Consider the following 57,220-nt stretch of genomic DNA (forward strand, 5'->3'; position numbering starts at 1 on the left):
CCTGGAGCTCACCCATCTCGGTGACCGGCTTCGTGGCGAACTCCAGTTGCTCCTTCTGCAGTTCCTTCTCGAACTCGTGGTTCCGTCGACCGCTCGTATCGGGGCGCTGCCAGGCAGAGCGCTCCGCGGCCGCCAGCACCGCCCCCGACACAGCGAGCGGAGCACCACTGTCCGCGTCCACGAGCAGCAGCTCTTCTTCCACGCCTACGCTTCGCATGTCGCCGCCTGTGCATCGAACCGTCAGATGCCCCGCGCCTGCCCCGCCACGCCACGCCCATGCCGCCGGGCGTTCTCCATCAGCACGTTCATCTTGGCGTCGAACCGCTCATCGGCCGCGTCCAGGTCCCTCAGTTCGGAAAACATCCACAGCACGACGTGGTGCTCCTCGATGCTCTCCAGGACGTGATCCTTGGTGTCGGGCGCCGCCTCTTCCTTGAGCAGCACGATCCCGTCCACCAACGCCTCCAGACTTCGCAGCACCGGGTGGCGCGGCCGGCCACCCCAGGCTCGTGTACCCGGCGCACCCTCGGAGCGCTCGTCCGAAACCAGGCTTTGGCCAGGATGGGCGACACGCCTACGCCGTCCGCTGTGGGGTCAGCCACCCTCGAATTCGAAGACCTCGGCCAACGCAGCTTCCTGCTCCTCCACGTCGCCGACGCTCCTGGCGATCACCGCGTACCGCCAGGAATGACCGTCGGGCGGCGCGTCGGCGTAGAGGACCACGCCTTCTCCACGCTCCGGGTGGAACGCGAGGCGGGACGCGCGCAGCCGGACGAGGGCTGTTTCGAAGTCCATGGGGCTCCGCGTCCAACCCTTCGACACCGACCAGGCCGGTTGGGGTTCGGCCGTTCCCGCGGTCAGGCGGGTGACCATGGCGTGCGGGGTGGTGGTGGCCGTACGACGGATGTTGCTCTCGCTCGCGTACACGACGCCGTCCGCGTCGACCAGTCCGTCGAGGCCGAAGGGCCCGCCGTAGCCATGGACGGCGAGGTGGCGGCCCAGGGCCGTCCCCCACTCCTCCAGTTCGCCGGCCACGTGCGCGCAGGACGGCGGCAACGGAGAGGCGTATCCCGTGAAGGAGCCCTTGACCGTGCGCATCGCACCGCTGAAGAGCGCGCGTGCCCCGGCGGCGGCCACGTCCATCTGAATACTGACCGACTCGGCTACGTCGAGGCACTCCTCCACCACCCACAGACCCTCGGGCCCGCCGACCGTGTCGAGCAGCAGACTCGCCCCGCCCCTCAGATCGTCGCGGGACACGAAGCGCATTCCGTGCCCTCCCGCCGAACGGTCGGGCTTCACCACGACACGCTCGTGGTCCCGCAGGAGTTCGCGGGCCACGTCTTCGGTCTCCGGGCGCCGGCACATCCGCCCCACGGGCAGCCGCAGGCCCAGTTGCCCGGCCGTCTTGCGGAAGCCGGTCTTCGTGTTGAGCAGCATGGTCGTCCGCAGCGCTACCTCGGCGGCCTCGACCGATGGATACGGGTGCACCGTGATGCCGATGTCCCGGGCGAACGCGATCGCCGACGCATCGAGCGCCGTCGGCAGCAGCGCCGCACCCCGGTCCCCCGCGAGAGCACGGAGGTGCTCGACGAGGCCGGCCTCGCGCACCGCCTGCGCCATTGGAACGGCGCCGGCCGGTGGTACCTCGACGACCGCCACCGATTCCGGGGGCACCCCCGTCAGGTCGTACACGTACCGCAAGAATTCCCGGCTCAGCGGCACGGGAGTGACGAACACGTCCCCCGGCCGGAGCAGCCACGCCTTCCGCGGCGCTTGCTGGGCCCACGTCGTCAGGATCTGACCCTCGTCGAGATCCACCGCCAAATCGGAAAGGAAGTTCGCGAACACGACGATCGGTGCCGTTTCAGTCACCGCTCTGCTCCTCACCGCAAGCGTCATCCCTCGACGCCGGTCGACGTGTGGGCGGCGCCCACCGGCTTGGACTCGGGTGAGCCGCGCTGGCGGAGGTAGACGGAGAGGATGACCATGGCGGCAACCGCCAGGAGCTCGGACTGCCAGTTCTGCAGGGTGCGGCTCCAGAAGTCGGGCAGGGTCAGGTACGTCCCCCAGCCGACGGGGTCCTGGAGCTGCCGGAGCCGCTGTTCGTCGTACGCCGCCGTGCCCGCGACCGACTGCGCGAACCAGGACCCGATGAACAGACACCCCATGACGACGCCCAGCGAGCGGGAGTACAACATCTGCCGCCAGTCCTTCGTGCCCGCCCAGCGGGGTGAATCCTTCCTGGCGTGATCGCCCAGGTGCTGCTCCCGATCGGACTCGGTCCCGATCTTGTGGAGTTCCTTGGACTCGGGTGAGCCCCGCTGGACGAGCCATACGGTGCCGAAGATGTAGAGGAAGAACTGCAGGAATTCCGACTGCCAGTTCTCCGTGACGTCCACGGCGAAGTCGGAGGTCGTCACGTACTCCCCCAGACCGATCCGCTGGAGACCGTCGACGGTCAACTGGTCGTTGAACTCGGCGTGTCCGGCGAAGGCCTGCCCGACCAGGACCAACAGGAACGCGATTCCGAACGCCAGGGTGAGGCTGTTGTCCCGCCAGAACCCGCTCCGTCGCGGTTTCCCGCGCGCGTCGTCGCTCATCGCTGCATCGCCCCGATCGCGATGAAATAGCCGAGCCCGCCCACCACCACAACGAGACAGGTCACGAAGAGGAAGCGCATCCTCAGCCGCCCTTCAGCACGCACTGGTAGGGCTGCTGTTCCCCCTGCGGGGTGCAGCCGGCCGCAACGACCTTCCATCCCCCGTCGAACTGCGACAGGAACATCGTGTCGCCGACGAGTCTCAGCATGGCCTGCCGCCCGTGCACCTCGGTCGTGCGGACCGCACCCGCCGTCGGCAGCTCCTCCGCACCCAGCGCCTCTCGGCACGCCTTACCTTCATCCTGCTCCAGCTGCCCGCGCGTCTCGGGCGCCAGCAGCCCACAGGCGGACTCCTGGTCCCCAGAGGCCAGGGCACGCTCGAACCGCTCGCCCGCGGCCCGTGCCCCGTCCACCCGGGCCTCGGGTGCTCCGCATCCTCCGAGGAGGACAGCGGCCGTGCCTGCGCACAGGAGCGCGCCCACTGCGCGCTCCAGCGCCGGTCTGCCCGGCGAAACCGCTCTGGACAACGGGATCAGGTTCACGCGACCTTCCTCGGGGCACCACCACAGCGACATCTCGTACGTATGCCCCACCACTACCCACGAACCCCCTCCGTTCCCGCCAGACCACCCGACCAGCCGCGCAGCCGCGCAGCCGCGCAGGCGACGACCGAGTGCGTCGAGCTCTCGAATGATGCATCCACGGGCTCGACGGGAGCGTGGAGCGGCTTGGCAAGGGCAGGCGCCCTTCATGGAGGGAGAACCGCACCGCGAAGACGCGGATGCGCCGATCCTGCCCCCGGACCGGATCGCCGAGCCGGCGGGCCGTCGCACCCCGTACGGGCGGGGGGGGGGAGCCGTGGCCAGAACGCGTGGACTCGTTCTTCCCCGACTCCCCCTCCGGGGCGGACGACGAAGGGCCCGCGCGTGTCGACCATTGGTACGTGACCGCCTCGAACTTTCACTCGAACGGGGACGCCATGGAGCTGGCGGTCCGGGACGGCCGCCTGGTGGGCGTCCGGGGTGTGGCCGGCGACCGGGTCAACCGGGGGCGCCTCGATCCCACAGACCTCTACGGCTGGCAGTCGATCGCCTCACCGGACCGTCTGACCCGGCCCCTGGTCAGGGAAGGCGGCGTCCTGCGAGAGACGGACTGGGACACTGCAATGGACCGCATCAGGGGCCGTACCCGGGCGCTCCTCGACGGGCCGGGACCCGAGTCGATCGGCTTCTACACCAGCGGTCAGCTGTTCCTGGAGGAGTACTAGGCCTTGGCCGTCATCGCCCGCGCTCCGCGACCGCGGCGGGATCCAGTGGCCCTGCACCGCCGAGCACCCCGACGGCACCGAACGCCTGTACACCCGCGGCGACTTCCGCAGCGGGCCCGAGGACTGCGAAACCTACGGCAAGGACCTCCGCACCGGAACGCCGCAGGACGAGGACGCGTACAGGTCCCTGAACCCGCAGGGCAAGGCCGTCCTGCGCACAGCCCCGTACGTCCCGCCCCCCGAAGAACCCGACACCGCGTACCCCCTCTGGCTCACCACGGGTCGCACCCTCTACCAGTTCCACACCCGCACCCGCACCGGCCGCGTCCCCCAACTTCGGTCGGCGGCACCCGACATGTGGATCGAGGTCTCCGCAGCCGACGCGGCGGCCACCGGCCTCGTCGACGGCCACCACCGGTCCGCCGTACTCCTTCGTCCTCGTCTGTAGCTTTGTGGAGGTGGACCGGCCCGCTCGTTCGGGCCGCTCACAGGATCTACGAAGTGCGCCTGCCCTTACCCGGCGACGGTATTCGCTGACGGACAGGCACCCCCGCGGCATGCCGTCATCCGCGAGGTCAACCACCTGGTCCGACCCGCCCCGCAGACACCCCGTACGGCCGGCATCGCCCCTCCCGGGCGGCGGTCAGTCGCCCGGAGCCCAGAACGCCAGCAGCCGGCCGGCCCCGGGCACTGCCTCGTTCCATGGCCCAGCCAGCGCGATGACCACAACGGCCGAGGTGGGGAATCCGTCGTGGAGCCGGCGGAGAAGGTGCTCGGGTCCGGTTCCGCACAAAGCGACGGCCAGGTCGTGGATGCCGGAGTTGTGGCCCACCAACAGCAGGTCGCTGATGTCCTCGTCCGTCTCGGCCACTACCGCCAGCAGCGCGTCGGAGTCCGCGTTGTACAGCCGGTCCTCGTACGCGACGGGCGGCGGACTGGCCAGTCGGGACGCCAGCAACTGCCACGTCTGGCGGGTCCGCAGCGCCGACGAGCAGAGCGCGAAGCCGAGCGGGAAGCCGGAATGCGCGAGCCACTGGCCCGCCTGGGGGGCCGCCTGCCGGCCTCGGTCCGCTAGGGCTCGGTCGAAGTCGGCGGCTGCGGCCTCCTTGGGGACCGACTTGGCATGCCGTACGAGCACGACCCGGCGTTCGCCTTGCGTCGCAGTCACGATCTTCTCCCTCCACCTGGTTCCGCATCGCCTACAGGTGGCTACGGCTGCCGTGGGGCCGCGCGCCGCGGGCGTGCAGAGCGGCTGCGGCCTCGGCGGGGAGCCCCCGTGTGAGCAACGCGCTGACCCTGGTGCGTGCGGAGCCGGCCACCTTTCGGGACCGGCCGGCCATGAGCGCGCGGTAGCCCTGGCGGGCGACGCGTGCGGGGTCGTCCTTCTTGGAGCGCCCGATACGGGTGTCCAGCATGCCGGCCCGGACGAAGAACCGGGTGTCCGTCGCGCCGGGCATCAGGGCGGTGACCGTGACACCGGTGCCCCGCAGTTCGTGGTGCAGGGCCTGGGCGAAGGACTGGAGGAAGGCCTTGGAGGCGTTGTAGACGGCGTTGTAGGGCCCCGGCAGCTCGGCGGCGACCGACGAGGTGATCAGCAATCGGCCCTGACCGTGTTCGGCCATGGCCGCCAGCAGGCGCCTGGACAGGTGCACCGTGGAGGAGACGTTGACGTCGATCACACGGGCCAGGTCGGTCAGATCCGTCTCGAGGAAAGGGCCGCCCCGGCCGATGCCCGCATTGAGGAAGGCGGCGCTCAGGGGACGACCGCAGGCAAGCAGCTCACTCACGAGCACCTCGACACCGTCGTACGTGGCGAGATCGGTGCGCACGGCGTGCACCTCGGTACCGTGCACGCGCAGCCGCGCCGCCGCCTCGTGGACGAGCCCGTCCTCCGCGGCCACCACGAGGTCGTATCCGTGCTGCGCGCATTCGTGTGCCAGCTCCAGACCGATGCCGCTGGATGCGCCGGTGATGAGGGCCAGAGGGCGTTCCTGAGCGTCCATGGTCTGCGGCTACCCGCCCGTCGGCCGTGCACTCCACCTCACCGCTCCGGAAGCCGACTGCTCCGATGCCCGCTGCCTGCCGGGAGAGGAGGAGGCGAAGGCTCCGTCCGCGGCGAGTGGCGCGGTGTCCATGCCCGCTCCATCCCGCAGGCCCGACAGGAATTCCTCGAAGGCCTCCACGGACGTGCGGCGGGGCTCCCATTCGAGTTCCTCCCGCGCCCGGGTGCAGTCCATCAGGGGCAAGCGCAGATCCGCGTCGAAGAGATCGGGAGAGGCCGACACCAGGCGTAGCCGCCACGCCGCGGCGAGGGCGGCCCGTACGGGACCGCTCGGCATCGGCAGGCTCCGCGCACCGAAGATCCCGGCCAGGACCGCGGCGTCCAGCGGCGGATCGGCCGCCAGGTTGAAGGGGCCGCGTACGGGGCGGGTGACGGCCGCCCGGTAGGCGGATGCCGCGTCATCGGTGTGCAGCGCCTGGAAACGCAGTCCCGGGAGATCGGGCACGACGGGGATCAACCCGGGCCGGACGAGGCGCCCGGGCAGCAGCCGGCCCGCGAAGATCCGGCGCTGCTCGGAGGCCGACTCCCGCTTGAAGAGGAAAGCCGGGCGCATCCGGACCACACGGATGCCGGGGTTGGCTCGTTCGTAGGTGTCCAGTACCCGTTCGAGGTAGGCCTTCTCCCGGGTGTACGCGGCCTGCGGCCAGCCGTGGGTCGGCCAGGACTCCGTGACCGTACTGTCCTTGGGGCCGGGAGAGTACGCCCCGACCGAGGAGGCGTGGACGAGGGCGGGTACGCGTGCGGCGGCCACGGCGTCGAACACGCGGATGCTGCCCAGGACGTTGGTGCGCCAGGTCTCTTCCGGATGATGGGTGGGCTGGAACTTCCATGCGAGGTGGATCACTGCGTCCGCGCCCGTGAAGAGCGGTACGAGGTCGCCGCCACCGGGCTCGATGTCGACCGGATGCCAGTCGGTCTTGGGCGGCCGCCAGCCGGGCACGCGCCGGGCCAGGCCGACCACCGACCCCACGGCCGGGTCATCCGAGAGCGCCTGCACCACGCTGGTTCCCACGTTGCCGGTCGCCCCGACGACCACGACGCGCGCGGCGCCGTCCTCCCGCCCGCTGCCCACTGGGTCCCGTGACATGTCCCTTCTCCTTTCCGCAGGGCTCTTTTACGCAGGTTTCTTTCCGCAGGGTTGTCGGCCGGCGGCTGCCGCCCGTTTGCGCGCCCTGCTCCGCCCCGTGCTGCCTTCGGTGAGCAGTTCGCGCACGGCCTTCTCCACCTCGCCGTGGGTGGCGGGCCGTCCGTAGTCGGAGTTCTTGCCCAGCCGGTCCAGAGCCGGCTTAACCGTCACGCCCTCCTCGTAGAGCTCCACGACTCGTGGGTTGATGTAGGAGCCGCGGCACACGGCGGGTGTGTTCCCCAGGTACGAGCTCACCTCGCGGACCGCTCGGGCCTCCGCCGCCCTGCGCCGGCCCGGCGATCCCTCGGCCACGCCGGTGGAGACGGCGAGGGCGACGGCCGCCAGGACGGTTCCGTGCCAGGTCCGGAAGTCCTTCGCGGTGAGGTCCGTACCGGACTTGAGGCGCAGGTAGTCGTTCACGTCATCGGCCTGGACCTCGTGCCAGGCCCGCGACTCCCAGTACACGAACAGTTGCCGCCCCCCGTCCCTTCGCCGGAGCAGGGCGTGCACGATGGCGTAGGCGGCCGGGTCCACCAGCGAACACGCCTGCTCCCGGCCGGACTTCCCCTGGTAGTTGAAGCAGATCTCGCCCTTGCTGCACGTGACGTGCTCGCGCAGCAGAGTGGTCAGGCCGTACGCCTGGTGGTCGCGCCGGTACGAGGCTCCGCCGATCCGGAAGAAGCCGAGGTCCAGCAGTCGGACGGCGCAGGCCAGCACTCTCTCCCGGGTCAGTCCACGGCCGCTCAGGTCCTCCTCGACGGCCCTGCGCAGCACCGGGAGCCGAGCGGCGACCTCCTGAACGTGCTCGTGCTTGGCCTGCTCCTGCCGCTCCCGAAAAAGGTCGTGGTACCGGTACTGGCGCCTCCCCGCCTCATCGGTGCCCACGGCCTGTATGTGGCCGCCCGGCCACGGGCAGATCCACACGTCGGACCAGGCGGGCGGGATCGCCAGCTCCCGGATCCGGATGAGTTCCGCCTCCCCGGTGACGGGCCGGCCCGCCTCGTCCAGGTAGCGGAAACCGCGCCCGTGCCGCACCCGGTGGTACCCCGGTCGGTCGGGTCGGCTCCTTCTCAGCCGCATGGTTCTCCCCATCTCGAACCCCCGGCTCACGAACGTCGGCGGGCAGGGCCCGGTCACACCGGCCGCTTCTTCGCGGCTCGGATCAGTGGCCGAGCTTGCGCTTCAGCTCGGCCTTGTCCGTTCCTCCTCTGTCGGGTTGAGACGGACACGACGAAGCCGATGCGCGGCCGCGTCGGGCTGCGGTCGATCGGCATCCTGAGGCCTCGGCCACCGCTTCGGGCCCGTGCAGGGCGACGGACTCACGGCCGGCGCGCCGCATGCGAACGACGGTGGCGGCGTGGCTCGACGCAGGTCAGGGAGGAAGCCGTAGCCGCCGACCAGCAGCGGCACCGTCCTGTCGAGCAGGGGAAACATGTCCGGCGCCTACCCTCGTCCACTCCTGTCATTCTTCGGGACCTGCATCGGCGGTCTCCTCGCCGACGAGACCGCCCTGGTAACCGGGCATCGCCTTTGGCTGTGCGGCGACGACCGTCCTCCTGGGGGACATCCTCGCCACCACATCCGTACGGCATGCATGGGACGAAGGCCGGTGTCGGAGGGCGGACCGGACACGGGCCCGGCCAATGAGACAGGTATGCCACTGCCCGAACCGGGCAGGCACACCGCGACGCCAGCGCCGAGAGGGACGGCTTCGGGCCGTGCGTTCGACTTCCCAGCCCAGCACATGGGGACCACCGATGGACGCTGAGACGCCCGAGGGCAATCCTGCGGCGAATCGCTCACCGACCGGGAGCCCGGTGGGCGTTACGAGTGTTTTCCGTGAGGGCAGGGCCATCGGCGACGGAACGGCACCGAGCCGGCCGGCCGCCGGCCTACTGGAGCAGGCCCGCGACCGAGGGTTTCCGGTGGTCTGCGCCAACGACAACTTCGGAAGGTGACGCTCCCGCCACGGGGAAATTCTGGAGACGGCCCTCGCCGGCCCGCACGCCGGTCTCGTCGAGCCGCTCAGACCCATCCACGACGACCTGGCCGCCGCAGCCCTGCGCATGATGGAAGTGAACATGTCCGCCCGCATCGTCCCCGCCCTCGACGCCCTGCGCTGAGCGGGCAGGGCCCGTACGCATGAATCGAGCCCCTCGCCGGGCGTGCGGCTGCCGATGGCGGGAGAGTGGTCTGGGGGACGCACCCGACCATGAGGGAAGTGCCGAGATGTCCGAACGCGTTGCCCTGTCCTACGAGGTCCTCATTTCGGACGGCGTTCCCAGAAGGATCGATCTGCGGCTTCCGAACGGCGACGCGATCGTCTCCTCGCCGATCTCGTCCACCCTGGTCTACGGGGAGCGGGACGCCGTCCTGGTGGACCCGCCGCTGACCCATGGGCAGATCGCGCAGGTCGCGGAGGGCGTGGCACGCTCCGGCAAGCGGCTCGCGTTCGTCTACATCACCCACGGCCACCCCGACCACTGGTTCGGCACCGCGACGCTGCTGGAGCAGTTCGGCGATGCCGGCACCGTCGTGTACGCCACCGCGGGGACCATCCGGCAGATGCACGAACAGCTGAAGGGCAAGGAAGAGGGGTTCGCCAAGTCATTCGCCGAGGTTCCGGAGAACACCCCGGTCCTCGCCGTCCCCGTCCCGGAAGACGGCTTCCTGCTCGAAGGCCAGGTCCTGCGCGCGGTCGAGACCGGCCACACCGACACGGCCGACTCCAGCGTCCTGCACGTGCCGTCGATCGGCCTCGTCGTCGCCGGAGACGTCGTCTACAACGGCGTGCACCAGATGATGCTCGAAGGCGCGGGCGGCGGCCTCCAGGCGTGGCTCGACGGAATCGACAAGATCGCCGCGCTCAACCCGCTCCACGTGGTCGCCGGCCACAAGAACAAGGACCTTCCCGACGACCCGAAGATCATCGATGAGACCCGCCAGTACCTCCGGGACGCGATCCGGCTCCTTGCCGACGAGCCGACCCCGCTGGAGTTCTTCGACCAGATGATCAAGCTCCACGGTGACCGGCTCAACCCCGGCCCGCTCTGGTACAGCGGCCTGGGCCTCCTCGTCTGAGACCTACGATCACGCGCCGCACGAGCGGGCCGGTCGCTCCGGAGGAGGCCGTCCCGGCCGGACACGCGCCGCTGGGAGGGGGGTGAGGGGGCCGGGTTCCGGCACTCCGTCGGACTGGGCGGCCGCGTGGCACATCCCGGCGGCGGAACGGGGCAGAAGAAACTCGCGAGATCGGAGAACAATCATGATCGCAATCGGAATCGTCCTGTTGATCCTCGGATTCGTCTTCGGGATTTCGATCCTGTGGACCCTCGGGATCATCCTCGTTCTCATCGGTGTCGTCCTGTGGATCCTCGGCTCCGTCGGACACGCTGTCGGAGGACGGAGCCATTACTGGTAGCCGCCGATCACGTCACCATCCGCCCCGCATCCATAGGACGGCGGTCAGCCGCCCGCACGCAGGAGGGTCCGGCCCGACAGGGGCCAGGCCCTCCTTATCTGTTCGCGCCATGCGTGCGCAGCCGCGGCTCGGGTAGCCGACGAGAGCAGAAGTCGAAGACGGTCCCAGGAGAGGGGCTTCGCGATGGACGGCCCTGAGCTCTCTCGGCAGGAGCGGATCATTCTCGACGACATCGAGCAGGACCTGCGCGCCGACCAGCTCCTGGACCGCAGGCTCCGGACGCTGCGCCGCGGCATCCGCCCCTGGGCCTCTGCCTGGAACTGGGCCCGCCGCCACACGGCCGCCCTGTGCACGGGCTTGCTCGGCGCCGCCTGCGCCGCGCTGCTCGCTTGCGCCGTCGCCACTTCCTCTCCCCCGCTGATCTGGGCCTTCGCCGCCGTCTGGGTCATCACCCTCATCAGCCTGATCCGGCTGGCCATCGGCTGGTGCCGCAGGACGTCGGCACGTGAAGGCCGCTTTCGCGGGCTGCAGTGAGGCGGGCCGGGGCCCGGGCCACACCGGACCGGCCTAGCCGTACGGGTTTGGTGCCTTTTGAGGGGGTAGGCGCGAAATGTATCCGGATATGAACCCGTGCGAAGGGGGCCTCCGATGCCGACGGCGGACGAAGATCGTTTCGCGGTCGAAGTGCGGCCCGTCGACGGTGCTACCGTCCTGGCGCTGGCCGGCGAGCTCGACCACGACACCGCCGAGCCCCTGCGGACTGCTCTCGCAGCGGCCCGGGCACGGGGCGGGCAGCGGCTGCTCGTCGATTTCAGCAGGCTGCGGTTCTGCGACTCCACCGGATTGAACGTCTTGCTGCACAACCGGCTCGCGCTCCAGGAAACGGGTGGCAGTCTTGAACTGATCGGACTCCACCAGCCGGTCGAGCGCATGTTGCACGTCACCGGCGCGGACGGCCTCTTCCCACTGCACCCCGATGTGGAAGCGGCGCTGGCGAGGCGCCGGCGTGCGTAGCGGAGGAGCACCGATGAGCGAGCACCGGCCACCGGAACAGACCCGGCGTCTGGTGCTGCACGGCACCACGGATGTCGTCACCCGATGTCGCGACTTCACCCGCCGGGCCCTGACCGAGTGGCAGTGGCTGCCGGAAGCCGGGAACGGCACCGGCAGCGGCAGCGGCAGCGGCAGCACTCACGTCGACGAGATCGCTGACGACGCCCTGTTGTTGGTGTCCGAGGTCGTGGCCAATGCCTGCATGCACGCCGGCGGGCCGAGCTCACTGCTCCTGCGCTGCACCCCCGAGCGGCTGCGCATCGAGGTCACCGACGGGAGCCCGCTCACCCCGACGGTCAGGACCCCGTCCGACCCGGCCCGGCCCGGCGGTCATGGGCTGCTCATCGTGGACCGGCTGGCACGGGAGTGGGGCTCGGAGCCGGTGGACGGCGGGAAGTGCGTATGGGTGGAGGTCGACGCTCCGCCGCCCGTCCGCCGCAGCGGCGGTACGTTCTCCCCGCGGCTGGACGGAATCCCCCGCCCGGCCTGAGCCCTGTCCGGGCGGGGCCAGGGGCTCAGGCAGCCCCCGACCCCTCCGCGGGGTCAGGGGCTCCGATCATCTGGACGGCACGTTCGCACTCACACCTCGTCGTTCGCACTCACACCTCGTCCGGGTGCCGACGCGTATGCCCGCGCTCGTGCTCGGCCGCGCTGTCGCCCTCACCCTCGGCTTCGGCCTCCGCTTCGTCCGTCAGCACTCCCGCCCGCAGGCTGGTCATGATCCGGCACAGCAGCCGTGAGACGTGCATCTGGGACAGGCCCAGCCGCTCGCCGATCTCGGACTGGGTCAGCTCCTCACCGAAGCGCAGCGAGAGGATCAGCCGGTCGCGGTCACTGAGCGTGGCGAGCAGCGGCTTCAGCGTCTCCAGGCATTCGATGACGTCGTAGGCGTTCTCTTCCTCGCCCAGCGGCCGTTCCACGGGGCTGCTGTCCCCGTCCGGCCCCACGGGGACGTCCAGGGAGCCGGCGGTGTAGCCGTTGGCGGCCCGGCGGCCCTCGTCCAGCGCCTCCGTGGTGATGCCGAGGTGCTCTGCCAGCTCCAGGTCGGTCGGTTGCCGTCCCAGTTGCTGTTCGAGCGCGTCGTGGGTCTTGGCGATGTCGAGGCGCAGTTCCTGGAGGCGCCGCGGGACCTTCACGGACCAGCTGGTGTCGCGGAAGAACCGCTTCATCTCACCGGTGATGGTGGGAATCGCGAACGTCGTGAACTCGACCCCCCGCTCGACGTCGTACCGGTTGATCGCCTTGATCAGGCCCACCGTGCCGACCTGGACGATGTCCTCCATCGGCTCGGAACGGTTGCGGAACCGGCGTGCCGCGTACTTCACCAAGCTGAGATTGAGCTCCACGAGCGTATTGCGCACGTACGAGTACTCCGGCGTCCCCTCGCACAACCCGTTCAGCCGCTGGAAGAGCGCGGTGGAGAGGGTCCTCGCCTCCGCCGTACTGACGGCGAGCGGGGCCTCCGGTACATCGAGGGTCTCGGCGTACCGATCCGTACCGAGCGGTACCACGGTGTCGCTGGAAACAGATGCCATGAGTTCCTCCGACGGATGGGTGGCTACCGGCCGCCCCGAGGAGGGCGGCGGGAACCGTCGTGGTCTTCCCGAGGGGATATACCCGCACGCGGGGCCGTCTCACCCTTCTCGTACCAAAGGGGATCGCAGTGAGGCAAATATGAGCGATTCCGACCAGATCCTGAAGAAGCTGCTGGCTGGGCTCACCGCGGTACGGGACGGGGATCTCGGCACCCGGCTCCCCGACGACGCGGCCGGCCTGCCGGGCGAGATCGCGGCGGTCTACCACGGCATGGTCGACCAGCTCTGGGGCGGCTCGGCGGCCGCCCGCCAGCCTTCGGCCGCGAGGCCTACAAGCACCGGAACACCGTGGAACGCTGCATCAACAAGCTCAAGCAATGGCGCGGCCTGGCCACCCGCTACGACAAGACCGCCGCCATCTACCCCGCCGGACTCCACCTCGCCGCCATCTTCAGCTGGTCAGCCGGGTGATCCGAAGGAGCCGCCCTCGCCCCACCAACTGCTCACTGTGCCTCATCGGCACCACGGCGGGCCGGACGAAGAGTCGCATACCTCCTCTCAGGACTGTCAGTCCAGGTGGAACACCTCCGTCAGCGGTGCCATCGCCTGGTCGGCCGGCGTGCCGTCCAGGTACTGGAAGTAGCGGGACATCTCGGCCTGCCAGCGGGCGTTGACCTCGGTGGCGGACATCGCCTCGCGGGCGCGATCGAAGTCCTCGGTCTCCAGGTAGCCGACGAGCAGGCCGTCCGGGCGCAGGAACAGGGAGTAGTTGGTCCAGCCGGTGGCCCGGAGGGCGTCGAGCATCTCCGGCCACACCTGCGCGTGGCGCTCGCGGTACTCGTCGCCGAGTTCGGCCTTCACCTGGAGCAGGAAGCAGATCCGGTGCTTCGTCATGAGACACCGATCCCCGCCAGCTGCATGTAGTACACGCCGAACTGGTCGGCGGTGAGCGTGGTGCCGGTGACCTTCACGTACCGAGCGCTGGTGGCGGCGAAGGCGAAAGAATGGCCGCCGGCTCCGGGGCGCGGGTACGAGCTCCTCGACACCACGGTGGTCCAGTTCGTGCCGTCGGTCGAGAGCTGGACGGTGAAGGCCGACGGGAAGCCGCGCCCGGTGTTCGGGATGTCGTCGCGGGGGTACAACGTGACCTCGCTGATCCGTGACGGGCCGCCGAGGTCCACCCGCGCCCACTGCGTGGTGTTCGGGGAGCCGGCCCCGGCGCTGCTCCAGCCCGAGGAGTTCCACAGGTCGGTGTGATGGGTCCCGTTGGTGAGGTTGGCGGTCAGCCAGCCCTCGTTGGGGTACTCGACCGAGCTGGAGGTGGTCGCCGGGCGGCCCAGTGCCAGATCTCCGCCGACAGCCTCGATCTCCGCGAACTGCATGCGGAAATTACCGAACTGATCTCTGCTCAGGTTGGTTCCCGTCACCTTCACGTAGCGCGCGTTGGCCGTCGCGAACGCGAAGGTCCGCGCCGTGGCGCCGGGCCTCGCGTACCCGGTCCGGGTGCTGACCGTGGTCCAGTTCGCGCCGTCGGTGGAGGTCTGGATGGTGAAGTCGACCGGGAAGCCCTGACCGGCGTTGGCCCCGTCGCTGCGCGGGTAGAGGTCCACCCGGCTCACCGGCCGGGTCGAGCCCAGGTCCAGCCGCACCCACTCGGTGTGGTTGGTGGCGATGCTGCCAGAGCTGCTCCACCCCGCGGCGTTCGGCGCCGACGGCCGCTGCCCGTCGACGGCCGAGCGGATACCCCAGCCGTCGGCCTCGTACGAGCTGGAGGCGGTGACGGCGGCACTCTCGGCCGGGGCGAGAGAGGTCGGCATGATCCGGGCGTTCCAGAAGTTCGCGCTGGCGCCGCCGGTGACCAGACCCACGTCGCCTGCGGTGAACGCCGCGTCGGTGACGGTCAGCACCGGCGCCTGCCCGGTCCCGGAGTACACCCTCAGTGCGTTCCCGCGCGCCACTACGCGCAGCCGGGTGCGCTGTCCCGACACGTAGCCGGGCACGAACGCCGAGCCGATCCTTGTGCCGCTGCGGTAGACGAACACCTGGCCGTTGTCCCGCTGGGCGATCAGGTAGCCGGAGTCCAGGTCAGTGCCGTTGGCCGAACGCACCATCAGACCCGCCCAGTTGGTGCTTCCGCCGGACGAGCTCACTCCGGTGATCTGCAGGTCCACGCCGACCGAGACGTCGGTGTAGCCCCGGCCGCGCAAGTAGGAGACGTCACCCCAAATCGCCGACGCGTCGGACTGCGTGTACTGGGCGCCGCTGGTCGACCAGGCCCCCCGGGTGTGGGTCCAGAAGTGGTCGCCGCCGCTGAAGTCGTCCGTGAACGGCAGCGCCAGGTCACCGGATGCCGAGGCCAGTTCGTCGAGGAGCTGCTTGTGCCGGCCCTCGACGTTCCACCCGGAGCGGTCGTACGCCGTCGGGTTGGTGATCACCGTCTCGGCCAGGGTGCGTGCCGCCTGCGGCTTGACCGCGGCCAGCTGCTGCAGCAGTTCGAAGTCCTGTAGGCCCGCGGTCTGGGCTTCGCTGCGGAGGCTGTCGTAGATGCCGTAGGCGGCCTTGTTCGGATAGACCAGCCAACTGTCGCCGGTCTGCGGGGTGTTGAAGGTGTCGGCGGCCGGGTACGGCTCACTGAAGCCGTCGTGCCAGTAGTTCCAGCCCCAGTGCAGGTAGCCGTTGCCGCCGATCTTCCAGGTCAGCCAGGGGAGGAGCCTGGTCCCGCTGAGGTAGTTGCTGGTGAAGCGGTTCATGTACGAGCCCTGCGGGAGGATGCAGCTGTACAGCCACAGGTCCTTCCCGCTGATCCGGTAGCCCTGATAGAGGGCGACGTTCGCGTCGTAGTTCGACGAGAGCGGGGTCTGCGTCGACAGGTGAGCCGCGTCCCCGGTGAAGGTGGTCAGCTGCGCCTCGTTGGTGCGCGGGTTCGGGAAGTACTGCTCGTAGAGGGTGTAGAGCCAGTTGGCAGCCGTGGCCTGTTGCGTGGTGGTGGGCTCGTCCAGGGCGCTCATGTAGAAGTTGTTCGTCCAGCCCTTGGCGTCCAGGTGCGCCTTCAGCGCCGGGAAGAACTGCTTCAACCAGTTGTTGGTGTCCGGGCAGCCATTGGCCGGAGCGGAGTTGGGCCGGCAGAGCACGTGCTTGACCGCGCCGCTGACGCCGTTGGCCGGCACCAGTGTGTCGAGGTACGGATCGGAGGCGGGCGGCTCCAGCAGGGTCGGGGTGTAGAGGTACTGCATGGCCCCGGCGCTGACGAAGAGGTTGACGAACCGGTCGAAGGTGGACCAGCCGAAGGTGAAGTGGCCCGCGGCGTCGACGGTGGTGTCCGGGATCAGCAGGGCCACCGCGTCGGCGTAGATCACGTTGTTCCGGTGCCGCGCCATGTTCGCCGCGATGTCGGCCTCGACTTTCCACCAGTTGGCGTCGTACATCTGCACGCCGTACACGTTCGGGATCGACGCCTCAGTGCCCGCGTAGTCCCAGCCCGCCGAGGAGAACCAGTTGTTCATCTTGAACGTGGACTGCGAGGTCGGCGGGATCGTGGCGCTGTACACGGTCACCGACACCGGCACCGTGACGGCGCCCAGGCTGCTGTTCACCCTGGCGCTGCCGATGTAGACGCCCGGCGCCTGACCGGCCGGCACGTAGACCTGGTAGTAGGAGGCGTACGTGGTGTTCGCCGCCACCGACTGCGGACTGTTGTTCAACAGCGCGTCGTAGTAGGCGATCCCACCGTCGGGCGGGTTCTGGACGTTGCCGACCTTCTGGATGTTCGGGTGGTTGTACTCGTAGCGCGTGGTGATGTTCGCGGCGGGAATGACCGCGCCGCCGGGGCCGGTCAGCGCCCCGGAGGTGACGGACACCCCGGTCTGCGCCGAACCGGACCGCACCAGGATCTGCGCCCCCTCGTAGGCGTTGCGGGCCGCGTACAGCTCGATCCCGGTCGGCGCCCAGCCCGGCGGGGTGGTCGAGGTGAAGGGGCGGTCGGTGGCGTCCAGGATCCACACGGTCGGCCCGGCGGCAGCGCCGGCCTGAGGCGCGGCGAGGACGGCCAGCGGCACTGCGGACAGTGACAGTGCCAGGCACAGCAGGAGGCGCAGGGATCTGCGGCGACGCATGCGCATGGAAACCCTCCGAGCTCTGAGAAATGGCTTCGAGAGCCGAACAGGCCTTTCTTCTAAACCTGTTCGGGCCGTCCGCAATTGTTTTGCGGCGCGATTTTCGGTCGACGCGAGGCCTCGCTGTTCGGAGTCCTGGTGGCGGCGTGCGGGCAGCTCACAGCAGTGACAGCGAGGTAGGGGATGACACGAAGGGCAGCCGCTGGTCGCGCGATCGACTCGGGAATATGTGCACCCGGCCACCTGACGGCCAGCACGTTGCCCTTCGGTAAAGGGAGTATTTCCAGAATGGCGATCCACAACCATGCGAACTTGAGCAATATTTGACTGATCGTCACTGTCTGTAGGACGGGACGGGAGGACACCGCGTCCATGCCGTGCAGCTCAGGTCAGGCGAGCCCCACACGGGCGGCGGCGACGTCCCACGCGCGGATGTCTCGGCGGGCTCGTAGCGCCGCAGGCGCCGGGTACGGGCGACCAGGCCGTAGGTACGGGCGACCAGGCCGTGGGTGCGGGCCTGGACGAGGATGTTGCCGATGGCGGTGGCCTCAGCGGGGCCGGCGATGACGGGCAGGCCAGTGGCGTCGGCGGTGAGCCGTCACAGCAGGGCGTTGCGGCTGCCGCCGCCGACGAGATGCACGGCGCGGATCGCGGGGGCGTCGAGCACCCCGTCGCGCCAGGCGGTGCTCACGGGATTCACGTGCAGACGGCCGTCGGCCCCCACCGGGGACACCGACGCCGGCCCGGGCTCCGCTCCGGGCCGGCCGTGCGATCAGGCTCCGAGCGCCCGGTGCAGTCCGAGCCGGTCGGTGCCCAGTTTCGTGAAGACCGCGGACAACAGCTCGGACACCGCTTGGGCGTTGGTGTGCATCGCCCCGGCGATCGCCTTGTTGTCCATCCCCGCCGAAGCGTGGCGGGCAGCCGTGAGCTCGGCGACGGTCAAGGTGTCCTGCTCGGAGGTGTGCAGACGGCGAGGGCGCAGACCTGCCGAGGCCAACTGGGTCCTGGCCCGGCTCACGAGCCCGTCGGCGCCGCAGTCGGCAGCCAACTCCATTCCCCGGTAGGTCTGTTGTGCCGCCTGGTGCGGGTCGCCGATGGCCTGCAGGGCCATGCCGTGGTCGATGAGCGCGTGCGCGAGTTCACAGGCGGCCGGAGACTGTTCGAGGTGCTCCACCGCCTCCTGCAGCAGGCCCGCCGCCTGGGACGGGTCCGTGGCCGCGGCCGCGACGCGCAGGGCGTGTCCGATCACGCTGGACGTCCCGAACGCGCGGGCCCGTGCGACCGCTTCGGCCGCCGTGGCCCGTGCCTGCTCGGGCGCGTGCGTTGCCTGCGCGAGCGCCAAGTCCAGCTGCCAGGGGCTCCACGAGGGATTGCGCGTTCCGCGCAGATCCAGGCGCCGGCCGGCTGCGGTGAGGTGGTGCTCCGCCTCCTCGATCCTGCCCTGGGCCAGGAGCAGTTTGCCCCACACGGCCTGCGGATCGGGATAGACCACGGCCTGGGGGAAGCCGTCCGCCAGCTTGTAGGCATTGGCGATGCGCTGGGCCTCGGCGGTGTTCCCCCGGGCGAGCAGGGTCTCGATGAGGGTACCGATCGCGTACCACTGCGCCGGGATCCCGGTGCCGACGCGGTCGGCGATCTGCAGGCCGTTGCGTACGAAGTCCTCGGCCTCGGCGAGCTGCCCGCGCCGGTAGCGGACGTAGCCGAGCAGGGTGTAGACGAACGACAGGTGCGCGCCGCGCCAACCCTTCCCCTCGAACTCGACGATCGCGGTGTTGAAGAGGTCCTCGGCCCGGCCGGGCTGGTCGCAGTACATGAGCGTGACCGCGAGGACGGCAGGCACCTCGAAGCCGAAGTCCTGGTCGGTCCAGCTCATGCCCCCGTCAAGCGCCTGTTCCGCGTACTCCAGGGCGGTGGAGACGGACTCGCCGCGCATCGCGGCGTCCCAGGCCCGCAGACCCAGGATGTGCCGCTCGGCAAGACCCCGACCGGTGAGCCGCTTGGCGAACTGGGCGAGGAGCCGGGAGCGGGCGGGCGAGTTCTCCTCGTCGAACCGGACAGCGTTCCATTTGAACTGCTCAGCCTGCATGCGCAGTCGCGTACGGGAGCTCGTGGCACGCTGGGCCTCGTCCGCGAGCAGCCCTGCCGCCAGACCCAGCTGACCGGTGTGGCCGAGCGCCTGGGCGAGCCGGTACGTGATCGCCTCGCGCAGGGCCTGGTCGGTCTTGGGCTCCTCCAGCGCGGCCCTGAGCTGGTTGATCGTCGTCGCGGGCTCGTGCAGGAGGTTGGCGGATCCGAGTTCGAACAGGACCTCGGCGCGGTCCTCCACCTCCGGGGGCTCGCGCAGGGCACGTGCCAGGTAACGGCGCGCGGCATCAGGAGCGCCCGCGGAGAAGCTCTCGCGCGCGGCCTGGCGCAGCTGCTGTACGACCCACGGGTCGCCCTCGGGGTGCATCTCCAGCAGGTGGCGGGCGGCGGTCGCGGAACCCTGCCCGTCGTCGATCACGGCCTGGGCGGCCATCCCGTGCATGGCTACGCGTACACCGGGCGGGATCGAGCGGTACACGGCGGTGGCGATGAGCGGGTGGAAGAACTCCACGACTTCCTTGCGCCGTACGCCCGTGAGGACGGTCAGGATGCGTGCGGCCCGCAGCCGGTCGATGGCCTCGGCGGCCTGCGCCTCACCGAGGGCGGCCACGCCACCGACGATGCCGAGGGGGACCGCGGTGCCGAGCACGGCGGCGGCCCACGCGAGCCGGACGGTGGACGGGCCGAGCTGTTCGAGCCGGTCGATCAGGCCGCTGCCCTTGACCGCGGAAGCCAGGTCGCGCAGTTGGGGGATGTTGCCCTGGTACGGCTTCAACCCCCGGTCGCGGCCCTTCATGACCAGCTCGACCACCTCGAAGGGGTTTCCGCCGGTGATCGCCCAGCATTCGCGGCAGAACACGTTGTCCGCGTTCTCACCGAGGGCGTCGCGCACGATGCGCGCGACGGCGCTCGTGGTCAGGGGAGCCAGCTCGTGCGGGCGCGTCCCCTGGCGCCCCATGAGGGCGCGCAGCGCGCCGGCGTCGGCGGGGATCTCGTCGGGCCGGCAGGCCACCATGATCAGCATGGTCAGTTCCTCGGCGCGCGCCGCGAAGGAGGTGAGCCAGCTCAGGGACTCCGCGTCCGCCCAGTGCGCGTCGTCGACGATCAGCACGACGGGGGCGTTGCGTACCGCTAGATGCGTGACCACCCAGTCGAGTCCGTCGCGCACGCCCTGCGGGTCGGGCCCCGTCGTTCCCTTCGGGGCGGCGGTCAGCCCGAGTGCGGGTGCGATGATGCCGTACCAGTTGCCGAGCGCGTCGCGCCGTTCGTCCTCGCTCATGGCGGCGAGGGCCGGCTGGATGAGCTGGCGCATCACGTGGAACGGAACCTGCCGCTCCTGCTCGCCGCCGCGCGCGAAGAGCACGGTGCAGGAGCGGTGAGCGGCGTGGCGGCGGGCCTCGTTCAGCAGGGTGGTCTTGCCTATGCCGGCCGATCCGGCGAAGGTCAGGACACCCCCGCTGCGATTGGCCGAGCCATTGCCCGAGATGCCGCAGAGTACGTCCACCGCGCGTTGGATCGCGAGGACTTCCGCCTCCCGCTCCAGCAGGGGCTGAGTGTTCCAGCTTCTCGGTTCCGTGACCTGCGACATCCTTTGCCCCCTCCAGCACGTGCGGCAGAGTGTACGGGCCGGAGGAGGAGTTGATGCTGTTTCAGCACACTATTGCGGTATCTCATCACTCCTACGAGAAGAGTGTTGTACCTTCCGCGCCACGGGAACCATCGGCAGTTCGCTGGGCTGCGGGATCCCTGCGGGAAGTTCGCGCACGGTGATGCCCGGGACGGGCTTCAGGTGCCAACGCGAGGCGACGGTTGCCACCGCGGTCAGGATCTCCGCCACGGCGAAGGAATCGCCGATGCACTTGTGCTGGCCGGCCCCGAACGGGACGTAACTGTGAGTACGGGACCGCTCCTTCGCCCCCTTCTGCCAGCGGTCCGGGTCGAAGACGCCGGGGTCGGGGAAAAGCACGGGGTCCCGGTGCAACGCGTACGGACTGTAGGCCAGTTCCGCGCCGGCCGGGATCGAGATTCCGCCGAGGGTGAGGGGAGCCAGGGCCCTGCGGGTGAAGAGCAAGGGGGAATGCAGGCGCAGGGCTTCCTGGAAGACGTCGTGCGTGTAGGTCAGCGCGGGTATGTCTTCGGGACGCACGGGCCGGAACCCCACCACCGAGTCGACTTCGGCGTGGACGCGCGCCTCCACCTCGGGGTGTCGGCCGATCTCGTGGAAGATCCAGGACAGGGTGGTCGCAGAGGTCTCGGTGCCGGCGAGCATGATGGCGATGACCTCGTCCCTCACCTGCTCGGAATCCATCGTCGAGCCCGTCTCGGAGTCCACGCCCGCCAGCAGCAAGGAGAGCAGGTCGTGGCGGTCACCCCGCTCGGCCGGCTTCTCGGCGCGGTACTGCTCGATCACCTCGTCGATGGTCCGGCGCAGCCGTGCGGCTGCGCCGTCGAACCGCCGGTTGTACGGAATGGGCAGCCGGTCCAGCGACTTGGGCATGACCGCCCGCACGAGCATGCCCTCCAGGACGATGGGCAGCGAACGGTGCACCTCGTCGACGGCGGGCCGGCTCAGGTCCCCCGAGAAGATCATCTCGGCGACCGAAGACATCGCGTACCCGCGTGCCTCCGTGACCATGGAGATCTCACGGCCGGCCGTCCACGAGGCGGACATCATCTCCGCCCGCCGGCACATCACCTCGGCGTACTCGGCGATGTGGTTGCGGTGGAAGGCGGGTTGCATCATCCGGCGCTGCTTGCGATGAAAGTCGCCGTCGGTGGTCACGATCCCGTTGCCGAACACCGGGCGGAGCCTGTCGAAGATCCTTCCCCGGCCGAACTGCTGCGCCTGCTGGACCAGTACGGAGTGGACGTGCTCCGGGCTCGTCAGCACGTGGACGGGCCAGGTGCCGATGTCGAGCCGTACGATGTCGCCGTGTTCCCGGAGCGACTCCAGGAACGCGATCGGCCGGCGCCACAGTTGCAGCGCGTGGCCCAGGAGCGGTAACCGTCCCGGGGCGACCGGAGCATGGACCTCGGGACCGGAATGCGTTTCAGATGCCATGAACTGACTTTCCGTCACGCCGCGGAAACAAGATCCGGGCGGGTGTACGCAGACTCCAGTCCGGCCGCGAACCGTTCGTCGCTGTACCGCGTGCACTCGTAACGCTGCCACAGATCGGCGCCGATCATCCAGTCCTCGTAACTGCGCACGCAGCGGGTGACTGCGTCGACCAGCGACGGTTCCGTCCCGGGGAGCGCGTTGACGGCCTGAATCAGACGTTCCTCTTCGGCCAGATACTGCTCGATGCGCTCCTGAATGCGCCCCTCGACCGCCTGGACGGCGTCGGGGAGGGAGCACCTCTCCCAAAAGGAGATGAGGGAGACGAGGTTGTTGGTGTCCCCACAGGCGTGCTCCTTCGGCAGGGAGAACACGTCGTTGCCCCATGAGATGACGTCGAGCACGCTCGCGGCGAGAGCTTGGAACTCGGGGAGGTCGTGGACGTTCTGCGGGAGGTCGATCCCGAGCCCGGCCTCCACCATGTCCATCATCGGAAGGATCTGGGAGCTGTGGCGGCGCATGAGGACGTACTCCTGGACTCCCGGGCGTTGCACGGCGGCGCGGTTGCCCGCCTCCTGGTCCAAGGAGTGGAGCATGAGGGGGACATGGGTGCGGTACCGGGCCGCGGTCCCCTCGGACATGCCGGCCAGGATCCGGTCGCACAGGTCGACGAATCCCGTCACCAACGGATTTCGGCCCGCTGCCGACCTCTCGATCCGCCCCGTTCGCAGATAGCCGGTGATCGCATCGGTGACGGGCCTCCAGGCCGCTACGTCTCCCGCTCTGATGAGGTGGTCGTGCTGGTCGTCCAGGACGAACGACCAGGCCATCCACTCGGCGAGCAAGAGGACCCGCTCGTAGGGGACGTCACCGCTCACCCGGCCGGCCAGGTGGCCCACGCCGATGCCCGAGAACTGCTCGGCCGCGGCGGTCACGAGCTCGTGTTGCAACACCCACGAGGTCGCCTCGGCGTTCGCCCGGGCGGCCCCGGGATGCTTGGAGTTTCCGAACGGAAGGTGGAACTCGGGGACGGAAAAGGAACTGAGCTGGGCCATTGATCCCCCACGGAAGAATCGGATTCGTCAATACCCGCTCACTACACGACCATGCTGTACACCCGCGACCCCAAACGCCCCTCTGCTACGACATCGCCACGGCCACACCAGGTGACGGGCGGAATGAACCGGTCACACAGTGGCCTGATCCAGCCTACCTGCGACCACATCAGGCCACCTGTGAGCTCATTTACCCTCAAGGCGCAGCACGCTGTCAACGTTGGGAGAGTGAACGCGGGTAATCCATCCCGGAATTGCCGAAATCGCATTCCTTTTGAATGTGCAATTGGCATAGTCGATTGCGTTCGGGGCGCATGGGGCCAGGGGCGCCGTAGAGAAGGCAGCCGGGGCCGGCCGGGTGGCCGAAGAACGCCGTCGGAGCGCGGGCCTCGGCCTACACTGCGCAGGGCAACGGCCGTCGGGGGAAGGGCGGAAGCATGACCGAGAATCATCCGCCGGACCCTGGAGGGCCCGGAGCGCAGATGGATCCCGGTGGGTCGGGAGCCGGCCAGGAGGCCGACGTCCTCGGCTCCCATCTGGAGTTCTTACGGACGCGGTTGGGCGGGGAGCAGTTCGAGGCACTCGTCCGAGCCGTCCAGACCACTTGCACGCTCCTGGCCGAGGAACAGCAGGTCCTCCTGGGAGGGCCGCAGGAGGACGAGCTCACGCCCGACCTCCGGGGGGAGTACCTGTCCCTCATGGCAGTGATGATCACTGGACACCTCGACCACCACCTGGTCGAGTTCAGGACCTACGACGGCGGCAAGGGGTGGGCGGTCGTGGAGAACGTCCGCACCCGTAACCGACACCCCGGTGCACCCCCGGCCGCTCGCGACGCGGCGCGACACGCGTGGATCGACGGCCGCCTCGACGGCATCGCCCGCGCGACCGACTCCCCAGCTCCCTGACGGGACCGCCGGAAGCCGGGCCAGACGGTCCCTGCCAAGGCGATCGCGAGGATCTGCCCGCCTGGCCTGGCTCGACCGGGTAACCGGCGAACCCATCCGCCACTACGAACGGCCCCGGACGGGCCGACTTGTCACCACTCGGTGGGCCGCGTGCGGCGCGGTGTCCCACCCGGACCGCGGAGCCGCAGGGCGGTTGCGACGGGACGCCGCCGGCCCCGGTGAGAGGGGTTCCGCGGGGTGAGTGCGCCGGATCACCGCGGCCGCGTCACGCCGCCCCCGGCCCGTGATGGCACGCCACATATACCGCTGCCCTGCGGACACGGCCGATGACTCTGTCGTGAAGCAAGCGACCTGGAACCGGGGCGCCAGCCAGCAGTGGACGATCGAAGCCGCAGGGGACGGCCTCTTCACGATGGCAACCGCGCTACGGGCCTGCGCCTCGACGGAAACGGCAAGGCCGCCTCCGGATCGGTCCTCATTCAGCGGAAGCGTGAGGAGACCGCGGACCAGATCTGCGCTTCCACGGCACTCTGAGCGCGAAGCGCAAGCCCGGGGCAAAAGGCGCGTCCGCCGGCGGGGAACTGCTCATGACTCATGGGCAGTTGCGCCGGTCCGTCCGACGCCGACGAGTAGCGGGTCATCGGGACACCGCCCTTTGACCAGCGGACATGCTCCTGAGGTGGCGGTGGTCTCGGAGGGCCACCCGCGATATGCGATCCCTGCCCGCAGCGCCGCCTTCGTTTGGTGCGTCACGATGTTGCTTTCCGCGTCGCTGCTTCACGTTGCGGCGTCGTGCAGCGAGCTGTTCGGATGACGCCACTTCTCCGGCTCGGAGCGGGAAACGCGCCGGCCCTGCGGAATCCCAGCAAAGTGCGCGGCGCCCTCAGATGTTCCGTGCAACGCATTCCTACGAGATCGGCAGGACCGTTATGGCCGTTATGCCCCACACCCATCAGCCCGCCGCCGGCTCGAACGAGAGCGCCCCCCTCCTGCTGCCCGCGCCGCGGACGCCTTCCCCCAAGGAAGCGCCGGCCCTGAACTGGGGAGTGGTGGCCCCGGGATTGATAGCGGGCCATTTCGTCGAGGCGCTGCAGACCTACACCCAGCAGCGTGTGGTGGCGGTCGGATCGCGCGACGCCGAGCGGGCCCGCACCTTCGCGGACCGGTACGGCATCCCGGCGGCCTACGGCAGCTACGAGGAGCTTCTCGCCGACGACGACGTGGACATCGTCTACATCGCGTCGCCGCATTCCGGTCATCATGATCAGGCCCTGCAGGCGATCGAGGCCGGCCGCCACGTGCTGCTGGAAAAGGCGTTCACCCGAAACGCTCGCGAGGCCGCGCAGGTGATCGAGGCCGCCCGGGAGCGGGGTGTGTTCCTCATGGAGGCGATGTGGACGCGCTTCCTTCCGCACATCGACGTGGTACGCCAGGTCCTCGAGTCGGGGCTACTCGGCGAGGTACAGACGGTCATCGCCGACCACGGTCTGCCCGGGAAGCCGAACCCGACGCACCGTCACTTCGACCCCGACCAGGCCGGCGGCGCCCTGCTCGACCTAGGCGTCTACCCGGTTGCCTTCGCTCACATGGTGCTGGGTCCCTTCGCGTCCGTCACTGCCGTGGGTACGAAGGCCTTCACCGGCGTCGACGGGCAGGCCTCGATCATCGTCACGGGCGAGTCGGGGGCGCACGGCGTGTTGAACACGTCGCTCTTCGCGCGCACTCCGACGAAGGCGTCGATCTCCGGCACGCGTGCTCGCTTGGAAATCGACGGCCACTTCTACGCACCGGCGGCCGTGCACCTCATCAGCCCCGACCACGAGGTGCTCGACACCTTCACCCCCGAGCTGCTCGAGGGCGGGCTGTGCTACGAGGCTGCCGAAGCGGCCCGCTGCATCTCCTCCGGCCGACTGGAGTCCGACCTCATGCCCCTCGCGGAGACGTTGAGCATCATGCGCTTCCTCGACCGCATCCGCCGTGACCTGGGCGTCGCCTACCCCGGCGAGTAGCACCGGGTTGGCATGGGCCGCGCCATGAATGCGGGGGCGGCCGACGTCGACCCTGACCACGGTACGACAGTGAGCGTCCGCGGCTCGGGCCCCGTCGCCCGGGTCCGGATCCGGTACGGGTCCCCCGCCGGAGGGGTGCAACGCCCATGTCAGGCGCGTTGCGCCCGTCCGACGGTGCAGCAGCGACAATGCCGTCATGAGCCGGATCCGGGCCGTCAGCGCCAGTGTCGTCATGTCGCTGCGCCCGGGGCCCGCCCCGTTCGCAGTGGCGCGGGGAGCACGGGCGTGCCTGGCGGCTGGCCTGATCGCCGGATACGGGGTGCTGGCCGACGACATGCAGACGGTGGGCATCGCCTATCTCGGCGCGGCGTGCAGCGTGGCCTTCGTGACCGGCGGAACCTACCGTCACCAGGCTCGGGCGCTCGCGGCCCAGGCGACGGGCGCGCTGCTGGGCATCGCTGTCGGCGCCGCGCTTGCGCACGGGGCGGTCGGGATGGTGGTCACCGCGGTTGTGGCCGGTGCCGTGTCGGGCGGCGCGGGAGCCATGGGCCCATCCGCCCCCGGCTTCGGGATGATGCTCTCCATCGGTGTCGCCTTCGGACAGTTCGGGGGAGCATCCCTGCCGTGGTGGCAGCAGGCGCTCGCCTATCTGATCGGCGCGGCGGTGGTAGCCGCCGCCACACTGGCGCCCTGGGCCTACCAACGGGGCGCGGCCGAGCGGAAGGCGGCCGCAGCCGTGATGACGGCCGCCGCGGATCTGCTGGCGGCGACGGGCACGCCCGCCGCAGGGCGGGCGCGGGCACGCCTGGCCGCCGCTTCCGCAGTGGCGCGAGAAGCCGGCCCACAGCGTGGACCCGAGCTCGCGGCCTTCGCGGCCGCGGCCCTGTACGCGGACGGCGAGAAGGCTCCTTACGAGGCCGTTGCCGCGCTGCGCACCGCGGGTTCCCAGCTCCTCGCCGGCCAGCCGGTCGCGGTTGCCTGGCGCCCGCCGAACGGCAGCCCGGGCCTGCACGCCCTTGCCGAAGCTCTCGACTCCGGGCCGCGGCCACCCGCCGAAACGTCCCCACGTCCCGGGCGCGCACTGCGGTTCGTCCTCACCCGGACGGCGGTGGCGAACGCCGGTCGCCTCGCCCTGTGCATGGGGGCCGCCACAGCGCTCACTCTCGCCCTGCACGAGCGTTCCCACGCGTTCTGGCTGCCGCTCACGGTTGCGGTGATCGTGCGCCCCGAGTACGCCTCGGTGTTCGTCCGCACGGTCAACCGGGTGTGCGGCACCCTGCTCGGAGCGGCGGCGACGGCCGCGCTGCTGGCCACGGGACCGCCGGAGATCACGATGGCGTGCGCGGCGGCGGCAGCGCTGGGATTCGCGGCGATGACGGCGCCCAAGCTCTATGCCCTGAACGTCGTGGGGGTGACCGCCTCGGCCCTGCTGTCCTCTTCGCTTACCGGCCCGGACGCCGTGTTGCCCGGCCTGCGGTTGCTCGACACGCTCCTGGGTGCCGCGGTCGCCGTCGTGCTGGGCTATCTCCTGTGGCCCGGTGCACGCCGTCTGCCCGGAGCAGCGCGTCTGGACATCGCCGTCCGGACCGCGGCGCGCTACCTCGATCAGGCCGTGAAGGCACCGGGCGACCGCGAGCGCTTCCCGTTGCGGAGGGACGAGGCGTATCTGAGGGCGCACCAGGCACGTGCCGCCGCCGAGAACGCGGTTGCCGAACCGCCTCCGGTCAGCGACCAGGCCGTCAGGCTGATCCCGGCGGCCGGCCGCCTGGAGGAGATCGTCGACGCGATCACCGCCGTCGCAGCGGCCCGGGACCACGGGGTGGTGGTTCCGGGCCGCGCCGACGAGCTGAGGCGGCGCCTCGGTGATCTCGTAGCACAGCCCCGGCGCGACCCGCCCGCCACGACCTGAAGGTGGGTGCGCGACGGTGGGGCTTGTCGGCTCGTGCGCACTTGCCCTCGACGCCGTGCGGCGACGGGGGTGACATTGACCCCGGTCGGCCTTGAACGGGAGGGCATTGCGTAGCGTAACGACCACACTCAGTGCGCGGCCTGCCCGTTTCCTTCCTCTAGTGACTACCGGGTCGTGGGATGTCCCGCCCGGGAGGAAAATGAATCGTCGGGGTCGAGGAGGGCCAGCCCGTGCTCTCGATCACCACCAATGGCCGTGCCCTCGTGGCGATGCCCACACCGGCGGCGGCAGCACCTGGGAGACGGCGCCGAACCGGAAAGCTCGCGGACCATGGCTGGAACGATTGCCCTGGCGGGCCGCACGAAGGAACTCGGGGCCCTGCTGGCCGCGGCCGCGGCCGCCGCGGCGGGAACTTCGCAGACGGTCTTCCTGGGCGGACCCACCGGTGTGGGGAAGTCCGCCCTCACCTCCGCGTTCGTCCAACAACTGCCGGCCTTCCGAACGCTCGGTGTCTCCGGCGTAGCCACGGAACGCCACCTCACTTACGCCGCCGCAAACAGGCTGATCCAATCCGCGAGGAGCGGGGCGCGCGGTGAGGCGCGGCGGACAGAGGTACTCCCGCCGGACAGCACGATCACGGCAGCCGGTGGCGCGCTCATCTCCGCAACCGACGACTACCGCGCGGACGCACCGCTGGTGCTCGTCGTGGAGGACGCCCACCTGCTCGACACCCCCTCCCTCCAGGCGCTCGGATTCATGCTGCTGCGCATGACGCGCGACCCCCTGGTGACCGTCGTCAACACGGAGCACCTGCACGAGACCCGTCAAACCATGGGGCTCAGCGGGAGTGTGGATCATGTGACGCAGCTCGTACTGGGAGGCCTCGACCTCGCCGCGACGCGGTCCGTCCTGGCCGAGCAGGGCGTGACGAACCTGTCCGAGTCCCAAGTCATGCACGTGGCACGTTGGAGCCGCGGCAATCCCCTGTACATCACCGCACTCGCAGGGACGGCCGACGCAGAGCACCGCATCCCGGAGCGTTTCCTCGCGGCTGAAGTCCCGCCGTCCCTCGCGGAAGCCGTGCGGCAGTGGTGCCGAACGTTCTCACCCGGGGCCCGCCGTGTGCTGGAGGCACTGGCCGTTCTCAACATGCCCGTCGCCGAGCGCACGCTGAATCGGATGGTGCCGGGTGCGGACCTGGGGGCGGACGTACGGTCCCTCGTCGCCGGGGGCGCGGCACAATGGATCCCCGCTCCGGACGGCCACCCGCGGCTGGAACTGGTTCATCCCGTCCAGCGCGACGCCGTGTACGCCTCGATGCCCTCTTCGCAGCGCCGGCTGTTGCACCGGACAGCAGCCGAGATTCTCGCGTCGCCCGGCAACTGGCGTCACCGCATCGACGCCCTCGACGGCTACGACGCACCCCTCGCGGCGCAGTTGACCGAGTCCGCCCGGCGCGAGGAGCGGAAGGGCGATCCCTCCGTCGCCGCGCAGTACGAACTGGGTGTCGCCACGATCGCGCCCGACCCGGACGAGCGGAGCGAGGCCCTGCTGCGGGCGGTGCGCCTGATGGTGATGAGCGGTCAGTACGACGCGGCGCTCGGGTACGCACCTCTCATCAAGGCGCACGCCGCTTCTGCGACCAGGAGCGAGGTACTCGGGCTCCTCGACTACGCCCGAGGCCACGACATCAGTGCCGCCGAACATCTCCGCTCGGCTCGGGAGGGATTCGCCGGGCACAGCGACGAGGACGCGGCTCGCGCCTCCGTCGAGCTGGCGTCGCTGCAGCGCTCGATCGGTCTGGGAGAGCAGTCCCTGCGATCGGCCCGGTACGCACTGGCCCGCACCTCTGATCCGCAGGTCATTGGAGATGCACAGGCGTCCATCGCCTTTGGCACCGCGCTCCGGGACGGACCGGCGGCTGGTCTGGCGCTGATCCGGCACCTTCGCGAAAACCCCACCGAAATTCCGGCGGCAGACATCACCTCGCTGGTCTGCCGCGGAGTCCTACGAGGACTGTCCGGCAACCTGTCGGGCGCGGTCGACGATCTGCGCTACGTCACCCGCCGACACACTCCGGGCCTCACCCGGCGCAATCACTACGAGTCGGCCATCCATGCCGCCTCATGCCACTTCCTGCTCGGCGAGTGGGGCGACGCCAGAAGGGCGCTGTCCCTGGCCTTCGACGAGGCTCAGGTATCCGGGCGAGACGTCGATTTCATCTCGCTCCACTCTGCGAGCGCCTCGCTCTATGCCTGTCAGGGGCGGCGGGAGGAGGCTGATGCCGACCTCGCACAGGCGCGCGCCGTCGCGCGGGGAGTGGATTTCGGCGGCCCGGACTTCAACATCCGGCAGGCGGCCGCCACCGCGGACTTCGCCCGCGGGAACTGGCACGGTGTCGCCGCAGAACTGCTGCGGGCGCTGAAGGACTCCGCGAACGACGGCCGGGCGAAGCTGTTCGGCGTGTGGTACCTACCGCTGCTGGGCGTAGCCTGCGCCCGCGTGTATGACCTCACGACGGCCACCGAGGCCCACGAGGCGCTGGCGGCCGTCGCGCCGACCGGAGCACTGCCGGTCGTCGCCAGGCACTGGGTACACGGCAACATCCTCCTCGCCGACGGTCAGGCCGACGCTGCCGCACGGGTGTTCCGCGACGGCTTGGCCGTGCCCCCCGAAGGCGGCGAACCCGTGCTGCACCGCACCATGGTGCGATGCGACCTGGCGCGCGCCCTGGCCTTTGCGAACCGTCGCGCGGAGGCGGCGTCGCAGGCGAGCGCCGCCGAACTGACGTTCACGAAGCTCGGCGCCCATCCCTTCGCCGCCTGGTGCCGCGACGTCCTGGAAGACGAGGGCTCGCCGACGGAGGTCACCGAAGCGGAGCGCTTCTGGGGCGAACTCACCGACCGTGAGCGGGAGACCGCCCGGCTGGTCGGACGGGGCTGGACGAACAAGGAGATCGCGGCCGAGCTCTTCGTGAGCACGAAGACGGTCGAATACCACCTCGGCAACGCCTACGCCAAAGGGGCGTTGAAGAACCGACGGCAGTTGCGCAGCCTCATGCAGGTGCTGGGCAGGTGACCGGCCCGGCCGGAGTGGTCCCTGGCCGGGCCGGCGCCATCCGTCTAAGGAAGGAGCCGCCGGTCGTCCAGTCGTACGACGCGGACGGCGCCCGCGGGAACCGACACGTGGCCTTCCGCGGGTACACCGCTCAGGAGTTCCGTGCCGGGAACCTCCAGCGGCACGTCCGCGGTGTCCGCGCTGTGGTTGATGACGAACACGTAGCGCCCGTCTTCGCCCTGGCGGCGGACGACCTGGACATCGCGGGGCAGCCCCATGGCCAGATCTACGCCTACCCGTTCGTCGCCCCGCGCACCGCACGGATGACGGCCAGCGCCGCCGCACACCGCGAGCTGACCGGACGGAACCTGTTCGACGATATCCTCGCCGCGGAGCGGAAGGACGGCGTGCGCGTGGTGATCGAAACGGACCACTGGACCGCGTTCGTCCCGCACGCCGCACGCTGGCCGTACGAGGTGCACCTCTACCCGAACCGCCGCGTGCCGGACCTGCCCGCCCTGGCCGAAGCCGCCCGGGCGGAGTTCCCCGCCGTATACCTGGAGCTGCTGCGCCGCTTCGATCGGCTTTTCACACAGGAGGCAGGAACTCCTGCAACGGATCGCACGCCCTACATCTCCGCCTGGCACCAAGCCCCGCTGCGTCAGGACACTGATCGGGAGGACTTCGCCCTCCACCTGGAGCTCTTCACCATCCGCCGTGCGCCCGGCAAGCTGAAGTTCCTCGCGGGCTCCGAATCCGGCATGAACGTGTTCATCAACGATGTGCCGCCGGAAGCCGCGGCGGCGCGACTGAGAGAGGTGGCTAGCCAGTGAGCGCTCCCAGGAAAGTCCTGGTCACCGGCGGCGCCGGTTACGTGGGCAGTGTCGTCGCCGCCCATCTGCTGGAAGCCGGGTACCGGGTGACCGTGCTGGACGACCTGTCCACCGGCTTCCCCGCGGGAGTCCCAGCCGGCGCCGAGTTCATCGAGGGCCGGATCCAGGACGCCGGAGAAGTCCTCGACCCTTCCTACGACGCCGTGCTCCACTTCGCCGCCAGCTCGCAGGTCGGCGAATCGGTCACGGACCCCGGCAAGTACTGGCGCAACAACGTCGGTGGCACCATGGAACTACTCGCGGCCATGCGGGAGTCCGGTGTCCGCACCCTGGTCTTCTCCTCCACCGCCGCCACCTACGGTGAGCCGGTCTCCGTCCCGATCACGGAGGACGACCCGGCTGTGCCCACCAGTCCGTACGGCGCCACCAAGCTGGCCGTCGACCAGATGATCAGCGACGAGTGCCGGGCGCACGGTCTGTCCGCCGTCTCCCTGCGCTACTTCAACGTCGCCGGCGCCTACGGCCCGTACGGCGAGCTGCACGACCCCGAGTCGCACCTCATTCCGCTGGTGCTCCAGGTAGCCCAAGGGCGCCGCGACGCCATCTCCGTCTACGGTGACGACTACCCGACCCTCGACGGCACCTGCATCCGGGACTACATCCACGTCGCCGACCTGGCCGAGGCCCATTTGCTGGCCCTGGACGCGGCCCCCTTCGGCGAACACCTGGTCTGCAACCTGGGGAACGGCAGCGGCTTCTCCGTCCGTGAAGTCATCGAGACCGTCCGCCGCGTCACCGGGCACCCGGTGCCCGAGGTCATCGACCCGCGCCGGAACGGGGACCCCGCCGTCCTCGTGGCCTCCGCCGACCGGGCCCGCAAGCGCCTGGGCTGGCACCCGTCCCGTACCGGTCTCGAGGACATCGTCCGCGATGCCTGGACCTTCGCCGAGAACCACCGCACGCAGAACATGGAGAACGAGCAGTGACGGCCGAAGCGTACCGCTGTACCAGCTCAAGGCGGAGTTCTTCAAAACGCTGGGTCACCCGGTCCGCATCCGTGTCCTGGAACTGCTCAGTGTGCGTGAGCACGCGGTCGCCGAGCTGCTGCCCGAGGTCGGCGTCGAAGCCGCGAGCCTGTCCCAACAGCTCGCGGTCCTGCGCAAGGCCAACCTGGTGATCACCCGCCGCGAAGGCGCGAACGTGTACTACCGGATCACCAGCGACGAGGTCGTAGAGCTGCTGCGAGTTGCTCGCAGCATCCTCTCCGGCGTCCTTCAAGGCCAGGCCGAACTGCTTGCCGACCTTCGCGCCAACAGCCCCCGATAGCACGGGGCCATGAACGGCGGCCGTCTCCCGTAGCGCGGGGCGCTTCTGACACCGGGAGACGGCCGCTTCCTACTTCTGTGCGTGCTGGCCCAGGTAGAACAGCAGCCACACGAACCCGGCGAACAGGTGCGTGCCGGCTATGTAGAAGAAGGCACGCAGAGCGACACCCTTCGCCAGCCACCTCTCCTGCTTCGCCGCCGCGCTCTCTTCGGGTTCGTCGCCGGTCACGAGTGCTCTCCGTTCCCGGTATCCGGGGCCTGCGGGTGCGCGTACGGGCGCACGAGGACCTGCCTGCCGTGCTGCCCGGCCTCCTCGACGATGCCCGCGACCTCACCCGCCTCGACGGTACGGGCATCGGCATCGCCGACGGCGCCCAGTGCCGCATCAGGCAATGTTCGCCCTCTTGTGACGATGAGCCCGGGTGCTGCGGCCGACGGCTCCGAGCGGTCAGAATGATCACGTGGCTGACCGCGTACAGGTCCGGAAGATCGATGACGATGAGGGGCAGCGGCTGCTGCGGATCATCCGCAGGGGCACGGGTTCGGTGGCGACCTGGCGGCGGGCCCAGATCGTCCTCCCGTCCGCCCGGCGCATGCCCGTGGTGAAGATCGCCGAGGTGCCCTCACCAGCGCGGACCGGGCGCGGGGCGTGATCCACAACTTCAACACGGACGGCTTCGGCTCGCTTTACCCTAGGTACGGGGGTGGCCGGCCGAAGGCGTTCTCGCTGCCGGAGCGCCGGGAGATCAAGAAGATCGCCAAGTCCAGGCCGTTCGAGCACGGCCTGCCGTTCTCGACCTGGAGTCTGGCCAAGCTGGCGGACTTCCTGGTCGCCGAGGGGGTGGTCGACGACACCAGCCATGAGGGCCTTCGGGTCCTGCTCCGCGAGGAGGGCGTCTCGTTTCAACGGGTGAAGACCTGGAAGACCTCCCGTGATCCGGACTACGCCGCCAAGAAGGCCCGGGTCGAACACCTCTACGCGATCGCCGACGGCGAGGTCATACCGGAGGATGGCGAGCCCGAAGTCATCTTCTGCATAGACGAGTTCGGGCCGCTCAACCTGCAGCCCCACCCCGGCCGGCAGTGGGTCGAACGCGGCGGAAGACACAAGGACCCCGATCGCGAGCCCCGGCCCCGACGGCGGGCGACCTACACCCGACCGTACGGGGTCCGGCACCTGTTCGCCGCCTACGACCTCGCCAAGGACCAGCTCTACGGGCACATCAAGAAGACGAAGAACCGCTCCAAGTTCCTGGAGTTCCGCCGCTACCTGCGCTCACTCCATCTGGCGGGCGTGCGCATCGCAATAGTCTGCGACAACTACTTACCGCACCTGACGACGAAGCGATGTCAGCGGGTCGGGTCCTGGGCCGCAGCGAACAACGTCGAGATCGCCTACACCCCGACCAACAGCTCTGGCTCAACCGGATCGAGGCCCAATTCACCTCACTCCGCTACTTCGCCCTCGACGGCACCGACCACGCCAGCCACAAAGAGCAGGGCAGCATGATCCGCCGCTACATCATCTGGCGGAACAAGCACGCCGCCGACGAACGGCTACGCAAGTCGTCATCAGGGCGAAGGTTGCCTGATGAGCACCAGGCGTCCGTGCGACGCGCCCCGTCGAGGTCGACTCTTCCTCTGCGCAGGCGCGTCCTGCTTTCAGGCCGCGGCACGGAAGACGTACGCCGTTATCGGGGCGGTGACCGGCCCCGGGCCCAGCCGTGCCGTCATCTCCTCGATGACGGTGGCCCGGACAGTCGGTCCGTCGCCGCGCTCCTCAACGGCCGCGCGCACCGGTGTCCCGGTGAGGTACCCGGTGGCAAGGTCGGCGGTCGACGCGGCCCGGCCCTGAAGCATCAGCTCTTGCTCGTCCTCGACGGCGAACCCGGCGGCCGCTAGATCAGCGGCCACGACAGCGGGGTCGGCATAGCCGTGCGGAACCGTCTGGAAGAACCGTGGCGGGTCGACCGGAAAGGCCCGCTCCAGCCCAGCCTGCAGCGCGACTTCGAAGGCGTGCGTCCCGAGCGGGCCCCAGGTGTTGAACAGGAATCGGCCGCCCGGGGCCAGCACCCGGTGGATCTCAGTGAAGGCCTCGATGCGGTCGGGGAAGAACATCACACCGAACTGGCAGACCACCAAGTCGAAGCCTCCGTCCGGGAACGGCAGTTGCTGCGCGTCGGCCTGCCGCCACACCGCGCCCGGAGCCCGAGTCGACCCGAAAGCGACCATGGCCTCATTCAGGTCGGTGGCCGTCACCTCGGCCGAGGGTGCCGCTGCGATCAGGTCCGCTGTCAACACACCAGTGCCCGCAGCGAGTTCGAGAATTCGCCGAGGATGGAGTGCCGCCGCCCGGGCGGTCAGGTCCTCGGCAAACGGCCGGAAGACCACCGGCACGAGGTACTGCTCAAAGGCGGTCGGCATGGATTCAGACCATCGCCGGTCGGCATTGGTTCCTGTCACTCTCATGACGGTAGCGCCGTGTCAGGAAACCTCTTCCTTGCCGCGCCGCCATGCACCCTGGAGCTAGACCCACCTGACAAAGCGGCAGGGCAACCGTTCTCCGACACGGCACTAGGTAAGTGATCCCCGCCGGCGTGCTGGGACGCTTCGCGTTCATACATCGCGTCAAACAGCGCGATGTCCAGGCAGGTGCCGACGAGTCAAGCAGCGGAACGTCTGCCACCTCACTGGAATCCCGCACGAGAAACCGAGGCAAAGCTCACTCACTCACTCACTCAGAGGATCCTCCGGCGCCCAGACTGGTCTGGCCTTCCCCTACCTGACGCCAGCCATCAAGCATGGTCCTTACCACCATTCTTCTCGTCATCCCGTGCGACCGGTTGCTGGTCAGGGACCGGCTACCGAAGAAGAGCTGCGATCATGGCTCAGGCTCCTGACCGTCTACACCGGGAGTCAAGCGGAGGCGTGACGCGTTCGGGGAGTTGCTCGGGGGCTCTTGCGCGACACCGGTCGCCAATGCCTTCGTGCCGTTGGGCAGGGGCGTGGCACAGAGGACCGGGTGATCGGGCAAGGAGGCCACAGGGCGCCCGTCCTGATCCCCCGCCATCCTCAGCCAACAGCACCACAGAAGGTGATCAACCATGGATTCCAGACGCAGATGTTCACTTCCGCCGCTGGCTGCGCCAGCAGCAGCCCGTCAGGCGGCCCCACCTTGGCGGGCGGGGACAGCGGTGTCCTGCGTGCTGGCACTCCTCATCGGCCTGGTCGGCGTGATCGCCGCGGCAGCGCCGGCCTCCGCTGCTCCGCCGGACCGGAAAAGGTTCATGGCGACGTTCAACATGCTGCACTCCACTGGCGGTGGAGACATGTGGTCAGCGGTCGCGGAGATTTCCCGAAGTTTTGGTGTCATTGCCCTTCAGGAAGTCCCGCGCGACGGTCAGCTCGTGCCGGTTCCACCCAATTCGCCGCGTGGGAGCACCCTCCTACGGCAGATAGGTCCGGACATCTGGGAGTACGAGTGGAGGATTGACAGAGACGCGACCGACGTCCGGTACATTTATCTGGCGAGAAATGCAACCCAGCCCTTGGGAATCATTACCACCCAACGGGCAGATCACGTGGAACTGGTTCGACATCCGACCATTCTGGACTCTCGTCCGGCACTGCTCATTGCGCACAATGACATCCGGATGGTGTACGCATCGATCCATGGTTTCTCCGGGAACGGCAACGACGGGGTGGGACTCGTCACTGCGGTACGCGACGCGACGGCAGCCTATGGGGCCGCGAATCCCCCACCCTCGGGAGGGGACCCGTGGAACTGGGCGGTTATGGGAGACTACAACCGCGATCCGTCGCTGATGCGCAACGACCCCAACCGACCGGCGAATTCAACTGTGGTGAGCCCCGCTCAGGGTTCACAGCTGCGGGGTAACACGCTTGATTACATGGTGACGTCGCTGGCCGCGAACTTCTTCAACGCATCGACTGCGGCTCCTTGGAGTTCAATCCGCAACAGCGCAAGCGACCACCTCCCTGTGTTGTTCAGCCCGATGGCAGCCAGGGGGGCGAACCAGGGCTGGACCTACCGCTTCACCAATCCCACCGGACCCAAGAACTCGGCCATCTCCATCCCCAACGGCACCACGGTGGACGGCACCGCGGCGGCGCGAGAAGCATGGAAGCGCGAACTGAGCCAGGTCTGGAGGGCTGAGGACTTCGTCTCCGACGGAAGCAACGTCGCTCACAAATTGATCAACACACAAACCGAAAAGTGCCTCACCCTCGACGTGTCACTCAACGTTCTCCAGCAAGCGGAATGCCGCGACAGGGACGCCCTGAACCAGCTGTGGCTGTACAGCACGACAACTTCAAGCCTCCAGAGCATGGCCAGCAATATGGGCCCGGGATTTGTTGCCCGGTCGACGGACCCCGCCAACGGGCAGCTCACCACCGGCGCCTTCACATCCGAAATCCCTGATGAATTTCAATGGGCCATGGATCCCATTGATCTCCGACACTGGGATACTGCCGGCTTTCCCGCCGGCGACCAGGGTTCCAATCCCGTATACATCATGGACGGAAATGCGAATCAGAGCCTGACGGCAGGCGCCGACCATGTATCGGGAGGGCATTCGAACCACGGCAACAACGATTACCATGGCGAGGAGTTGTGGAGTCATCAGCCGTCAGGTGTTTCCGGTGGGCGTCACGTGGTCAACGAGAGCACCAAAGAATGCCTCACGACCTCGGCTTCGGGTCAGTTGAAACCCACCATGGAGCCCTGCCAGCCCGGCAACCCGCACCAGTCATGGGAGTACGTTCACGGGCATCTCGTAGGTCTTGCCCTGGGCGCCATCGTCATCCTTTCGGGCGGGGAGCTCGTGCTGGCTGCGGGCGCGGCGGTCGTCGGTGTCATCAGCTTCATCACCGGTCGCAAGATGAGCGGACACATAAGTCTCGCGGTGATGCCTCTGGGTGACTCCATCACCTTGGGAGTGGGGAGCAGTACTCGGACCGGCTACCGGCCCGCGCTCACACAGATGCTCGCCCAGGACGCGGCTGACGTGAAGTTCGTGGGTTCCATGCAGGATGCGGAGGGGTCCCGGCACGAGGGCCACTCCGGGTGGCGCATCGACCAGATCAGCGCGAACATCGATCGCTGGATGGCCGATGCCAGACCCAACGTGGTGGTGCTGCATCTGGGCACCAACGACATGAACCGCAACTACGAGGTGGCTACCGCACCGCAGCGGCTCGGCCGGCTCATCGATCAGATCCACGACTCGTCCCCGGACACGGTGGTCGTGGTCGCCTCGCTGGTCCCGGCCGCCGACCCTGCCGTACAGGCCCGGGTCAACGCCTACAACCGGACCATCCCCGGGATCGTCACCGACCGCGCCGCACGCGGCTACCGCATCACCCAGGTCAGCATGGGCGAGCTGTCGGTGGCAGACCTGGACGACAACCTCCATCCGAACAACAACGGCTACGCCAAGATGGCCCGGGCCTTCCAGGGCGGCGTCGCCACCGCTTCACAGAAGAAGTGGATCGTCCCGGAGGTCACGGTCAAGCCCGCGCCCCCCGGGGTCGGCCAGGGTGCGGCGGCCGGTGACTACCGCGTCGATGTCAACGGTGACGGGCGCTCGGACTACCTCGTCGTCCAGGACAACGGAGCGGTTCGCGCGTGGGTGAACTCCACCGGCGCGGACGGCAAGGTGAAGTGGTCCGACTACGGCACCATCGCCTCCGGCTCAGCGTCATGGACCGGTGCACAGGTGCGATTCGCCGATGTCGGGGGTGACGCCCGGGCCGACTACCTCGTCCTCTCCCCCAACGGAGCGGTCCGCGCGCTCGTCAACCAGGGCGGTGACGGCCACGGCGGCTGGCAGGACGCCGGCACCATCGCCTCCGGCTCGGCCTCCTGGAACGCATCCCAAATCCGTTTCGCCGATGTCGGGGGTGACGCCCGGGCCGACTACCTCATCCTCTCCCCCAACGGAGGGGTCCGCGCGTTTATCAACACCACCCGGGCTGACGGAACCGTCAAGTGGGATGACTACGGCGCCATCGCCTCGGGCTCCGCTCAGTGGACGGCCGAGGACGTGCGTTTCGCCGACGTCGGTGGCGACGCCCGGGCCGACTACCTGATCGTCGAGGACAACGGCGCCGTCCGCTCGTTCATCAACCAGGGTGGTGACGGCCACGGCGGCTGGGGCAATGTGAGCACCATCGCTACCGGCTCCGCATCCTGGACCGGAACCCAGGTCCGGTTCGCTGACGTCGGGGGTGACGCCCGGGCCGACTACCTCATCCTCGCCGACAACGGGGCGTTGACCGCCTACTTCAACGAGACCAACGAAGCAGGCGCAACTAACTGGTCAAACCAGGGCACGATCGCCTCCGGCACCGGCAACCCTGGCTACCGCGTCAGAATCGGATGACCCCGTAGGCCCGGCGAACCGCCGGCACGTGAAGGTCACAGCCCTTCCGCGCTGTGCCCCTGCCGACCACGGACCACGGCCAGATCAGAACGCGCGCTGGACACGTCGAAGCCCCGCTCGCAAGAAAAGGGGGGGTGGGGTTCTGAGTAGCCTCAGAGGGCACGGGCACCCTCGGGCCCGGGCCGTGTGACAGGGCCGCACTGGCAACAGGGCATCGCCCCCTGCTGCCAGTGCGGATGCTCCCATGTCGACCTCTCCTCGGCGTACCGCAACAGCCACGACTGCGTAGTCAGCGCCGAACCAGCACGGGAGCCGAAGTGGGCCCCTCACCCTGCTCGCCCCGACATCGCCGAGCCCCGGCTGCGTATGCTCCCAGTGCCGTTCCGTGATGTCAGCGCGTGTGCGAACCGGACGAAAAGAGCTGGACGTCGCCCAGTGGCACGGACTCCCAGGCTGCTGCCGCCGCCCTTCCTGCACGCCATCCTGCCGGCAGCAGCGCGCCCCCCACGGCGATCACCACCCCGGCCAGAGCCAGTGCCTTCAGCGGCACGGGACCGTACGCATCGACGCCCCGGTACTCGGGCGTTGCCCCTCCGCAGCGAGACGGGGCGCGTACCGTCCGGGTCTGACAGGAACCGCCGTTGTCCGTGCCGGCCGGGATGGTCCCGAGCATGCGGGCTCACCGCATCGACCACCGCGGCCGCCGCCACCTCCCCATCGACCACCTGCTCGTCCAGGCACACGCAGGGGCAGGACCTAGGATGCCAGCGTTCGACCGGGCAGGACATCGGGGGTGCGTGGCATGAGCGGTTACGGCAGTGGTGGGTACGGGGGCGGTGGCTATGGCTATGGCGGTGGCGGTGGCGGCGGCGGGTACGGTGACCCGGCCGGCGGCGCCGTGAGCCCGCCGCCGGGACACCCCTACGCTCCACCGGTCCCCCCGCAGGGATACCCGTACGCCCAGCCCGGCCCGCCGCCGGGATACCCGTACGCAGCCCCCTACCCGCCGGCCCCGCCTCCGCCCGCGGAGCCTTCGCGAGCTCGGATGATCCTGCGCGGCCTCTACAACCCCCTGTACGCCGCCCAGCGGACCTTCCGTCCCTCGCGCCCCGGGATCGTCGACGACCGGGAGGTGCGCAAGCTCCAGTTGTGGCGGACCGGGCTGGGACTCGTCGCCTGGGTGGGCCTGATGATCACCTACAACGCCGTCGCGAGCGCCGCCGATGTCGAGGGCGTGGCGAGCGAACGCCTCAACCAGAGCTGGTCCAGCGTCCTGGTGCTCGTCTGCACCTTCCCCGTGGTGGTCGGCGCCTTCGTGGCAGCCGCACGCGACGGACTGCGCCGGGTGTACCTGCGTCGGGCCCTGCGCCCGCTCGGCTCGGTATTGGCCATCATGGCGTCCATGGGCACCTCCGCCCTCGCCATGGCCCCGGAGTTGGCAGGACTGCGCGACGCCGTGGGGCTGCCCGGGAAGATCGTCATCGTCGCACTGGCCCTCTGGTCGGTCGGTTTCGCCCTCTACGGCATCGGACTGTCGCTGGTGCACGTCTTCCGCACCGCCGACATCCACGAAGTGCTGCCTCCGATCCTCGCCGGTGTCCTGGTGTGGGAGACGGCGCTCCTGGACCTGATCACCGGGGCCTACGAACAGGTCCCGGCGGGCGCCCGGGTGGTCTTCATCCTCGGCGCCCCCCTCACGGTGACGACCCTGTCCTGCTGGGAGCTGCACCGGCTGCGGCGCCACCACGGACTCACGCTCCGTTCAGCTCTGCGACGCTGACACCCGCCCCCGTCCCGCAGCGGACCGAGCCCCCAAAATCCACCTCGCCCGCGACGGCCGGGGACGTCAGCGACGGCACCCACTTCGCAGCGGACACCGACGACTCATTGAGCCCTCGTGTCGCTTCGATCGCGCCACAACTGACTTTGCGGCACCCTTTACAGCCCGGGCGGGGTGATCAGCATGCCCCCACTCGCAGGGAGCTGATGTTGTCGTTCCTGTTGTACTGGGAGGTATGGCCCTGCCAGTTCCCCACAGGCCACGTGGCACCGTCGCGGTTGATGTTCAGCCAGGTGCAGAACGTCCTGCCCGTCCTGTTCCACACCGAGGAGATCTGGTCGTTCAAGTTGAAGTCGCTGAGGTCATCGGAACCCGTCTGGAAGCGCGCCATCCTGCCCCATCCGCCCGGGTCCTCCCAGACACAGAACCAGCCAACCGGGCAGTTCTGGTACGCAGTGATCGACACGTCCCTTTCGATGGTCGTCGTAGACGCCTGGGCAGTGGGCACAGATGCCGCTCCTGCGACCACAGCGAGTCCGAATGCGGCACAGAGTCGTGTGAACCGTTGCATGAGGATGTTGCCCTCCTTCGATTCTCGAACACAGCTGGAAAGTCCGGCTGTTGCCTTGTTCCCCTTCGGAAAGCGGGACTGGCCTTCCCACATGCAGCGTCTCTTCGGCTTGATGGGATGTCCGCTGATTGCGTGATTCTGGCCGAAATGCGGCCTGCCGCCAGCCCTTATCGGGCCGGCGGCAGGCCGGCGGGCGGAATCGGAAGCGGCGAGGTGGGTGGCGAGGGGTGCTGACGTGGGGTTTCGGTCGGCGCCGAACCAGCGCGGGAACTGCCGGCGAACGACGACGCGGTCAAGCCCGGTTTCCCCGCAGCACTGCTGTGGGAGTTCCGGGTCGCCTCGCTGGCCGTCCAGGTCGTCCTGTGGGGCGTGTTCGCGATCGTCTTCGGAGTCCTCGCCCAGCGGCTCGCCACACGGGTCGATGCCGTCGACGCGGATGCGACAGCGCAGCGGGAGGCACCCGTACTTGGCTGACCTCTCACACCGCGCCTGCCTACGGCGGCCCTGCCACCCCCATCTGGGGGTGGCAGGGCCGTTCGGTTTCCCGTAACTCAGGCCGGGGCGAGCACACCTCCCGGGGCGGTCAGGCGTCCGCTCCTGGCCAGGACGCCGACGGCGGCCGCGCAGACCAACCCCATCGTGGTGAGGGCGAGCCAGGTGATCCACAGGGCCTGCTGGCGGACGGCGAAGTCCCACAGCGCGCCGGTGACCAAGTTGCCGAGGGTGATGCCGAGGCCGGAGACGGTGTTGTAGAGCCCGTAGTGGGTGGCGACCAGGCGGTCGCCGGACAGGGCCACGACGGTGTCCATCTCGAACGGGAAGACGATGGCGCCGCCCACGGCGAGGAGCACCACTGCCGCCGTCAGGGAGACCAGCGACAGGTACGGAGCTCCGGAGGGGGTGAACACCAGCGGGAGGAAGGCCAGGCCCATGGCGGCCAGCCCTCGCGCCAGGGCCTGGCCCGCAGTCCAGCGGCGTTTCGCCCAGCCCGTCAGCCGGAGCTGCCCGGCCACGGCGACAGCCGCCGATACGACGAACAGGCCGCTGGTGGCCCGGGTTCCCGCCACATCACCGAGGGCGTCCCCTGCGGCCAGGGGCAGGGCGAGGTACACCTGGAAGGTCAGGACGTAGGACCCGATCATCGCGATCGAGAAGAGCAGGAACGGTCGGTTGGCCACGACGGTCCGCCACTGAGCCAGCACTCCCTCAGGGGAGCCTCCCGCCGAGCTGCTGCCTTCGCGGTCGGGCAGGGCGTGCCATTGCAGCAGGGTCAGCGCGGCGAAGATGAGGGCCGCCGCCCCGCAGACGACCCGGAAGTCCGCTGCCAGGAGGGCGAGTCCGACGAGCGGGCCGAGGAGCATGCCGGCCTGGTAGTAGACGTTGAAGGTGGCGAAGGCGTCCACGCGCCGGTCCCCGGCCCCGGCGGCGAGGTAGGCCCGTACGGCCGGGTTGAAGAGGGCGCCGGCGAATCCGGTGGCGGCGGAGGCGACGATGAGGGCCGGCAGGGTGTCGACCCAGCCGAGCAGTCCGAACCCGAGGGTGCGGAGCAGGCATCCGGCCATGATCGGGGCCTTGTAGCCGTAGCGGTCGGCGAGGGTGCCGCCGATGAGGAACATGCCCTGCTGGGAGAGGTTGCGTACGCCGAGCACCAGGCCGACGGCCCAGGCGGCCAGGCCGAGGCCGCCTGCGAGGTGGGCGGCCAGGTAGGGCATGAGCATGTAGAAGGCGAGGTTGATGGCGAACTGGTTGGCCATCAGAAGGCGTACCGCGGGTGGGAAGGAGGCGGTCTGTCGCCACAGCGCCTTCATCGGGACGCTCCGGCCGACTCGCCGCGGTGGATGGCGCCGAGGGGATCGAGGACGGTGGTGCACCGGGTCCAGCAGGTGATCGTCTTCTCGCCCTGGTAGGTGACTTCGTCGGGGTCGTCGGCGGGCCGGTGGTCCAGGAGGTCGTGCGCGACGCAGTACGCGTCGTCGAAGACGGTGCCGACGTAGCGCTGGGGTCCGTCGGGGAAGACGGCGACGATCCTCGACTCGGCGGGCATGGTCCTGGCCAGCCATCGGGCTGTGAGGCCGACCGCGCCGACGCTCCAGCCGCCGCTCGCGTAGCGGTTGCGCGCGAGTGCGCGGGCCGACCAGACCGCTTCGGCGGCGGAGACCCAGTGGACCTCGTCGAACAGGTCGTAGGCGACATTGCCGGGGTAAATGCTACTGCCCAGTCCGCGCATCAGGCGGGGTGCGGCGGGCTGGCCGAAGATCGTGGAGCCGGTGGTGTCCACGCCCACCACCCGCAGGTCGGGGAAGAAATCGCGCAGGCCGGAGGCGATGCCTGCGGAGTGTCCGCCGGTGCCCACGCTCACGACGAGGGCGTCGATCCGGCCGAGCTGGGCGACGAGTTCGTGGGCCAGCGGCCGATATGCGGTCACGTTGTCGGGGTTGTTGTACTGGTCTGGGCACCAGGAGCCCGGATCGGCGGCGAGGAGTTCTTCCACCCGCTCCCGACGCGCCTGCTGCCAGCCACCGACCGGATGCGGAGCGTCGACCAGCTCGACGTCGGCGCCGTAGGCGGTGAGCAGGCCGGTCATCAGTGGCTCCATGCCAGGGTCGGTGACGACGGTGACGGGGTGGCCGAAGGTCACTCCGGCCAGAGCCAGACCCAGGCCGAGTGTTCCCGAGCTGGACTCGACGATCCGCGCGCCGGGGCGGAGTTCACCGCGTTCGCGGGCGGCCTGAACCATGTACAGGGCGGTACGGTCCTTGATCCCGCCGGGATTGCAGCCTTCGAGTTTGGCCCAGAATCCCCGCCCGGCGGCGGTGAACGGCTCACCCACCCACAGGGTGGGCGTGTTGCCGACCAGGCCGGCAGGGGTGAGCGTGGGGCGCTTGGTCTCGGCCAGGAGTTGGGCGGGCGAGGCGGAAAGGGTGAACGGAGCAGAGGAGTTCATGACGCGCTTCTCCCTCGGCCGGGGCGCGTGCGAAGGCGCGCGAGCGGCCGTGCTGGGGTGTCCGGGGGCTGATCGGGAGAGCCGCGGCAGCAGGCGAGTACGCCCACCGCGTCAGGCGCGGCTCAGCCTCCGGTCAGGTCCGCCATACCCCGAGCAGCGCCCGGTCTCCCCTCACAACACCCGGGCCACCGATCGCCCCCGGCGGATGGCCGCCCTCGAACCCGAGCAGCGTCGCGGCTGGCACCGACTCGGGGGTCGTCGGAGAGCCGGCGACCGCGGTCGCCGGCGCCGCAACGTCGCGAGGGGCCCGCAGAGTGGGTTCATCCGCGTCCACACATCCGCTGGCGTCGCCGTCAGTCGGGCCCATCTGTGCTGCGCCGACCCGCTCGGAGCGCACGAAGGCCGATCCGCAGCCCGGCGAGGCCGCAGCCTCCGCCGACAGGGTGTCTACGCGAGCCGAGTCCGGGGACATCGGCCCATGAGCGCAGAGCAGCAGATGCAGGAGGGCAGCCAGGGCGAGCGTCAACACCGCCCCGCTCCACGACCCAGGGCGTCGGCTGCCCCTGCGTACCGCCCTGATCACCATGAACACAAACAGTAATCAAACCAGCACATAAAGTTCCCGTCAGGCGGCGCTCCACCCGACCGTCCTGGCAGCGCCCAGAGCGGCAGAGCCCATGGGAACAGCGGGAAGCACCCCGCTCGCGTGCGCGCTGGCCCCCAGGCAAGACGAATCACGCGAAACGTCAGATCGGGTGAAAATTGACCCCGAGTAGCCCTCTCGACGGGACCGGGTGATGACCCGCCTCAACCGGTCCGGGAGAACGAGCGGTCCGATGCATCAGGACGGCGGCGGCAGCTCCGGGCCGACTGTGAGAACGAGCACCGAAGCGGATCCGGCGCCTGATTGCTCGGCTGTGAGCCCCGGCAGGCGTCCCGCGAGGGCCTTCGCCTGCGACTCCATCCCGGCCGGGTAGGTGAGGGAGCTCTTCGTGGCCGCCGGGGCGTTGCCGGTGGCCACGACCTGGAAGCCGAGTCCGCGCAGCTGCCCGGCGACCTTGGGCTCGTCCGGAGACTCCCGTGGCGTTGAGGACTTTCACCTGGACGCGGCCGGCCGCCACGGGCAGGTCGGCGCTGGACTTCGCCAGGTCCGCCTTGGTGACCTCGCGGTCTTCCGTAAGGGCGGTGAACAGCTGACGGGCGGCCGGCTGCTTCCAGGTCACGTTCGCCTTGTCGCTGGGCAGGTCCCGCTCGCGCGGGTAGTTCGGCACGGTCACGAACGCGATGCGCTCCGCGGGTATCCCTTTCAGCTGGGTGGCGAGATCGGTGAGGGCTTTGAGGTCGGCCAGCTCCTTGCCGGTGGTCAGGGACTTCGTCGCGGCGTCGAGGAACCCGTAGAGCGCGGTCGGGCTGTAGAGCTTGTCCTTGGCGCGCCGGGCAAGGGACTCCATGAATTCCTGCTGGCGCCCGATCCGGCCGATGTCGGAACCGTCACCGACGCTATAGCGGGCACGGACGTACGCCAGCGCGTGCTCGTTCTTGACCGTCTGACATCCCGCGGGCAGGTCGAGGCCGGCCTTCTTGTCCCGGACGGGTTCCTTCGGACAGATCTCGACACCGTCGAGCGCGTTGACCATGCCAGTGAAGCCACGGAAGTCGACGATCATGAAGTTGTCGATGCGGAGCCCGGTGTTGGCCTCGACCGTCTTGATCGTGCACGCGGCGGCCTTGGCCGTGTCGCCCGTGGAGCCGCCGGTCGCGAACGCCTCGTTGCTCTTCGAGGCATGGGACTGCGGGTGGAGCCACCTTTTTCGCAGGACGGTATCGGAACCCACGAGTCGCGAGGATGGGAGACGACCGTGGCCCAACTGCCGCCTCCTGCCATGTGCAGCACCATCAGGGTGTCGGACTGCCTGATTCTCTGCGCTTCCGCTTTGCCCCCTCGACCCCAAACAGGTCGCGCTCAACGCAGCGTAACCAGCACCGAGCCAGCACGGGGTGGGTTGCGAGGGGTGCTGACGCGGGGTTTCAGGTCAGCACCAAACCAGCACGGGAGCCAGTAGCGCGTCCCCAAAACAGGCTTGACTCTGCAATTCCGACAGGGTGTCACGACCCCGCTCCGGAGGGGTTGCTGGGTTGGTGTTCGCGTCATGTGGTGCGCGGGCACACCAGTCGTGGCCCGATTGTGATGGCAGGCCACATATGCGATTGACCTGGGGACTTCTACGTTGTGGCCACACCCGACGTCCCCGCAGACACCCTGGAAGTGGTGCACATGGTCTCCCCCGGAACCGTCCCGCAGGCTCCATCCGGAATCCGGCGCATCGTTGCCGCCAGCCTCATCGGGACCACCATCGAGTGGTACGACTTCTTCCTCTACGGGACCGCCGCCGCCCTGGTCTTCAACAAGCTGTTCTTCCCCACCGCGGATCCGCTCACGGGCACCCTCATCGCCTTCCTCACCTACGCCATCGGCTTCCTCGCCCGGCCCCTGGGCGGGGTGGTCTTCGGGCATTTCGGAGACAAGGTCGGGCGCAAGAAGCTGCTGGTGCTGAGCCTGCTGATGATGGGCGGGGCGACCTTCGCGATGGGGCTGCTGCCCACCCACGCGAGCATCGGGGTCGGAGCGCCGATCCTGCTGACCGCGCTGCGCCTGGTGCAGGGGTTCGCGCTGGGCGGCGAATGGGGCGGGGCCGTACTGATCGTGTCCGAGCACGGCGGGGCCGAACACCGCGGGTTCTGGGCCTCCTGGCCGCAGTCCGGGGCTCCCGGGGGGAATCTGCTCGCCACCGGGGTGCTCGCGCTGCTCGCCGCCGTGCAGTCCGATGCCGCGTTCCTCGCCTGGGGGTGGCGGATCCCCTTCCTGCTCTCCGGGGTCCTCGTGGTGGTCGGCCTGTGGATCCGCCTCTCGGTGTCCGAGTCGCCCGTCTTCCTGGCGGCGCAGGCAGCGGCCGCGGGACGGGCCGAGGAGGAGAAGGCGCCCGTGGTGCAGGTGTTCCGCAAGGACTGGCGGCAAGTGCTGACCGCCATCGGCACGCGCTTCGGCGAGAACATCTCGTACTACGTCCTGACCTCCTTCCTCCTCGTCTACGTCACCACCCACCTCGGGCTCCCCAAGACCACCGCGCTCAATGCGCTCCTGATCGGCTCGGCCGTCCACTTCCTGACCATCCCGGCCTGGGGCGCACTGTCGGACCGGATCGGGCGCCGGCCGGTGACGCTGATCGGTTCGGTCGGCATGGCGCTGTGGGCGTTCGCGTTCTTCGCGCTGGTGGACTCGAAGTCCTTCGCGGTCATCACCCTCGCCGTCACCGCCGGATTGCTACTGCACGGGGCCATGTACGGGCCGCAGGCCGCCTTCATCTCGGAGATGTTCGACACCCGGGTCCGCTACTCCGGCGCCTCGATGGGCTCCCAGCTCGCCTCGATCATCGCGGGGGCCCTGGCCCCGATCATCGCCGTCGAGCTCCTGAAGGACTACGGCTCCTCCGTGCCGGTCTCCGTCTACCTGTCCGCGGCCGCCCTCGTCACCACCCTCACCGTCCTCTTCGCCCGCGAGACCCGGGGCCGCGACCTGTCCGTCCCGAAAGCGGGCGCAGAGGCGGGAGCAGCGGCGCCGGCAGGGGTGACCGCGGGGAGCGGGTACGCCGGCGCCGGCGCGGTCTCCGATCCCACCTGAGCCCGCCTACCCGAGCCCGCCCGACCGACGGGCCGCCCGCCGTGACCGTGCCTCCGGTCCGGCGGGCGGACCCGCTCGCCACCCCGTAGCGAAGGGCTGCCAGCATGGCCCCCGTGAACGATCCCTCCGCGCCCGCGGCCGCATTGCGGCAGCTCCTGGACCTGCTCGCCCAGGGCGCGCCCGTCGAGCACTTCGCGCGGCCCGGCGCGCAGGCCCGTACCGCCGGTGCCGGCGCCGTCGATCAGGACCTCGTGGACGAGGCGACCCGGGTCGCCCTCGACATCCGGCGCACGCTCGACCAGCACCGCAGGCGGGAGGCGGAGCTCACCGCCCTGTTCGACACGGCCGGCGACCTCGCGGCGCTGCGCGATCTCGACGCGGTGCTACGGGCCATCGTGCGGCGGGCCCGGACGTTGCTCGGCACGGACTGCGCCTACCTCACGCTCAACGACCCCGTGGTGGGCGATACCTTCATGCGGGTCACCGACGGCTCCGTCTCCGCCGCCTTCCAGCAGTTGCGCCTCGGCATGGGCGAGGGGCTCGGCGGTCTCGTCGCGCAGACGGCCCGGCCGTACGCCAGCTCCGACTACCGCGCCGACGACCGCTTCCGGCACACCAGCACCATCGACGCCGGGGTGCGCGAGGAGGGGCTGCGGGGGATCCTCGGTGTGCCGCTGCGCGTCGCCTCGCGGGTCATCGGGGTGCTCTACGCCGCCGACCGGTCGGTGCGCGAGTTCGCCCCCGACGCGGTCGCGCTGCTCTCCTCGCTGGCCGACCACGCCGCCGTCGCCATCGACGGGGCGCGGCTGCTGGAGGAGACCCGTACGGCGCTGGTCGAGCTGAACGCCGCCACCGAGACGGCCCGGGCCCACAGCGAGGCCGCGCGGCTGGCCACCGAGACCCACGACCGGCTCACCGATCTGGTCCTGCGCGGCGGGGACGTCACCGATGTGGCCCGGGAGGTGGCCGCGCTGCTGCGGGGCGGGCTGGTGGTGCACGACGCCGACGGCGCCGAGCTGGCCCGGGTCGCCACCGAGCCGATCGGCGCGCCCGCCCAGGGGGTGGCGGCCTCCCGTTCCGGGGGCCGGGCCGTACCGGTCGACGGGGTGTGGGTCTGCGCCGTCCTGGCCGGCCCCGAACTCCTGGGCAGCATCGCCCTGACGGGCCGGGCGGACCTGTCGGACAGCGACCGGCGGCTGTTCGAGCGCACCGGCCTGGTCACCGCGCTCCTCCTGCTGCTGCGCCGCTCGGTGGCCCACGCCGAAGACCGGGTGCGCGGCGAGCTCCTCAGCGAACTGCTGACCCCGCGGAGCCCCGGGCACACCCCCGACACCGACAGCCGGAGGATCCGCGCCCGCAAACTCGGCGTCGACCTCGCACGCCCCCACTCCCTCCTGGTGCTCCACTGCGACGCGGCGCTGCGGCCCCGGCTGTCGACGGAGGCGGCACGCCGCGCCCGCGCCCTCGACGGCCTGGCCGGGCTGCACGAGGGCCACGTCGTGCTGCTCGCCCCGGCCGAGCGGCCCGGGCACCTCGCACGCTCCCTGGCGGCGGAGCTGGGGCAGGCGGTGGGCGCGCCCGTCACCGTGGGCTCCGCCGGACCGGCCGGCGACCCGGGCGGGCTGCCGGGCGTGTACGCCGAGGCCGTGCGCTGCCTGCGGGCCCTGCACGCACTGGGCCACACCGGCCACGGGGCCGCCCTGCCGGACCTGGGCTTCGTCGGCCTGCTGCTCGGGGACCACGGTGACGTCGGCGGGTACGTCGACCAGGTGCTCGGCCCCGTCATCGACTACGACGCCCAGCGCGGCACCGAGCTGGTCCGCACCCTCCAGGCCTACTACGTCCACGGGGCGAGCCTCTCCAAGGCCAAGGAGGCACTGCACATCCACGTGAACACCGTCGTGCAGCGCCTCGACCGGATCCGCCGGCTCCTGGGCGAGGACTGGAACTCCCCCGCCCGCGCCCTGGAGCTCCAACTCGCCCTGCGCCTGCACCTCCTGTCGAACTCCGGCCCGCCCCAGGCCTGATCCGCAGGACAGGCCCTGCACTCCGGCCGCACGCGCGGGGGCCCGTGGGGCAGAGTGAGGAGCATGACTACGTACGAGACGATGTCGTTCCACCTCGAGACCGAGCGGCTGATACTGCGGCCGTGGGCCGAGTCGGACGCCGCCGCGTTCTGCGACCTCCTCGCCGAACGCGGCAAGGGAACCCACAAGGTTGAGGACATCCGGACGTCCATCGCGGAGCTGCTCGCCGCGACGGCGACGACGGGGATCGCCCTCCTGCCCGTCCAGCGCCGTGACGAGGGCGATTTCATCGGCTACTGCGGGCTGATCATCGGCCGCTCCACCCTGGAAGAGCCGGAGATCGCGTACGAGCTCTTCCAGAGCGTGCACGGGCACGGCTACGCCACCGAGGCGGCCGCGGCGGTGGTCGATGCCGCCACCGCGACGGGGCGGAAGCGGCTCTGGTCGACCGTCGGCCCATGGAACACACCGTCGCTCCGTGTCCTCGAGAAGATCGGATTCGAGCGGCATCGCGTTGCCACGGACGACCGTGGTGAGCACGTATGGCTCACGCGCGAGTTGCCGTGACACCAGGTCGGCCGGGGGAACCCGAGCGGGAACTCCCTTACCCCGTCCCCGGGGTGACCAGGCCCGTCTCGTAGGCCAGGACGACCGCCTGGGCGCGGTCGCGCAGGCTCAGCTTGGCGAAGATCCGGGCCACATGGGTCTTCACGGTGGCCTCGCTGAGCGTGAACTCCTGGGCCAGTTCGGTGTTGGAGAGGCCGTGGCCCATGAGGGTGAGCACCTCCCGCTCGCGCGGGGTGAGGGCGTCCAAGTCGGGGTGGGGCGCCGCGGTACCGCCACCGCGTGCGGCCGATGCCGAGGCGCAGCGCTCCACCAGCCGACGGGTGATCGACGGGGAGAGCAGCGCATCGCCGGTGTCGACCAGCCGTACGGCGTTGGCGAGGTACTCGGGGGTGACGTCCTTGAGCAGGAACCCGCTGGCTCCGGCTGCGAGGGCGGCGTAGACGTACTGGTCGAGGTCGAAGGTGGTCAGCATGATCACCCGGCATCCCGGGGCTTCGGCGAGGATCTGCCGGGCGGCCTCCAGTCCGTCCAGGCGGGGCATGCGTATGTCGAGGAGGACGACGTCGGGACGCAGACGGCGCACTTCCGAGACGGCCTCCACCCCGTCGGCGGCGACCCCCACCACGTCGATCCCCCGGGCGGTGAGGATCATGCGGAATCCGGTGCGGACGAGTTCCTGGTCGTCGGCGATGACCACCCGGGGCGAGGAGGCCATCCGGTCCGGCTCGGCGGCCGGGGCCTGCGTGGTCACGGCCGCTCCAGCGGGAGGCGGGCGCGGACACGGTAGCCGCCGCCGAGGCGACGGCGTGCGTCGAAGTCCCCTCCGTACACGGCGACCCGCTCACGCAGCCCGACCAGCCCGTGCCCGGCGCCGTCCGCCTTCGGGCGCGACGCGGCGGAGGCGGCGGACGCGGTGGCAGTGGACGCGGTGGCAGTGGACGCGGTGGCGGCAGTGGACGCGGTAGACGCCGCCGGGGCGCGCCTCCCCGTCTCCGCCGGTATCCGGTCTCCGGACAGCACGCTCGGTCCGCTGTTGAGCACCTCGACCCTCAGTGCCTGGTCCGCGTATCTCACCGTCACCTCGGCCTTCACCCCGTCCCCGTGTTTGAGTGCGTTGGTCAGCGCCTCCTGGATGATTCGGTAGGCGGTGACATCGATCCCGGCCGGCAGCGGCCGCGGTTCGCCGGATATCCGTACCTCGACCGGCAGCCCTGCGAAGGCTATCCGGTCGATGAGCGGACTGAGCCGGCTCAGGCTCGGCTGCGGCGCCAGCTCCGCCGCCGGGTCCCGTCTTTCGGCGGCGCTCCCCCCGTACGGTTCGTCACGGCCGTCCTGCGCGGGCGCGAGCAGGCCCAGCAGGTGCCGCAGTTCGGTCATGGTCGTACGCCCGGCCTTCTCCACTGCGGCCATCGCGGCCGCCGCCTCCACCGGCATCGTTGCCAACACCTCGCGGGCGGCCCCGGCTTGGACGATCATCAGGCTCACGTTGTGGCTGACTATGTCGTGGAGCTCCGCCGCTATCCGGGCCCGCTCCGCGTCCACGGCCGTCCGGGCCGCGGTCTCCCGCTCCCGCTCCAGCAGCCAGCCGCGCTCCTCGATCGCCGCCCGGTGCGCCGCGCGGGCCCGCAGGAGCGCCACGGTCAGCCCGAACCCGGCCGACACCACACCCACCGTGGCCACCACGGCAGCGACCACCCATCCCGTCGTCACAGCAACTCCCCTCCCCCGCCCGTGGTCCTCACGGCCCTCACGGCCCTCACGCTTCCAAGATTCTCCCACCCGACCCTCTCAGGCATCCCGCGTAGTCCACATCACTCTCCGGGTCCTGCCCTCGCGTACATCCCCAGGATGACGCGGCCTCCCCTTTACATCCGGGGGGTGACGCGGCACGTCCGACCTGCCTTCTAGGTTCGTGCCATGACACCTCATCACGACACCACCGGCCAAGTCGTCGTCCGCCTGGACCGCGTATCGAAGGAGTACGGCGACACCCTGGCGCTCGACGCCCTGTCCCTGGAGATCCGCCGGGGCGAAGCCGTCGCCGTGATGGGCCCCTCCGGCTGCGGGAAGTCCACCCTGCTCAACATGGTGGCCGGCCTGGACCGGCCGACCGCCGGGGCGATCACCGTGCACGGCCAGGACCTCGGCGGCCTGACGGAGACCGGCCTCGCCCTCTACCGCCGCCGCGACGTCGGCATGATCTTCCAGTTCTTCAACCTCATCGACGACCTGCCGGCGCTCGACAACGTCGCGCTGGCCGCCCAGCTCACCGGTACCTCCGCCCGCCAGGCCCGCCGCCGCGCCCTGGAACTCCTCGACGAGCTCGGAGTCGCCGACCGGCGCAACAACTACCCGGCGACGCTCAGCGGCGGCGAGCGCCAACGCGTGGGCGTGGCCCGCGCGCTGATGAACCGTCCGGCGCTGCTCCTGGCCGACGAGCCGACCGGCGCCCTCGACAGCCGCTCCGGCGAGCAGGTGATGGACCTGCTGATCGACCTCAACCAGATAGGTCAGACCCTGCTGATCGTCACCCACGACCCGCATCTGGCAACCCGCTGCGCCGGCCGCCTCGTCGAGATGGCCGACGGCCGCGTGGCCCGCGAGCGTGCGCTGGACGGCGAGAACCTGGACCACGGGGAGCTCGGCAGCGAGAACCCGGACGGCGAAACCCTGGAGCGTTCCGCGTGAGCGCCGTGTGGCGGGCCTCCCGCGCCGCCGTGAAGCGCCGCAGGGTCCAGACGTTCGTCATCGGCCTCGTCGTCCTCTGCTCCACCACGACCGTCCTGCTCGCGCTCGGCCTGCTCGCCGCCGCCTCGGGCCCCTTCGACAAGGCGTACACCGCGCAGCGCGGCGCGCACACCGTGGCCGCGTACGACCCCGCTAAGGTCTCCGACGCCCAGCTCGCGCAGACGGCGCACCGCCCCGGGGTCGCGGCCGCCGCCGGCCCGTTCCCCCAGGCTGTCGTCGACGTCCCCGGGGATTGGCTCTGGATGCCGGCCGGCCCCCTCACCGTGGTGGGCCGCGCCGATCCGGCGGGCCCGGTGGACCGGGTCGACGTCCTGATGGGGCACTGGCCGCAAGGACCCGGCGAGATCGTCGTCAACTGGGGCTTGGACGGGACCCCGTACGCCGATCTCCTCGGCACGAAGCTGGAAGCACCCGGGCGCCCGACGCTCACCGTCGTCGGCTTCGCGACGAGCATGAGCAAGTCGGCCGCCGCCTGGGTGACGCCCGAGCAGGCCGCGGCCCTCCACCCGACCGCCACGCAGATGCTCTACCGCTTCACCGACCCGTCCACGGGCGCGCAGCTGCGCGACTCGCTCGCCCGGGCCACGGAGGGACTTCCCGCGGACTCGGTGACGGCCGCGCAGACCCATCTCACCCTCAAGAAGGCCTTCTCCGCCCGCGCGGACGCCTATCTGCCCTTCATCGCCCTCTTCGGCGTCCTCGGCCTGCTCGTCTCCGCCCTGATCGTCGCGAACGTGGTCAGTGGTGCCGTGGTCTCCGGCAGCCGGCACATCGGTGTGCTCAAGGCCGTCGGCTTCACGCCGAACCAGGTCGTCGCCGTCTACCTGACGATGGTCTCGGTCCCCGCCGTGGCCGGCTGCCTGCTGGGCACCCTGCTCGGCAACGCGCTGGCCGCGCCCATCCTGCAGATCGCGTTCTCCGGCATCGAGACGGGGATGGCGGGCGTGGGCACCCTCTCGCCCTGGCTCAGCGTCGCGTGCCTGGCCGGGATGCCCGCCCTGGTCCTGGTGACCGCGCTCGTACCGGCCCTGCGCGCGCACCGGCTGCCGGCCGCGCAGGCCATCAGCGCAGGCGGCGCGCCCCGCACCGGGCGCGGGCTGCGCGTCCAGCGCGTGCTCGCCTCCTCGCGGCTGCCGCGCTCCGTCAGCCTGGGCCTCGGCCACCCGTTCGCCCGCCCCGGCCGCGCCTTCATGACCACGGCCGCCATCCTCCTCGGTGTCGCCACGGTGACCTTGGCGACGGGGCTGACCAGCACGATGGTCTCGTACGCGCAGACCGGCCGCAGCGGCCCCGGCGGACCGGTGGTCAACGTCCAGGTCGGCGGCCACGGCAACAACCCCGTCGAGCCGCTGCTGAGCGACGCGCAGATCGAGGAGCGGCTGCGGTCGCTGGGCGCGCAGGACGTAAGGGCCCGCGGGCTGACCCAGATCGGGCTGGTCGGGTACACACAGCCTGCGTTCGGGAGCTTCTACCGGGGTAGCCCGTCCCCGGCCGGGGCCTTCGTGGAAGGCCGGCCGCCCAGCGGACCCGGCGAGATCGCGGCGGGCCCCTCCTTCCTCACCGAACGGGGGCTTGCGGTCGGTGACCGGGTCACCCTGGAGGCCAACGGGAGGCGGACGGCCGCGACCGTCGTCGGGCAGCTGATCGACAGCGACGCACGCTCCCTGGAGTCCACGTGGGAGACCCTCGGCCAACTCGCCCCGGACAACCGCGCGGTCGACTACACCGTCCGGCTCGCCCCAGGGGCGGACGCCCGCGCCTATGCGGACGCCGTCGACGCGGCCGACCCCGGACTGCACTCCGAGGTGGGGTACTCGGGCAACGCCGCGACCACCACGGTCATCGGCTTCTCCTCGGTGTTCTCGGTCATGCTGACCCTCGTCGCCTCGCTCGGCGTCTTCAACACCGTCCTGCTGAACACCCGCGACCGCCGCCGCGACCTGGGCATGCTCAAGTCGATCGGCATGACCCCGCGCCAGGTAATTGCGATGACGGTGACCTCGGTGACCGGACTCGGCCTGGTCGGCGGCCTGCTCGGGATCCCCCTCGGGATCGTGGCGCACCGGCTCGTCGTGGACAACGTGGGCATCGTCGCCTTCCCCGAGTCGATGAAGGACGTCTGGCACGCGCCGCAGCTCGCCGGAATGCTGTGCGCGGGGGTCGCGATCGCCGTCCTGGGCGCGCTGATCCCGGCCCGCTCGGCGGCCCGGATGACCATCGCCGCGGCCCTGCACACCGAGTAGGGCCCGCCGCCCTCCCCGCGGGGCCGGAGCCCTGCGGGGCCCACGGGCCCTACGGCGCCGCAGTCAACTCCCCGGAAGCCGGGTCGTCCTCCCCGGACGAAGCCTCCACGATGCGCCCGTCGCGCAGCTCCACGACCCGGTCCGCCAGTTCCATCAGCGCCGGGTCGTGCGTGGCGACCAGCGCCGTGACCCCCTCGCTGCGCACCACCGCGCGCAGCAGCCGCATGATCTGGCGGCCCGTGTCTGAGTCGAGCTGGCCGGTCGGCTCGTCGGCGATGATCAGATCGGGCTCGTTGGCGAGGGCTCGTGCGACGGCGACCCGCTGCTGCTGGCCGCCCGAGAGTTCGCCGGGGCGCTGCTCGGTGTGCTCGGAGAGGCCGACGAGGGCGAGCAGGGTGCGGGCCCGTTCCTCGCGCTGCTTCGCCGGTACCTTGCGCAGCCGCATCGGGACGCCGACGTTCTCGGCGGCGGTCAGGGCGGGGATCAGGCCGAAGGACTGGAACACGAAGCCGATCCGGTCCCGGCGCAGCGCGAGGCGGCCGTCCTCGTCGAGGCCGGCCAGGTCGGTGCCGTCGAGGGCGACACTGCCGCCGGTCGGGGTGTCGAGGCCGCCGACCAGGTTCAGCAGAGTGGTCTTGCCGGAACCGGACCTGCCCTTGAGCGCGGTGAGTTCGCCGCGGCGGACCTCGAAGGACACTCCGCGCAGGGCGTGCACCGCCTGCTGGCCCGTCCCGAAACTGCGCCGCACGTCGTCCACGACCACCATCGGCGGCGCCCCGGCGTCCCCCCGCGGTTCGTCGCGCGGTTCGTCACGCGATGCGCCTCGCGATGCGTCCC

At 70.0% G+C, this 57,220-nt stretch carries 45 protein-coding genes and 6 pseudogenes (1 of these 51 cut by a window edge); 24 read left to right on the plus strand and 27 right to left on the minus strand.

All coding sequences use genetic code 11. The features are described from left to right. The 5 genes from ACFVX6_RS06580 to ACFVX6_RS06600 all read right to left on the minus strand — a co-directional run. Positions 1–217 carry the start of a glutamate--cysteine ligase gene (locus ACFVX6_RS06580; protein ID WP_389688624.1) on the minus strand. The gene continues 899 nt to the left of window position 1, outside the view, so only the first 217 of its 1,116 coding nucleotides appear in the window; the start codon lies at positions 215–217; its stop codon lies off the left edge, out of view. Positions 218–240: 23 nt separating this feature from the next. Next, on the minus strand, positions 241–456 hold the full coding sequence (locus tag ACFVX6_RS06585; protein ID WP_389688626.1) for a hypothetical protein: 216 nt from the start codon (positions 454–456) through the stop codon (positions 241–243). A gap of 138 nt (positions 457–594) precedes the next feature. Further along, positions 595–1,875, minus strand: coding sequence for a peptide ligase PGM1-related protein (locus tag ACFVX6_RS06590; protein ID WP_389688628.1), 1,281 nt, complete (start codon positions 1,873–1,875; stop codon positions 595–597). A 23-nt stretch (positions 1,876–1,898) separates the two neighbouring features. Further along, positions 1,899–2,603 (minus strand): DUF6766 family protein, encoded by a 705-nt coding sequence (locus ACFVX6_RS06595; RefSeq protein WP_389688630.1) that lies wholly within the window; start codon positions 2,601–2,603, stop codon positions 1,899–1,901. A gap of 82 nt (positions 2,604–2,685) precedes the next feature. Next, the gene (locus ACFVX6_RS06600) at positions 2,686–3,144 is read right to left on the minus strand and encodes a hypothetical protein (RefSeq protein WP_389688632.1); all 459 of its coding nucleotides are present in this window, start codon (positions 3,142–3,144) and stop codon (positions 2,686–2,688) included. 407 nt (positions 3,145–3,551) lie between these two features. On the opposite strand from ACFVX6_RS06600, the pseudogene ACFVX6_RS06605 reads away from it, so the two are divergent. Together ACFVX6_RS06605 and ACFVX6_RS06610 are read left to right on the plus strand one after the other, a co-directional pair. Beyond that, positions 3,552–3,866 (plus strand): annotated as a pseudogene (locus tag ACFVX6_RS06605) (molybdopterin-dependent oxidoreductase); the annotation flags it as partial. A gap of 214 nt (positions 3,867–4,080) precedes the next feature. Further along, on the plus strand, positions 4,081–4,317 hold the full coding sequence (locus tag ACFVX6_RS06610) for a molybdopterin dinucleotide binding domain-containing protein (RefSeq protein WP_389688756.1): 237 nt from the start codon (positions 4,081–4,083) through the stop codon (positions 4,315–4,317). 195 nt (positions 4,318–4,512) lie between these two features. Here the strand turns inward: ACFVX6_RS06610 and ACFVX6_RS06615 are convergent, their stop codons facing one another. The 4 genes from ACFVX6_RS06615 to ACFVX6_RS06630 are packed head-to-tail and all read right to left on the minus strand — an operon-like array spanning position 4,513 to position 8,137. Then, positions 4,513–5,037, minus strand: a complete 525-nt coding sequence (locus tag ACFVX6_RS06615; protein WP_389688634.1) for a SixA phosphatase family protein — start codon at positions 5,035–5,037, stop codon at positions 4,513–4,515. A 31-nt stretch (positions 5,038–5,068) separates the two neighbouring features. Beyond that, positions 5,069–5,872 (minus strand): SDR family NAD(P)-dependent oxidoreductase, encoded by an 804-nt coding sequence (locus tag ACFVX6_RS06620; RefSeq protein WP_389688636.1) that lies wholly within the window; start codon positions 5,870–5,872, stop codon positions 5,069–5,071. A gap of 9 nt (positions 5,873–5,881) precedes the next feature. Beyond that, complete coding sequence (locus ACFVX6_RS06625) at positions 5,882–7,018, minus strand: NAD-dependent epimerase/dehydratase family protein (protein WP_389688638.1); 1,137 nt, start codon at positions 7,016–7,018, stop codon at positions 5,882–5,884. Between the two features lie 27 nt (positions 7,019–7,045). Continuing rightward, complete coding sequence (locus ACFVX6_RS06630) at positions 7,046–8,137, minus strand: DNA topoisomerase IB (RefSeq protein WP_389688640.1); 1,092 nt, start codon at positions 8,135–8,137, stop codon at positions 7,046–7,048. A gap of 1,149 nt (positions 8,138–9,286) precedes the next feature. Between ACFVX6_RS06630 and ACFVX6_RS06635 the strand changes: the two genes are divergently transcribed. The 5 genes from ACFVX6_RS06635 to ACFVX6_RS06655 all read left to right on the plus strand — a co-directional run bounded on the left by ACFVX6_RS06635 (position 9,287) and on the right by ACFVX6_RS06655 (position 12,021). Further along, entirely contained in the window at positions 9,287–10,138 is an 852-nt protein-coding gene (locus ACFVX6_RS06635) for an MBL fold metallo-hydrolase (RefSeq protein WP_389688642.1), read from the plus strand. 184 nt (positions 10,139–10,322) lie between these two features. After that, the gene (locus ACFVX6_RS06640) at positions 10,323–10,478 is read left to right on the plus strand and encodes a DUF6131 family protein (protein ID WP_389688644.1); all 156 of its coding nucleotides are present in this window, start codon (positions 10,323–10,325) and stop codon (positions 10,476–10,478) included. 183 nt (positions 10,479–10,661) lie between these two features. Further along, positions 10,662–11,012, plus strand: a complete 351-nt coding sequence (locus ACFVX6_RS06645) for a hypothetical protein (RefSeq protein ID WP_389688646.1) — start codon at positions 10,662–10,664, stop codon at positions 11,010–11,012. Positions 11,013–11,126: 114 nt separating this feature from the next. Further along, positions 11,127–11,492: an STAS domain-containing protein gene (locus ACFVX6_RS06650; RefSeq protein WP_389688648.1), complete on the plus strand. Its 366-nt coding sequence runs from the start codon at positions 11,127–11,129 to the stop codon at positions 11,490–11,492. Between the two features lie 13 nt (positions 11,493–11,505). Next, positions 11,506–12,021 (plus strand): ATP-binding protein, encoded by a 516-nt coding sequence (locus ACFVX6_RS06655; protein ID WP_389688650.1) that lies wholly within the window; start codon positions 11,506–11,508, stop codon positions 12,019–12,021. Between the two features lie 109 nt (positions 12,022–12,130). On the opposite strand, the gene ACFVX6_RS06660 is transcribed toward ACFVX6_RS06655, so the two are convergent. Continuing rightward, positions 12,131–13,066 (minus strand): SigB/SigF/SigG family RNA polymerase sigma factor, encoded by a 936-nt coding sequence (locus tag ACFVX6_RS06660; RefSeq protein ID WP_389688652.1) that lies wholly within the window; start codon positions 13,064–13,066, stop codon positions 12,131–12,133. Between the two features lie 276 nt (positions 13,067–13,342). Here ACFVX6_RS06660 and ACFVX6_RS06665 point away from each other — a divergent pair. Then, positions 13,343–13,537 (plus strand): annotated as a pseudogene (locus tag ACFVX6_RS06665) (IS5/IS1182 family transposase); the annotation flags it as partial. 96 nt (positions 13,538–13,633) lie between these two features. On the opposite strand, the gene ACFVX6_RS06670 reads toward ACFVX6_RS06665, so the two are convergent. From ACFVX6_RS06670 to ACFVX6_RS06690, 5 genes are all read right to left on the minus strand, one after another. Beyond that, complete coding sequence (locus ACFVX6_RS06670; RefSeq protein WP_385335233.1) at positions 13,634–13,960, minus strand: L-rhamnose mutarotase; 327 nt, start codon at positions 13,958–13,960, stop codon at positions 13,634–13,636. Then, complete coding sequence (locus ACFVX6_RS06675; RefSeq protein WP_389688654.1) at positions 13,957–17,178, minus strand: discoidin domain-containing protein; 3,222 nt, start codon at positions 17,176–17,178, stop codon at positions 13,957–13,959. Before ACFVX6_RS06675 ends, ACFVX6_RS06670 begins: the two co-directional genes overlap by 4 nt. 772 nt (positions 17,179–17,950) lie before the next feature. Next, positions 17,951–20,851, minus strand: a complete 2,901-nt coding sequence (locus ACFVX6_RS06680; protein ID WP_389688656.1) for an ATP-binding protein — start codon at positions 20,849–20,851, stop codon at positions 17,951–17,953. Between the two features lie 69 nt (positions 20,852–20,920). Continuing rightward, positions 20,921–22,324 carry a cytochrome P450 gene (locus ACFVX6_RS06685; protein WP_389688658.1) on the minus strand — a complete coding sequence of 468 codons (1,404 nt, stop codon included), beginning with the start codon at positions 22,322–22,324 and terminating at the stop codon, positions 20,921–20,923. Between the two features lie 14 nt (positions 22,325–22,338). After that, a complete protein-coding gene (locus ACFVX6_RS06690; protein WP_389688660.1) occupies positions 22,339–23,376 on the minus strand; it encodes a lyase in 1,038 nt (345 codons plus the stop codon). 437 nt (positions 23,377–23,813) lie between these two features. Here ACFVX6_RS06690 and ACFVX6_RS06695 point away from each other — a divergent pair, with 437 nt between their 5' ends. The 4 genes from ACFVX6_RS06695 (at position 23,814) to ACFVX6_RS06710 (ending at position 31,280) form a co-directional block, all read left to right on the plus strand. Continuing rightward, entirely contained in the window at positions 23,814–24,284 is a 471-nt protein-coding gene (locus ACFVX6_RS06695; protein WP_389688661.1) for a hypothetical protein, read from the plus strand. A 938-nt stretch (positions 24,285–25,222) separates the two neighbouring features. Continuing rightward, on the plus strand, positions 25,223–26,293 hold the full coding sequence (locus tag ACFVX6_RS06700) for a Gfo/Idh/MocA family protein (RefSeq protein WP_389688663.1): 1,071 nt from the start codon (positions 25,223–25,225) through the stop codon (positions 26,291–26,293). A 196-nt stretch (positions 26,294–26,489) separates the two neighbouring features. Next, positions 26,490–28,202 carry an FUSC family protein gene (locus ACFVX6_RS06705; RefSeq protein WP_389688665.1) on the plus strand — a complete coding sequence of 571 codons (1,713 nt, stop codon included), beginning with the start codon at positions 26,490–26,492 and terminating at the stop codon, positions 28,200–28,202. 249 nt (positions 28,203–28,451) lie between these two features. Next, positions 28,452–31,280, plus strand: coding sequence for an AAA family ATPase (locus ACFVX6_RS06710; protein ID WP_389688667.1), 2,829 nt, complete (start codon positions 28,452–28,454; stop codon positions 31,278–31,280). 44 nt (positions 31,281–31,324) lie between these two features. Here ACFVX6_RS06710 and ACFVX6_RS06715 read toward each other — a convergent pair. After that, positions 31,325–31,531 (minus strand): annotated as a pseudogene (locus tag ACFVX6_RS06715) (Beta-galactosidase C-terminal domain); the annotation flags it as partial. Here ACFVX6_RS06715 and ACFVX6_RS06720 point away from each other — a divergent pair. From ACFVX6_RS06720 to ACFVX6_RS06730, 3 genes and pseudogenes are all read left to right on the plus strand, one after another. Continuing rightward, positions 31,526–32,092 (plus strand): annotated as a pseudogene (locus ACFVX6_RS06720) (galactose-1-phosphate uridylyltransferase); the annotation flags it as partial. The pseudogenes ACFVX6_RS06715 and ACFVX6_RS06720 overlap by 6 nt on opposite strands. Then, positions 32,089–33,078, plus strand: coding sequence for a UDP-glucose 4-epimerase GalE (gene galE, locus ACFVX6_RS06725; RefSeq protein ID WP_389688669.1), 990 nt, complete (start codon positions 32,089–32,091; stop codon positions 33,076–33,078). The pseudogene ACFVX6_RS06720 and the gene galE, both read left to right, overlap by 4 nt. Beyond that, positions 33,023–33,418 (plus strand): ArsR/SmtB family transcription factor, encoded by a 396-nt coding sequence (locus ACFVX6_RS06730; protein ID WP_389688671.1) that lies wholly within the window; start codon positions 33,023–33,025, stop codon positions 33,416–33,418. The genes galE and ACFVX6_RS06730 overlap by 56 nt, the downstream gene beginning before the upstream one ends. A 69-nt stretch (positions 33,419–33,487) precedes the next feature. Here the strand turns inward: ACFVX6_RS06730 and ACFVX6_RS06735 are convergent, their stop codons facing one another. Together ACFVX6_RS06735 and ACFVX6_RS06740 are read right to left on the minus strand one after the other, a co-directional pair. Further along, positions 33,488–33,646 (minus strand): DUF6126 family protein, encoded by a 159-nt coding sequence (locus tag ACFVX6_RS06735; protein ID WP_389688673.1) that lies wholly within the window; start codon positions 33,644–33,646, stop codon positions 33,488–33,490. Next, positions 33,643–33,810 carry a hypothetical protein gene (locus ACFVX6_RS06740; RefSeq protein ID WP_389688675.1) on the minus strand — a complete coding sequence of 56 codons (168 nt, stop codon included), beginning with the start codon at positions 33,808–33,810 and terminating at the stop codon, positions 33,643–33,645. Before ACFVX6_RS06740 ends, ACFVX6_RS06735 begins: the two co-directional genes overlap by 4 nt. 68 nt (positions 33,811–33,878) lie before the next feature. On the opposite strand from ACFVX6_RS06740, the pseudogene ACFVX6_RS06745 reads away from it, so the two are divergent. Then, positions 33,879–35,009 (plus strand): annotated as a pseudogene (locus tag ACFVX6_RS06745) (IS630 family transposase). A gap of 70 nt (positions 35,010–35,079) precedes the next feature. Here ACFVX6_RS06745 and ACFVX6_RS06750 read toward each other — a convergent pair. Next, entirely contained in the window at positions 35,080–35,886 is an 807-nt protein-coding gene (locus ACFVX6_RS06750) for a class I SAM-dependent methyltransferase (RefSeq protein WP_389688677.1), read from the minus strand. Between the two features lie 734 nt (positions 35,887–36,620). Here ACFVX6_RS06750 and ACFVX6_RS06755 point away from each other — a divergent pair. Both ACFVX6_RS06755 and ACFVX6_RS06760 read left to right on the plus strand, forming a co-directional pair. After that, on the plus strand, positions 36,621–39,824 hold the full coding sequence (locus tag ACFVX6_RS06755) for a GDSL-type esterase/lipase family protein (RefSeq protein ID WP_389688679.1): 3,204 nt from the start codon (positions 36,621–36,623) through the stop codon (positions 39,822–39,824). A gap of 1,045 nt (positions 39,825–40,869) precedes the next feature. Beyond that, positions 40,870–41,604: a hypothetical protein gene (locus tag ACFVX6_RS06760; protein WP_389688681.1), complete on the plus strand. Its 735-nt coding sequence runs from the start codon at positions 40,870–40,872 to the stop codon at positions 41,602–41,604. 178 nt (positions 41,605–41,782) lie between these two features. On the opposite strand, the gene ACFVX6_RS06765 is transcribed toward ACFVX6_RS06760, so the two are convergent. Further along, positions 41,783–42,268: a peptidase inhibitor family I36 protein gene (locus tag ACFVX6_RS06765; protein ID WP_389688683.1), complete on the minus strand. Its 486-nt coding sequence runs from the start codon at positions 42,266–42,268 to the stop codon at positions 41,783–41,785. A 225-nt stretch (positions 42,269–42,493) separates the two neighbouring features. Here ACFVX6_RS06765 and ACFVX6_RS06770 point away from each other — a divergent pair, with 225 nt between their 5' ends. Continuing rightward, a complete protein-coding gene (locus ACFVX6_RS06770) occupies positions 42,494–42,649 on the plus strand; it encodes a hypothetical protein (RefSeq protein WP_389688758.1) in 156 nt (51 codons plus the stop codon). 77 nt (positions 42,650–42,726) lie between these two features. On the opposite strand, the gene ACFVX6_RS06775 is transcribed toward ACFVX6_RS06770, so the two are convergent. From ACFVX6_RS06775 to ACFVX6_RS06790, 4 genes and pseudogenes are all read right to left on the minus strand, one after another. Then, positions 42,727–43,983 (minus strand): MFS transporter, encoded by a 1,257-nt coding sequence (locus ACFVX6_RS06775; RefSeq protein WP_389688685.1) that lies wholly within the window; start codon positions 43,981–43,983, stop codon positions 42,727–42,729. Further along, on the minus strand, positions 43,980–45,119 hold the full coding sequence (locus ACFVX6_RS06780) for a PLP-dependent cysteine synthase family protein (RefSeq protein WP_389688687.1): 1,140 nt from the start codon (positions 45,117–45,119) through the stop codon (positions 43,980–43,982). The genes ACFVX6_RS06775 and ACFVX6_RS06780 overlap by 4 nt, the downstream gene beginning before the upstream one ends. 841 nt (positions 45,120–45,960) lie before the next feature. Further along, positions 45,961–46,140: a hypothetical protein gene (locus tag ACFVX6_RS06785; RefSeq protein ID WP_389688760.1), complete on the minus strand. Its 180-nt coding sequence runs from the start codon at positions 46,138–46,140 to the stop codon at positions 45,961–45,963. A gap of 463 nt (positions 46,141–46,603) precedes the next feature. Continuing rightward, positions 46,604–46,954: pseudogene (locus tag ACFVX6_RS06790) on the minus strand (LCP family protein); the annotation flags it as partial. 440 nt (positions 46,955–47,394) lie between these two features. Here ACFVX6_RS06790 and ACFVX6_RS06795 point away from each other — a divergent pair. The 3 genes from ACFVX6_RS06795 (at position 47,395) to ACFVX6_RS06805 (ending at position 51,392) form a co-directional block, all read left to right on the plus strand. Further along, positions 47,395–48,798, plus strand: coding sequence for an MFS transporter (locus ACFVX6_RS06795; RefSeq protein WP_389688762.1), 1,404 nt, complete (start codon positions 47,395–47,397; stop codon positions 48,796–48,798). Positions 48,799–48,902: 104 nt separating this feature from the next. Then, on the plus strand, positions 48,903–50,825 hold the full coding sequence (locus tag ACFVX6_RS06800) for a helix-turn-helix domain-containing protein (RefSeq protein WP_389688689.1): 1,923 nt from the start codon (positions 48,903–48,905) through the stop codon (positions 50,823–50,825). 63 nt (positions 50,826–50,888) lie between these two features. After that, positions 50,889–51,392, plus strand: a complete 504-nt coding sequence (locus ACFVX6_RS06805; protein WP_389688691.1) for a GNAT family N-acetyltransferase — start codon at positions 50,889–50,891, stop codon at positions 51,390–51,392. A gap of 37 nt (positions 51,393–51,429) precedes the next feature. On the opposite strand, the gene ACFVX6_RS06810 is transcribed toward ACFVX6_RS06805, so the two are convergent. Continuing rightward, entirely contained in the window at positions 51,430–52,107 is a 678-nt protein-coding gene (locus ACFVX6_RS06810) for a response regulator (RefSeq protein ID WP_389688764.1), read from the minus strand. Between the two features lie 32 nt (positions 52,108–52,139). After that, on the minus strand, positions 52,140–53,102 hold the full coding sequence (locus tag ACFVX6_RS06815) for a sensor histidine kinase (protein WP_389688693.1): 963 nt from the start codon (positions 53,100–53,102) through the stop codon (positions 52,140–52,142). 207 nt (positions 53,103–53,309) lie between these two features. Between ACFVX6_RS06815 and ACFVX6_RS06820 the strand changes: the two genes are divergently transcribed. Together ACFVX6_RS06820 and ACFVX6_RS06825 are read left to right on the plus strand one after the other, a co-directional pair. Beyond that, positions 53,310–54,080, plus strand: a complete 771-nt coding sequence (locus ACFVX6_RS06820) for an ABC transporter ATP-binding protein (RefSeq protein WP_389688695.1) — start codon at positions 53,310–53,312, stop codon at positions 54,078–54,080. Next, the gene (locus ACFVX6_RS06825; protein WP_389688697.1) at positions 54,077–56,383 is read left to right on the plus strand and encodes an FtsX-like permease family protein; all 2,307 of its coding nucleotides are present in this window, start codon (positions 54,077–54,079) and stop codon (positions 56,381–56,383) included. Before ACFVX6_RS06820 ends, ACFVX6_RS06825 begins: the two co-directional genes overlap by 4 nt. Before the next feature lie 49 nt (positions 56,384–56,432). Here ACFVX6_RS06825 and ACFVX6_RS06830 read toward each other — a convergent pair whose 3' ends face one another. Then, positions 56,433–57,149, minus strand: a complete 717-nt coding sequence (locus ACFVX6_RS06830; protein WP_389688766.1) for an ABC transporter ATP-binding protein — start codon at positions 57,147–57,149, stop codon at positions 56,433–56,435. Between the last annotated feature and the right edge of the window lie 71 nt (positions 57,150–57,220).

It is taken from the genome of Streptomyces sp. NPDC058289 (genome assembly GCF_042880975.1).
GTDB lineage: Bacteria > Actinomycetota > Actinomycetes > Streptomycetales > Streptomycetaceae > Streptomyces > Streptomyces stoeckheimensis.

What these genes read in the sequence shown, in the direction of transcription:
- ACFVX6_RS06655 (WP_389688650.1), top strand. Translation starts at nt 11,506, where the DNA reads ATGAGCGAGCACCGGCCACCGGAACAGACCCGGCGTCTGGTGCTGCAC.
- ACFVX6_RS06780 (WP_389688687.1), bottom strand. Translation starts at nt 45,119, where the DNA reads ATGAACTCCTCTGCTCCGTTCACCCTTTCCGCCTCGCCCGCCCAACTC.
- ACFVX6_RS06700 (WP_389688663.1), top strand. Translation starts at nt 25,223, where the DNA reads ATGCCCCACACCCATCAGCCCGCCGCCGGCTCGAACGAGAGCGCCCCC.
- ACFVX6_RS06635 (WP_389688642.1), top strand. Translation starts at nt 9,287, where the DNA reads ATGTCCGAACGCGTTGCCCTGTCCTACGAGGTCCTCATTTCGGACGGC.
- ACFVX6_RS06710 (WP_389688667.1), top strand. Translation starts at nt 28,452, where the DNA reads ATGGCCGTGCCCTCGTGGCGATGCCCACACCGGCGGCGGCAGCACCTG.
- ACFVX6_RS06680 (WP_389688656.1), bottom strand. Translation starts at nt 20,851, where the DNA reads ATGTCGCAGGTCACGGAACCGAGAAGCTGGAACACTCAGCCCCTGCTG.
- ACFVX6_RS06775 (WP_389688685.1), bottom strand. Translation starts at nt 43,983, where the DNA reads ATGAAGGCGCTGTGGCGACAGACCGCCTCCTTCCCACCCGCGGTACGC.
- ACFVX6_RS06695 (WP_389688661.1), top strand. Translation starts at nt 23,814, where the DNA reads ATGACCGAGAATCATCCGCCGGACCCTGGAGGGCCCGGAGCGCAGATG.
- ACFVX6_RS06645 (WP_389688646.1), top strand. Translation starts at nt 10,662, where the DNA reads ATGGACGGCCCTGAGCTCTCTCGGCAGGAGCGGATCATTCTCGACGAC.
- ACFVX6_RS06640 (WP_389688644.1), top strand. Translation starts at nt 10,323, where the DNA reads ATGATCGCAATCGGAATCGTCCTGTTGATCCTCGGATTCGTCTTCGGG.
- ACFVX6_RS06670 (WP_385335233.1), bottom strand. Translation starts at nt 13,960, where the DNA reads ATGACGAAGCACCGGATCTGCTTCCTGCTCCAGGTGAAGGCCGAACTC.
- ACFVX6_RS06795 (WP_389688762.1), top strand. Translation starts at nt 47,395, where the DNA reads ATGGTCTCCCCCGGAACCGTCCCGCAGGCTCCATCCGGAATCCGGCGC.
- ACFVX6_RS06750 (WP_389688677.1), bottom strand. Translation starts at nt 35,886, where the DNA reads ATGAGAGTGACAGGAACCAATGCCGACCGGCGATGGTCTGAATCCATG.
- ACFVX6_RS06685 (WP_389688658.1), bottom strand. Translation starts at nt 22,324, where the DNA reads ATGGCATCTGAAACGCATTCCGGTCCCGAGGTCCATGCTCCGGTCGCC.
- ACFVX6_RS06760 (WP_389688681.1), top strand. Translation starts at nt 40,870, where the DNA reads ATGATCCTGCGCGGCCTCTACAACCCCCTGTACGCCGCCCAGCGGACC.
- ACFVX6_RS06765 (WP_389688683.1), bottom strand. Translation starts at nt 42,268, where the DNA reads ATGTGGGAAGGCCAGTCCCGCTTTCCGAAGGGGAACAAGGCAACAGCC.
- ACFVX6_RS06625 (WP_389688638.1), bottom strand. Translation starts at nt 7,018, where the DNA reads ATGTCACGGGACCCAGTGGGCAGCGGGCGGGAGGACGGCGCCGCGCGC.
- ACFVX6_RS06830 (WP_389688766.1), bottom strand. Translation starts at nt 57,149, where the DNA reads ATGGTGGTCGTGGACGACGTGCGGCGCAGTTTCGGGACGGGCCAGCAG.
- ACFVX6_RS06620 (WP_389688636.1), bottom strand. Translation starts at nt 5,872, where the DNA reads ATGGACGCTCAGGAACGCCCTCTGGCCCTCATCACCGGCGCATCCAGC.
- ACFVX6_RS06650 (WP_389688648.1), top strand. Translation starts at nt 11,127, where the DNA reads ATGCCGACGGCGGACGAAGATCGTTTCGCGGTCGAAGTGCGGCCCGTC.
- ACFVX6_RS06705 (WP_389688665.1), top strand. Translation starts at nt 26,490, where the DNA reads ATGAGCCGGATCCGGGCCGTCAGCGCCAGTGTCGTCATGTCGCTGCGC.
- ACFVX6_RS06675 (WP_389688654.1), bottom strand. Translation starts at nt 17,178, where the DNA reads ATGCGTCGCCGCAGATCCCTGCGCCTCCTGCTGTGCCTGGCACTGTCA.
- ACFVX6_RS06805 (WP_389688691.1), top strand. Translation starts at nt 50,889, where the DNA reads ATGACTACGTACGAGACGATGTCGTTCCACCTCGAGACCGAGCGGCTG.
- ACFVX6_RS06730 (WP_389688671.1), top strand. Translation starts at nt 33,023, where the DNA reads ATGCCTGGACCTTCGCCGAGAACCACCGCACGCAGAACATGGAGAACG.
- ACFVX6_RS06595 (WP_389688630.1), bottom strand. Translation starts at nt 2,603, where the DNA reads ATGAGCGACGACGCGCGCGGGAAACCGCGACGGAGCGGGTTCTGGCGG.
- ACFVX6_RS06810 (WP_389688764.1), bottom strand. Translation starts at nt 52,107, where the DNA reads ATGGCCTCCTCGCCCCGGGTGGTCATCGCCGACGACCAGGAACTCGTC.
- ACFVX6_RS06800 (WP_389688689.1), top strand. Translation starts at nt 48,903, where the DNA reads ATGGCCCCCGTGAACGATCCCTCCGCGCCCGCGGCCGCATTGCGGCAG.
- ACFVX6_RS06820 (WP_389688695.1), top strand. Translation starts at nt 53,310, where the DNA reads ATGACACCTCATCACGACACCACCGGCCAAGTCGTCGTCCGCCTGGAC.
- ACFVX6_RS06690 (WP_389688660.1), bottom strand. Translation starts at nt 23,376, where the DNA reads ATGGCCCAGCTCAGTTCCTTTTCCGTCCCCGAGTTCCACCTTCCGTTC.
- ACFVX6_RS06630 (WP_389688640.1), bottom strand. Translation starts at nt 8,137, where the DNA reads ATGCGGCTGAGAAGGAGCCGACCCGACCGACCGGGGTACCACCGGGTG.
- ACFVX6_RS06660 (WP_389688652.1), bottom strand. Translation starts at nt 13,066, where the DNA reads ATGGCATCTGTTTCCAGCGACACCGTGGTACCGCTCGGTACGGATCGG.